Source organism: Microbulbifer epialgicus, assembly GCF_041447265.1.
Lineage (GTDB): Bacteria > Pseudomonadota > Gammaproteobacteria > Pseudomonadales > Cellvibrionaceae > Microbulbifer > Microbulbifer epialgicus.
This window is the reverse complement of sequence record NZ_JBGMEK010000015.1, coordinates 1-57,671: the sequence shown is the minus strand read 5'-3', so window position 1 is coordinate 57,671 and position 57,671 is coordinate 1. Positions and strand designations below refer to the sequence as shown.

Sequence of the window (57,671 nt, the reverse complement as noted above, 5' to 3'; positions counted from 1 at the left end):
GCCAGTAGCAGCGTTGTAACCGAAGTTGCCTTCGCCTTGCTTGATCTTATCAACAACTACAGAAGCTTCATCACCAGCGTTGGCAACGATTTGACGCAGAGGCATTTCCATAGCGCGCAGGGCTGCAGCAATGCCGTGGTTCTGGTCTTCGTTGTCGCCAGTTACAGAGATAGCCTGAGTAGCGCGAACCAGAGCGGTACCACCGCCAGGTACTACGCCTTCCTCTACTGCAGCGCGGGTAGCGTGCAGAGCGTCTTCTACGCGAGCTTTCTTCTCTTTCATTTCCACTTCAGTAGCGGCACCTACCTTGATTACTGCAACACCGCCAGCCAGTTTGGCTACGCGCTCTTGCAGCTTCTCTTTGTCGTAATCGGAAGAGGATTCTTCGATCTGTGCACGGATCTGGCCAACGCGAGCTTCGATGTCTTTAACATCACCAGCGCCATCAACGATTACAGTGTTTTCTTTGGACAGGGTTACACGCTTAGCAGTACCCAGGTGCTCCAGAGTAGTACCTTCTAGCTCCAGACCAACTTCTTCAGAAATTACGGTGCCGCCAGTCAGGATAGCGATGTCCTGCAGCATGGCTTTACGACGGTCGCCGAAGCCAGGAGCTTTAACAGCAGCAACTTTAACGATGCCGCGCATGCTGTTTACAACCAGAGTTGCCAGCGCTTCGCCTTCTACGTCTTCAGCGATGATCAGCAGCGGCTTGGAAGCCTTAGCTACTTGCTCCAGCAGGGGCAGCAGGTCGCGGATGTTGGAGATTTTCTTGTCTACCAGCAGGATGAAAGGGCTATCCAGCTCAGCAGTCATGTTCTCTTGGTTGGTGATGAAGTAAGGAGACAGGTAGCCGCGGTCGAACTGCATACCTTCTACTACGTCCAGCTCGTTTTCCAGGCCAGAACCTTCTTCAACAGTGATAACGCCTTCTTTGCCCACTTTTTCCATGGCTTCGGCGATGATGGTACCAACGCTCTCGTCGCTGTTAGCGGAGATAGTACCTACCTGGGCGATAGACTTGGTGTCAGCACATGGAGTGGACAGGCCAGCGATGTGATCAACAGCAGCGGTTACCGCTTTGTCGATACCGCGCTTCAGGTCCATCGGGTTGAAGCCAGCGGCTACGGATTTCAGGCCTTCGGTTACGATAGCCTGGGCCAGAACGGTAGCAGTGGTGGTGCCATCACCAGCGGTGTCGGAAGCTTTAGAAGCTACTTCCTTCACCATCTGTGCGCCCATATTTTCGAACTTGTCTTTCAGTTCGATTTCTTTCGCTACGGACACACCGTCTTTGGTTACGGTAGGAGCGCCGAAGGACTTGTCCAGAACTACATTGCGGCCTTTAGGACCCAGGGTAGTTTTAACGGCATCTGCCAGGATATTTACGCCTTTCAGCATTTTCTGACGAGCGTCGTCACCGAAAATTACGTCTTTAGCTGCCATGATTCTTATTCCTCAAATTCTTTTTGCGAGTAAAGTTAAAGGCGGGATTAGCCTTCCAACACGCCGTAGATGTCACCTTCGCTCATGATGATCAGCTCTTCGCCTTCCACCTTGAGGGTATTGCTGTCGGCGTAGCGACCAAATACAACAGTGTCACCCACCTTGACTGACAATGCGCGAACGTCGCCATTGTCCAGCTGCTTGCCCTCACCCACGGCTACCACTTCACCTTGGTTTGGCTTTTCTTTGGCAGCGCCTGGCAGCACGATACCGCCGGCTGACATCGCTTCTTCTTCCTTACGGCGTACTACGACGCGGTCGTGTAAAGGACGAATTTTCATGGATAAGCTCTCCATTGAGTCGTTTTAAGGTTTTCCAACATTGGCGGTACTGATCTTAAAGACCAGTACCCTCACCCCTCCCTGATTACCAGAGGCGGGGCTTAATTCTCAGTTGATCCCTATCTATGGGCACGAGAATGGATTTCAACACTCTTCAGTGAAAAAACTATAAAAGTGCCGAATCAGCTTCAAAAATGTGCACTATTTAACCAAATCAGTGCTTGGGACGCTTGTCGTCCACGGAGTTCTGCTCATCTCGTGAGTACTCCCCTTCGATGGTGTCGGGATCAGGCTTAGAGGAATGGGGTTGGTGTGGGCCACCTGGGCGCACAATAGTGATGTGGCGCAACAGTCTCCCCAGAAGTAGCTGGCGCAAACCTGGTATCAGGCACGCAAAGCCGATGGCGTCGGTGATAAATCCAGGAGTCAGGAGTAGCGCCCCCCCAACTGCGAGAAAGATGCCCTCCACCATCTCTTGAGCAGGGATATCTCCTGTGCGCATCTTCTCCTGAGCGCGCATGAAGGTGGATATTCCCTGGCGACGTAGGAGCGTCACACCAACGATGGCAGTCAAAAATACCAGGCCAATGGTGGGCAAGACGCCGATTTCACTCCCAACGGTGATCAGCACCCACAATTCAAGTACAGGTAGGACTATAAATAGAAGCAGTAGGGGACGCATAGAGAGAATTCCTGATCTAAAAGCCGCCATATGGTCGGAGGCTCGGGGCATTTTCGATATGCTGAAGTAAATGGAGTGGGGAGGCAAATTATTCAAGGGCGCCGAAATCAACCCCACAATAACCGGGAGAGAGGGAAGCTTAAATGGCAAGTGAGCAGCAGGACGCCATAGAGGTACCGGCCATTGGTCGCAGTCGTCACTTTGTTGATGAAATTTTAGCCGAAGCGGATATCCGTATAAACGGTGACCGCCCCTGGGACCTACAGCTCCACCGCGAGGAAGCTCTCGATGAGATTGTCGCCCGCCACAGTATAGGGCTGGGCGAGACCTATATGCGTGGGGACTGGGATGCCCAGGCCCTGGATCAGTTTATTTACCGTTTGCTGGACGCAGACCTGGGCCGCCACATTAGTAACTGGCGAAATGTCTGGCCTTACTTGCGCAGCTACCTGATCAACTTACAGAGCCGGCGCCGCGCTTTTGAGGTCGGTGAACACCACTACGATCTGGGTAATGAATTCTACGCCGCCATGCTGGATAGCCGTCTGACCTATAGTTGCGGTTATTGGAAGGAGGCCCAAACCCTGGATGAGGCGCAGGAGGCAAAGCTCGACCTAATTTGCCGCAAATTACAGCTGGAACCGGGCATGAAGCTACTGGATATCGGTTGCGGCTGGGGCAGCCTGATCGGTTATGCCGCACAGAAATACCAGGTGGAGTGCGTAGGAGTGACGATATCTCGGGAACAGAGGGCCTATGTTGCTGAACGCTATGCCAATTTGCCGGTCACTGTTCACTTACAGGATTATCGGATACTCGATGAACCCTTCGACCGTATTGCCAGTGTCGGTATGTTTGAACATGTGGGACACAAAAATCATCGAGAATTCATGCAGGTCGCAAAACGCTGTCTGAAAAAAGATGGTGTTTTCCTGCTCCATACGATTGGCAAAGCCAAACCTGCCCACACAGACCCCTGGACTGAAAAATACATATTCCCCAACGGAGAAATACCGGCAGCCAGTCAAATCACCCGAGCTGCTCAAGGGCTGCTGACTCTTGAGGATCTGCATAATTTGGGCCCCGATTACGACAAAACCCTAATGGCCTGGCACGAAAACTTTGAACGCAATTGGCCTCGTTTTGCGGACCGCTACGGCCGGCGGTTTTATCGTATGTGGCGCTACTATCTACTGATATCCGCAGCTTCATTTAGAGTTCGCAGAATGCAACTGTGGCAGTGGATGATGTCAAACGACAGACTTGGCGGTGTAGAACGCATATGCTAGTGCAGTTACTCACAACCTCAAAACACTAGATATCATCACGCTGATGCTTTGAAACTGTGGAGTACGAAGTTTCCCTGTAGTGACTACATTGCTATTAGCAAGCAATGAAACACTGGCGCAGATATGTGAATCCGCCAATTTTTCACAGGTTTGCGCCGGTTCATGGCCGAAGACGATACATGCTTCTGCCATATTGACCCGTTAACTTGTTATTCGGGTTAATAATTACCGGGACTTGCTTTTGCAGCCTAACTACTTTTTGAAGTATTTATATTTCAGTAACTTTTAGGGAGCCTTTGAATAATACCGTAGTGCCACTTATCAGCTCTTACAAAAGGCTGCGGCCATTCGCTGCATACTGCACCTAACATCTGGAGCCCTCAAATCCCGCAAAGATATTACGAAATTATTCAGAGACTCCCTGGAATTGTGTTTGAGATAAAACAAAAAAGGGTGAACTTTGTTCACCCTTTTTATTGATTAATCAGCTTATCCGCTAGATACGCGCACCGCCATCAACATCCAGGACACGACCGGTAACGTAGTCATTTTCCAGGATAAACTTCACTGTCGAGGCGATTTCTTCCTGCTCACCCAAGCGGCGCAGGGGCACCTGTTTCACCAGGGACTCCAAAATTTCCGGGCGCATCTGTGCAACCATATCGGTACCGATAAAGCCTGGGGCAATCGCGGCAACACGTACACCATAGCGGGCCAATTCTCGCGCCCAGGTTACAGTCATGGCGGCTACACCAGCCTTACTCGCTGAGTAGTTTGTCTGGCCCATATTACCTGCACGGGAAAGGCTGGAGATATTCACCATCACGCCACCCTTTCCGCTTTCGGCCATAATTCCCGCTGCAGCACGACCACAGAGAAATACGCCTGTCAGGTTCACATCAATCACGGACTGCCACTGTGACAGGGACATCCGATCGGTAACCTTGCCCTCTTTACACTTAAGTAACATGCCATCGCGCATAATACCGGCATTATTGATCAACACCTGCAAGCCACCGAAATCTTCAGCGATCTGGACAAAGCCCTTATCTACTTCTTCCTCTTTAGCGACATTGAACAGGTAACTGCGGGCCTCTGCACCGAACTTTTCGCAAGAAGAAACAGTCTCCCCCAACCCCTCTTCGTTGACATCGATCAACGCCAAGCGGGCTCCGCACTCGGCCAAGTAAACGGCCATGGCTCGTCCCAACCCTTGGCCTGCACCAGTTATCGCCACAATGCTGCCGGCAATCTGCATCTTGAACTCCTCATCTAGAATTTTTAAATTTTATTTCTTTAGTGTCTGCACGCCGGGCATACAGGTAAGTATGCGGCTGAGGCTTTACCACTGATAACCGACACCAACGGTTATCTTGGTATCTTCTTTCTCACTTTCCAATGATGGTGTGTTGTCGTACTGCCACTGGTAACCAATTTCCATCAATACGCCTTCAACTAAAGGGGTACGCACCCCCACCTTGGCGTTCGCCTGGTAGTCATCACTGTGATCAAAAGACTGCAGGGTTTCCTGATCAAAATAGATTTCCGGCCCCAGGGAGAACTTATAGCGATAATTGAGTGCGACCCGGCCTGCCACGTATTGATCGTCCTGATCTTCACTCAGTTCCGCATCAATAAAGTCTTCCTTCAAACTACTGACACCACCTTCCAGTGAAAATGCGGTTTTGTCTGTGTCGTAAAACAGGTAACCGAGACCCAGACCCATAGTGGTACCCAAGTCTAAATTTCGCGCCTCCTCATGCTCCAGGGCCGTGTTTGCCGCGGCAAACCACTTCTCCGCGAAAATCCAGCGCAGGTCATATGTCAGTCGATACTTTTCCAGGGCGCCATCGTCTTCACTTTCCTGGTTCTGATAGAGGGCACCTATCAAATGATGAAAATCCCCGTGACGCATATCCAAATTGACATTGGCATCCAGGTCCTCGCGCTCACGGTTACCAGATTCAATTACTCCGCCCGCACTCACGTTGCCATGGAATACCATCGGGTTACTGACAAAGTGGGGGTAGGGCTCCGCACGCTCCACCCCAGGAAAGTCAATAAGCCAGCCACCACCCTCCTCGCAATAAAGTTCCCACTGTTCCTGGTGATGTCCAGCGAGGGTGCAGGGCTCGTCACGTCCGGCTACTTTAAGGTCGGTATCCACATCCATAGATACCACCTTGGATTTATCCACCTTAACCTCACCAAAGGTTTCGGATTTCCATACCACTTGGTTTGAGTCCACCAGTACCAGCTCCCCTTGAATGCGATCGCCATTCTCGAGAGTGAGTACCCCTGCATAAACCTGCAAGGGGGCGAGACAGAAGAGAGTTCGCGCAAAAATTCTAGAAAAGTGTGTCGTTAAAACCACAGAAGAACCTTGAGTTTCTGAGTGAGCTTACGGAGAAAAGCATCAAAAAAGCCCAGTGCAAAGGGCAATAATGCCACAACTGTCAAAAATGTGGCACGCCATCACTACCGATCTGTACTTTTGCCACTTGATGACCGGCTTTTATAAGTGGCAAGTTATAGCCTACTCGCAGCGAAATACGGCAAACTTGCGCCTAAATCTGATAACCAAGTGAAAAATGAGGTTTTTGTGGCAATCACGCCCGCTTCAGTCCATACGAAATCTCCCGACAGCGCTCTCGCCCGAATATGCAAGGTTCTGGCCTCAATCCCATGTGGACAGGTAGTCACGTACGGCGATCTAGCAGAGATGGCCGGCTATCCAAAAGCTGCCCGACTTGCAGGTCAAGTATTGAGGAAACTTCCCAAGGACACAAAGCTTCCCTGGCACAGGGTAATCAATGCCCAGGGGCGGATCTCGCTGCCTGAGCCTGGCGCTTCCCGCCAGCGTCAACGACTAGAAAATGAGGGCATCACTTTGCTAAAGGGGCGTGTGGATATGGCCAGGTACCGCTGGAAGCCCTGAGCGCAACCAATCCTTAAACCAGCTTTCCCAGCCGACCAGTTAACAGGCACTAGAAGGCTTAAGCTTCTTCAGCGACATCGCCATTCCAGGGAGCAACATAGAAAAGTAGCAGCATCCCCGGAACCGCTAGTGCAGCGCACAAGAGGAAAAAGTTGGTCCACCCCATAGATTCAACCAGAAAACCTGTGGAGGCATTAGCGAAAGTCCTGGGCAGGGAGGTCAGTGCAGTAAACAAGGCAAACTGGGTAGCAGTGTGTAATTTACTGGTAGTGCGCGCAATAAAAGCAATAAATACAGCCGTTCCCAAGCCAACTCCCAGATACTCAAAGGCAATCACTATTGCGAGTAACCAAAGGCTCGGCTTAAAACCCGGTGTTCCAACCAAGTCTCCATTCGCTTCCGATAAAATCATAAAACCGAAGATGGACACAAGCTGAATAACGCCAAATATCCACAGGCACTTGTTGATACCGATGCGGACCATCAAAAGCCCACCGAGAAAACCGCCAATCACCGCCGGCCAAAGCCCGGCATTCTTTGCCACTATCCCGATATCCGTATTGGTATACCCCATATCCAAATAGTACGGAGTCGCCAGCGCCGTCGCCATATTGTCGCCGAGCTTATATAGGAACATAAAAGAGAGCACTAGCAATGCATGCTTAACCCCGCTGCGGTTAAAAAACTCCACAAACGGCAAAACGATGGCGTCGCGCAAAGTTCTCGGGGGAGCCGCAGGGTGTTGGGGTTCGGAGACCATCAGCGTCATAAAAACGGCTACCAACATAAAGGCTGCAGTGATCCAGAAAACCTGACTCCAGGCTAAGTGATCCGACAGTATCAGGCTGAGCGACCCGGGAATCAGGCCGGAAACCCGGTAGGCATTGGCATGAAAGGAGTTCCCTAGCCCCAGTTCATGATCCGGCAGTATTTCCCGCCGAAAGGCATCCAGAACAATATCCTGGCTGGCACTAAAAAAAGCGACGCCAAAGCACAGGGCGGCGATCGTCAAAATATTAAATTGAGGATTAAACATTCCCAGCCCGCCGATAAAGACTATCAGCAGGAGTTGCATCACCAGCATCCAGCCGCGACGACGCCCCAAAATTGGGAAAGCATAGCGCTCCATCAACGGCGCCCAAAGAAATTTCCAAGTATAAGGAAGTCCCAGCAGGGCAAAAATGCCGATAGTCGCCAAATCCACACCCTCGGAGCGCAGCCAGGCAGGTACCAGCTGAATCAGCACAAAAAGCGGCATCCCCGAGGAAAAACCTGTACCGATACAGATCAGCATGCGCCGGTTGAATACCGCTTCCCTGACTGTTTCGTGGGCCATAATCTGTCGCTTTTATTTACTGATTATCGTTCCGGGGAGTGCACTTTGCTTATAGTCCCGGCTAGTTACTCAAAGCGTTTGCAGGCCTGCAGCGAAAAGGTAAAGACAACGGCCAAACGCCCCAGGGAGAGCAAGTTTCTCCGATACAACCACCATAGTCTTTAGACAGGGACATTGCCCGGGGAGGCGTAATTATCAATAAGGAATAGAGGTTAAGCGGAACTCGCGGAAATCCCTTTTATTACAAGACCTGAAATCCGGCGAAGAGGGTACTTCGAGAAGAGTAGGCAACAAGGTGCGAAGGCCCTACTTACGTAGGGCGTGAATCGGGCTGAGGCTCTTCCCGACGCCATTCACGCTGCTCGCGCCTCCAGAAATAGATAGAAAGCAATATGGCTGGCAGCCCCATTAGCGCCGCGTAAATAAAGAACTGAGCATAACCCTGGGCATCAACCACCATGCCTGAAAAGCCACTAATAAATTTGCCAGGCAGGGTCATCAGAGAACTAAACAGAGCATACTGGGTGGCGGTATAGGCCTTATTAGCAAGACTGGAAAGGTAAGCGACAAGCACGGCATTAGCCATCCCTCCGCTGATATTGTCAGCACTGATCACCAGCGCAAGCCAAGCTTTATCCGGGCCTATCAGCGCAAGCTGGGCAAATAGGAGATTCGTACACGCGACCATCACTGCGCCGAGTATTAATGGGCGAAGCACACCATAGCGAACAACTAAAACCCCACCGAGAAAGGAGCCGATAATGGTACAGAAAAATCCAAACAGCTTACTGATTTCCGCGATTTCTGTTTTGGTAAAGCCCAAATCCAAGTAGAACGGGTTCGCCATTATCCCCATCGCAATATCGCTAAGGCGGAAAATACCGATAAAAAGTAACAATACCAACGCAAAGCGGCCATTGCGTTTGAAAAACTCAACAAATGGGCAGACCACGGCCCGAATAAACCACTGCTTCAGGCGGCTGTGCTTCCCCTTGCCCAACAAGCGTTCGGCCCACTCGTTTTGTAATTCATCCGCTTCCTTGCTCACTTTGCTGTGATCGGGTTCCGCAATAACCAGGCAGGTAAGAACCCCTACCCCCATCAGGGCGGCCATCACCAGATAGGCACCTGACCAGCTGAAAATATCCGCAATAAACAGAGCCCCAGCCCCGGCAATCAACATTGCTACCCGGTAACCAAATACATAGTTAGCAGCCATAGCACCCTGGTAGTCTTCATCCATGGCTTCTATTCGATAGGCGTCAATTGCCACATCCTGTGAAGCCGAACAGAAGGCTACCCATAAGGCGAGCAGAGCCACTTCCATCAGTGATTGCTGTGGGTTAACGCTGGCCATACCCACCAGCCCGATAGCAATACCCACCTGAGATACCAGCATCCAACCACGGCGTTTGCCTAACCTGTCAGTGAAGAAAGGCAGACGCAGTTGATCAATAATTGGAGCCCAAAGCACTTTTATCGAAAAAGTAATTCCCACCCAGGCGAAGAAACCAATAGCTGTGCGACTTACACCAAAATCTCGCAGCCAGGCGGTCAGGGTAGAAAAGACCAGCAGAAGCGGTAGACCGGCAGAAAAGCCAAGAAAAAACATGGTGAGTACGCGGGGCTTTAGATAAGCCTTTAGCGCTTGGCCCCATGTCAGTTGCTGCTGCGACATATCCAACTTTCCCCTTTGGGCGGGTTAATCCACCAATACGAATTAGCGCAGGCAATTCGCCTACGGTTCGAGCAATAGTTAAAGATTACTTAACTCAGTGGCCCCACAGAACCTCAAGTTCTGCTTCTGCCAGCTTATTCGCATTCACATTAAAGCCCACTTTGGCGGGAGAAGAATTTTCATCCAGTGGCAGTGAATCCACTTTCAAAGCATACACGCGGAAGCGATAGCGATGGTCACCGTGCCCCTTAGGTGGACAGGCACCGCCATATCCAGGGTTTCCATAGTCATTGCGCCCCTGAACAGCTTCCGGAATGAGGCCATTTTTCAGGTCGCCGGCGCCCTCGGGCAGGCTGGTGACATCTGCGGGAATATTAAATACCACCCAGTGCCACCATCCACTGCCAGTGGGGGCATCCGGATCATAAACTGTAACTGCATAGCTCTTGGTACCCTCTGGGGCACCCTCCCAGCTTAGCTGGGGAGAGATGTTTTCCCCTCCACATCCGGCATACACATGGGTCAATGGCATTTTTTGGCCAGGCTTCAATGAGGTCGAAGAGAGTGTCAGCTGCCCGGCCTGAGAGGCGACAGCCGCCAACGAAAATACTGATGCTACGAAATAATTGGCCAGCTTGCGGTAATTCACGCGACGAAATACAAAGTTCATATCCAACATGCTCATTGTTCCTTTTCCACACCGGCCAGCAGCTTTGAGACTTTGCTCACATCCATATTACCGCCGGTCAATACAACCGCGACATTCTTATTGCGGAAACGGGCTCCATGCTCAAGCACAGCGGCAAGTCCCACTGCCGCAGATGGCTCAACCATTTGCTTGGTGCGAGTCCACAATAGTTCCATAGCCCGCACAATACCATTTTCTGAAACTGTCACAATATCCCGCACGGTACGGCGAATTATCTTATAGTTCCTGCGTCCGAGCGTTGTGCGAAGTCCATCCGCAATGGTATGCGGCTCCTGGGTAGTGATATGCACACCGCCACGCAGTGACCTTTGGGCATCGTCCGCACCGGCGGGTTCGGCGCCAATAACCAGAATATCTGGAGCCAGTGCGGCCATAGCCAGGCCAATCCCGGCGAGCAGACCGCCGCCGCCGACAGGAGCCACAATCACGTCAGGGGTAATGCCATGCTCCCGGCACTGTTGAACAATTTCCACAGCAACCGTGCCCTGCCCGGCAATAATCCGGCTGTCATCGTAGGGCGGTACTATATGAGCACCTGTTTCCTGTACCACCTTTTGCAGTGCCGCTTCACGATCTGCCAGACTAGGACCACAAGTAACTATTTTCGCACCATAGCCCTCAACAGCCACGCGTTTGGTTTCAGGCGCAGTTTCCGGCATAACGACAATGCAGGGTAAACCTCGCTCCGCTGCAGCCCATGCCAGCGCGGCACCGTGGTTGCCAGAGGAGTGGGTAGCCACGAGTTCAGTCCCTTGAGGCAGGAGAGAAAGCGCATTGGTAGCGCCGCGCGCTTTAAATGCGCCCACTTTTTGCAGGTGCTCGCACTTGAACCAGAGATTGGCTCCCCCCAACTGGTCAAGCAGTTGGGAGCGTATCAGGGGAGTTCGATGGACGGTTCCAGAGACGGTTTGTGCAGCACATAAAACATCGGCACTGGTTGGCAAATCATTGCGATCCGGGGGCATGGCTCTGTTAGTCTTTTCAATTTATTGCCGAATGTACCAATTCATCGCCCCTAAAAACCAGCAAAATTCCCTTTTCTCCGAAACTTGCTGTGAAATGGTTGCTGTACTATCGCTGTAACATTTTTAACCACTTGTATTTTCGATTGGTATAAGGCGCATACCGCAGGTCGACATCCAGGATATTTTTGCGTTTCATCACCGCCTTGTAATGACTGAATGTTTTGAAACCATGCTCCCCGTGGTAACAGCCGATGCCGCTCGCCCCTACCCCACCAAATGGCAGGTCCTGGGCCAGCATAAACATCATACAGTCATTCACACAGGCATTGCCCGAGCTGCAGAGGGAAAGAATTCTATCGGCAATGGCATCACTTCGGGTAAAAATATACAGTGCGAGCGGCTTCTCACGCTCATTGACAAACTCCTCTACCTTGCCAAATTCCTCCAGTTCTACCACTGGCAGCAAGGGCCCAAAAATTTCCTCCTGCATCACCGGTGAATCCAGGTTGACACAGCGCATCAGGGTTGGCGCCATGTAACACTCACCGGCATCCACCTCGCCGCCAAAGATTACTTCGCCATCACCGAGTAGATCTGCCAGGCGCAAAGTATGCTGACTATTCACTATACGCCCATAGTCAGCACTCTGACGCGGATTTCTACCAAACATCTGTTGCACCGCCTTCGAGATTGCGGGAACAAGCCGGTCGGCAGTGTGCCTGGTGCATAGCACGTAATCCGGCGCGATGCAGGTCTGCCCGGCATTGGTAAATTTACCCCAGGCTATGCGCCGCGCCGCAGTTTCAATATCGGCATCATCGGCCACAATACAGGGGCTTTTACCCCCGAGCTCCAGGGTTACTGGAGTCAGATGCTTACTTGCGGCGCTCATAATAATCTTGCCAACCCTGCCACCGCCGGTGTACATGATGTGGTCCCAGCGCTGCTCCAACAAGCCGGTGGTTTCCGCCACCGCCCCTTCGACGCAAGCGAAAGCATCATTATCCAAGTAGCGAGGCAGCAGTTCTGCGATCAGGTGTGAGACTGCCGGTGACAATTCTGAGGGTTTTACCACTGCACAATTACCTGCCGCAATAACAGGTACCAATGGCGACAACAAAAGTTGTAGCGGATAGTTCCAGGCCCCAATGATTAATACGACGCCGAGAGGTTCCGGCTTTATGTAACTTTTCGCGGGCTGAGCCAACAGCGGGGAAGAAACCTTGCGCGGGCGCACCCATTTCTTGAGGTGCTTTAGGGTGTGATCGATATCATTGTAGAGGAAGGATATCTCGGTCAGGTAGGATTCCTGGGGGGCCTTATGTAAATCTTCGCGAAGGGCCTGTATAAAACGCGCTTCATTCTCAGTAAGCATCTTGCGTAGCTGAATTAACTGGCGGCGTCTCCAGGCCAACTCAGCAGTGCTGCCACTGCGGAAATAGGCCTTTAACCCAGCGACTAACGCCGCAGAGCCCCTGTCACTTGCAACACTGAGATCAGACAGCATCTGCGGTTCCACTGGTGAAACATTCAAACCCTACTTCCTCAAATGATTATATGTCGCCCCGCTCTCAGTGCGTCTCCGACAGTGCGGCAGCGGGCGCAATCATCTAGAAAGGTGGTTAAAAGTCAAGCACCTACCGGGAAATTTTTCCAAAATGCCGATCAGATAAAGAACTATTTGCCAAACTGCACTGCAACTACTACAGAAGTTCAGGCAAACAATACCGCCAGTGCAAGTACAGTAATCCACAACAATAAGGTTCTGGAGAGTAGTGACTGCAGCGCTTCGATTTCCGCGCCACACTGGCGCTGCGCCTGGGGAAGGTCTCCAGAGGCACTGCACTCACTCGCATCAATACCACCCAAAGCTCCCTCAAGATACGTTTCCAGAACTTGCACTGTATCCCGCTCTCGGCATATCAGGCATTGGCGCCAAGCCCGGTAACAACCGGCAAAATTGCCGACAATAGCAAGGCTAAGCCCCATGACACGGACCGGCAGCCATTCCAACAACCAGAGCCAACGGGCCCCAGCCGCCTCCCTTTCAGTGCCGCGGGCTTTTTCCGCATACAGGGCACTCAAGCGAAACAGCAGTGCACCGGGAATTCCCAGAAGGATAAACCAGAAAAGTACAGCAAACAGACGCTCAAAAGCGCAGTAAGCAGCCCCGCGAAAGACCTGCGCGTGCAGGCCCTTACCATCGATGGGGGACTCATGAATCTCCTGTAACAGCGGGCCTGCGGCATATGTTGCGCCCTGTAAATCTCCCCGGTACCAGCTCCGCAGATAAGCGCTCAAGACATCGTTAAAATTACCGCGCCCGAGGCAATATAGTAATAGGGGCACCCCTAACAGGAGCACACCCAAGCCCCCAACTGCAGACTCTATAACTACCATCAGTATTGCCACTGCGAGAACCGGCGGCAGAATACTGACCCCAATTAGCAGGCGTACATCACTCTTTAACGCTGGTATCCGGGCAATTCGCGAGCACCACCTGTCAAACCAGCCATCGCGGTGCAGAGGCGCCCCAGATCCCCAGATTTGCACTAAGGCTAAAGTGAATAAGACAATTAACAGAGTCATAATGATATCGCGCCAGCCCAGTGGTAAAAAAGATATGCCGGCGAGGGACCGACAGCGGAAAAAAGCTGACCACCCCACCCATTGGCTAGTGGCGGCGTGCTTTTAGAGGGGGTAAACGGATACAATTGCGCCGCTATACTGCGTTGCCTATTCGGCAACCTTCTCGAGTTCCCCCCGATAGCGCTCCCAATCAAAACCGGGGCCTGGATCCAGTTTGCGCCCTGGTGCTATATCGGAGTGGCTGGCAATTCTATCCACTCCGATCGAAGGATAAGCCTGCATAATTGCCGCACTCACCTCCGCCAGGGAACGGTATTGGGCATCTGTGTAAATATCCGTATCCAAGCCTTCAAGTTCGATTCCAATTGAAAAATCATTGCAGTTACCGCGCCCCTTAAACTCCGATTTACCCGCGTGCCAGGCGCGCCTATCGAGCGGCACATACTGAGTGACGATACCGTCGCGGTCAATCAAGATATGCGCTGAAACCTGTAGAGCGGCGATCTCTGCAAAATAGGGGTGTGCATCAATATCCAGCTGCCCCAGGAAGAAAGCATCAATATAGGGACCACCGTACTGACCAGGCGGCAGACTAATACTATGGATCACCAAAAGATCCACAGGGCAGTCTTCAGGCCGGCTGTTGCAGTGAGGGCTGGGAACCCGACGCGCTCCGGATAACCAGCCGGAATCCACTTGGTATTTCAATCTGCGATCTCCACTCCAACGAACCACTACCCCGAACTGGCTCAGGGGCTTCAGCAGTTTCCATTTTATGGAAGCGTTGATCGATATGCCAACCGGTTTAGTGCAGTATCGCGACAGAAGTAATATCCCGGCAACACACTACCGGGAATATCGGAAGAGTTTCTTAAAACATTTAACGCTGTTCACTGCGCTTTTTCCGTACATTGCCAATAACGGATTGCAGAGCGCGCTCAAACAACATGCCATCATCCAGAGGCAGCAGTTGTGCGGAGCGAAGCGCATGAGCCAGTTCCAGGCGAGCGAACTCTGCCACCTTGGCACCATTGCGATTCACAAAAATAAACTGGTCAATGTCGCGGATCACGGCCGCCAGGCGGCAACGGAACTGCTCCTCTTCCGACCGTTTCAGCTCGAACCAGCTACCCTGAGCCAAACGGAAGGTCATTTGCCAGTGAGGGTCATCCTCTTCGAGTGGTACCAATCCCTCTTGCTCTGGAGAGATTGCTGCCACTTCAGCCTGAGCAACCGCCTGTTCCAGTTCCTCCATTTGAGGGACAGCCACTTCCTGTACCTCAACGCCCGCTTCAGTAACTGAATCGACATTCAGCTCAGCCACTGGTTGCGGATGACTATTCTCGGCCGTAATGACTTCGGGCTGCAGAGTCTCGGTAGTAATTTCCTGAGGAATTTCCGCTAGCTGCTCAGTTGCTGTGGCCGCCCTGACCTCACGTTCCACCTGCTCCTTAACCTGGCGCTCTCGCTCCTCGGTAAGGCGTTGCGCCAAAGCAAAGCGCTCGCGATAAACTTCCTTCAAGCCAGCAAACAGTGTGCGCGCCTCGAATGTGTTGTAGGACAGGGCTTCAACACCTTCGCGCAGATGCTCTTGTAAAACCGGCAGCAGGCTGAGAAGCTGTTTGCGGGAGTCCGGCATCGGCGCTTGAACACTCCATACCAGATCCCGTGCAGTGCGTACATCGCGGCTCCAAGCCTCGCTCTCGGTACCCTCCTTCACGCAGGTAAGGAACAGTACATTGTTCCAGACTTTTTGCAGCCAGTCCTGAACCACCGGCGGCAGGTCTCTCTCTGCCATCAGTGCATCCATTACCGCAGCCACACGTGCGCGCGCCGCCTGGGTTTTTGCTCGACCATCAGCCTCGTCTACAACTCGGCGCTCCAGCATTTCCGCCCGCTTGCGCTCACGAATAATAAATTCGCGCAGGGATTCCAGCAGCGAGGAAAAAATATTGATGTCCTGATCAAACTCGCTGAGAACCCGCTCAACAATCTGGGACACCTCGTTGTACAAGGGGTCAGATTCATACCTATCCGTCGCCTGCCAGCCAGTTGCTGCATCGGCGAGTTCGTTCAGCAGCTTGCGAGCGGGGTGTCCCCCTTTACTGAAAAAGGATTTATCGGCAATTGCAACCTTAAGCAACGGCAGCTGCAAACGGCCGAGTTGGGATTTTATCGGTGTGGCAAGGCTGCGGTCTTCAAGAATAAAGGAAAACAGCATCTCTACCAATTTGATGACATCACTGTCCACTTTTGCCAGCGAAGCCGCCTGGTTTTCCTCCACTAATCGCTGCTGCAACAAGTCACCGACATTCAGTAACTGAGCCGCGCCGGAATCCTGATAGTGGGCTCCGCTTTGCAGGGCACCCAGGTGAGTGAGCAGGTCTCCAGCTGGCATAGGCGCCATGCCAGCGGTGGCGGGCACCAATCCGGGTGCAAAGTGACCGTTAACCGGAACCCCCTGCGCAACCTGACCTGAGCCATCTGCAGCAGCACCAATACCAGCCGCTGACGCCGGTCCGACATTGCCGTTAACTGGGTTCCGTCCGCCTGGGTATACCGGGCGCTGCCGTGCCGCACGCTGTTGCTCACGCAGCGAGGGCAGCACCCCCTGCTCTACCAATAGCTGGTTGCAAAACTCGTAGAAGTCCCGCAGCTGCTGCATAACCGTCTGCTCAAATTTCTTCAGCAGTGTCAGGCGGGCGCGGATATAGAGGTCCAGTTCCTGGATTGCTTCCACAAATGCATCGCAGATAACATCCGGCCCGAGAGGATTGTTCTTGTCGTAAACCTTTACAGCGTAGAGAGTATCCAGGCGCAGGCACAGTTCGGTGAGTGGCTCAGCAAAATCGCGCTTGGCGTTGGCGACCATAGTATCTGCAGCCACCAACTGTTCCAGGTCATCATTGTGTACCAGGGACAAGTTGTCAGAGGCGAAAGAGGGCTCGGCTTGCTCTTCCTGGCGGAGCTGAAAGGCGCGCTGTACATTGCTAACAAAGCGCTCTGCGATATTGCGGCGCTCGACCCTCAGCAGGCGCAGCGCCTGAAACAGGCCATCCTGCTCCTCCTGGCCGTGGGCCCGTTCCGCCATCGCGAAGAGTGAATCGTCCACCTTTCCAAACAGCGCTTTCACACGCTCGAATAGCTGAACACTGGCTTTTTCCTTCAACAATGCAACCGTCGAAGGCAGGACCGCGGGCTTGCCCGCAGAGACACTATGTCGACCCACACCTTTCTCTGAAAGAGAAACTACCTTGCTGGATTCACTCATTTCCAAGAGGTCCTTCGCATACCGTCCGGCGTTTTGCGCACTTGCTGTTTGAAAGCCTGCCGGCCGGGTAAGCCGCAGAAACTAACCAAATCTTACTGGTTGCCTTGCTGTCACCTTCCATAGAGGTTATCCACAAAGCTTTAAAAACCACGCGGGTGCGCCTCTGACAAAATTCTCTCGATATAATGCCCCGCAAAACCGAATCACTTTATGATTTTGCTCAGGTTTTAAGCGCATTAGTGCAGTCGATTTGACTAGCAAATTCGGCGACCACTCCCGCAGAGAGCGATACTCTCACGCCATTGATTCTACTCGCGTTAGCAGTCCTATTTACACACTTTAGCGACATATTTGAGACGCTTGTCACAGCGAAATGTGGGGGCAGCTGCTAACTGCGAAATAAGCGCCATGTACTTGGGAAGATTACCAGCGCGACCCAAACCCAGCCCGTTTTGGTAAACTGCCGGCGCGTTTATATTGAGGCCCCCCAATGCACCCACAAGACTCCGCCATCCCGAATATCATGACCGACCTGGAAAGAGCCGTGCGTATTGCACTTGACGAGGATGTCGGTAGTGGCGATATCACCGCACAGTTAATTCCCGCGGAGCGTATTGCCCATGCCCACGTTATCACCCGTGAAAGTTGCACAATAAGCGGACGCGCCTGGGTGGACGAGGTCTTTCGCCAGCTGGACCCTAACCTGCAGGTTAGATGGCACTTTGAAGATGGCGACACAGCCGAAGCCGACTCGATACTGTTCGAGCTGGAGGGGAATGCCCGCGCGATACTCACCGGCGAACGCGCCGCCCTCAACTTCCTACAGACACTCTCAGGCACCGCCACAACCGCTGCAGAGTTTGCTGCACGCGCCGCTGGCACCGAAGTAAAAATCCTCGATACCCGTAAAACCATCCCTGGACTGCGTAGCGCACAGAAGTACGCAGTGCTCTGTGGGGGTTGCCACAATCACCGTATCGGCCTGTACGATGCCTTTCTGATCAAGGAAAACCATATCGCTGCGGCCGGCAGTATTGACAAAGCGGTGGCCCAGGCCAGAAACATCAAAGCCGATGCACTAGTGGAAGTTGAAGTGGAGACTATCGAGGAGTTACAGCAGGCCCTGAATAGTGGTGTCGACGTGATCATGCTTGATGAGTTTAATGATGCAGATACTCGCATTGCCCTATCACTAGCCAAAGGCAAGGCCAAGATAGAAATTTCCGGTAGCGTAGACCGGGACAGAATTCAGCAACTAGCCGCACTGGATGTGGATTATATCTCCTCTGGCAGCCTGACCAAGCACCTGCGTGCGATCGACCTGTCCCTGCGTATCAATCTGTAAAGGCTGGCCTGTATTTGAAGTTAGAAGTTAGTGCCGCCCTCCCCCTTCAGTGATGATGGTGGTGCCCCTGCTCTTCTACCTGCGAGGATTCCACCGCCTCCATTGCCCCATGGTCACTGTGATTGCCGTGCCCTCCATGACCGAGGGCACCCCAGATTGTCCAGAAACCAAACAGCAAAATCGCCGCGGCAAACCCCAAGCGAACGCCAGGTTTTTGCACAATATTACGGACCTGCACAGCCGTGGCACCTGTCGCCAACATGGCCGGCAAGGTGCCCAGGCCAAAGGCCAACATCGCCATGGCCGAACGCTCAGCGCTGCCCTGAGCGAGGGCAAAAGTCAGTGCGCTATACACCAATCCGCAAGGTAGCCAGCCCCACAGGGAACCGAGTGCAACGGCCTGCCCAGCTGAGCGCACTGGCAATAGCTTCTTCGAGAGCGGCTGTACATAGCGCCACAGGTAGCTGCCCCCTTTCTCCAGCCAAACCAAGCCACGCCAGATACCGGCCACATAAAGTGCCATCACAATCAGCATAATGCCCGCTGCAAAACGCAGTGGTGTCAGCGCCGGGATGACCGCCGCCCCCAGAGCACCAGCAAGAGCCCCCATCAACGTATAGCTACCCAGGCGACCCAATTGATAAGAGCCGAGCTGAATCCAGGCAGTCTGTCTACCTGGAACGGCCATTCCCAGGGCACCGGATATTCCACCGCACATACCGATACAGTGGCTGCTACCGAGGAAGCCGATAGTGAGCGCCGCCACCAGAAAACCCCAATCTCCCACCGGTTACTTCTCCCTATCCACATCAGCAATGGGTTGCTTTTGCGCATCATCCTCGAACAAAATTCTCCGTCCTTCCGTTTCCAAATCGTCGTATTGACCAGTATTTACCGCCCAGAAAAAGAGCTTGATCGCCAAGACTACAAACACCATCGCTATGGGGATCAGGAAATAGAGACTCTCCACCGTTCACTCCTCTCTCTTTTAATCCGCGAGGCCCGACTCAAGTCCGGACATCTGGCTGCCCGTGTTTTCAACTGGCACTTTGCCACGAGATAAACGCAGGGCATTGAACACCACCACCAGGGAGCTGACCGACATACCGATCGCCGCAGCCCAAGGGGCTACCAGTCCACAGACTGCCAGCGGTAATGCAATGGCGTTGTAACCCAGGGCCCAGGCGAGATTCTGGCGCACCACTTTGCGACACTTTCGCGACAGCGCAATCGCCTGGGGCAATACTTGCAGGTCGCCATTTAGCAAGATCGCATCGGCACGAGATTGAGCAAGATCGGCGGCGGACATCATCGCCACCGAGGCGTCGGCGCCAGACAGCACCGGAACATCATTAAGCCCATCCCCCACCATCAGGACCTTTTCATTTTCAGCTTGCAATTGCTTCATATGAGAAAGTTTGTCTTCTGGTGAAGCACCCGCACGGAAATGTGTAATGCCGGCTTTAAAGGCCAAACGCTGGACTTCGCTGGACTGGTCGCCGCTCAGTAATTCGACAGATAACCCGAGGTTACCTAATTGTCGCACCGCGTCTTGCGCCGTGTTACGCAATCTGTCGCCCAGAGCAATCCAGGCAATGGCTCCGCTCGTATCGGCGAGCAGCAACCACTGCCCTTCCCCACGCGGTGACGTTATTGGCTGAAGTACGGCGGCGAAATCCGCTCGCCCAAGGCGATAATCCAGCCCCTCAATACGCCCTTCCAAGCCGCAGCCGGTATGCACCTTGAGCTGGCTTGCCGTCAAGTTGCCACGCCAAGCACGAAATGCACGGGCCAAGGGGTGGTGAGTTTGGGACTCCAATGCGGCGGCCACATCCTTGACTCGCTGCTCGCTCCAGCCATCACGCAGCAACTCAATTTTCAGGATTCGCGGCTCACCGCGGGTCAAGGTGCCAGTTTTATCGAATACTACGCGACTAATACTGGGCAAAGTTTCCAGAAGATTGCCACCAGCGACCAATAATCCCAGTTGCTGCAAGCGCAGGGTGGCAGAAGCCAAGGCGGCAGGCGTGGCCAGCGACAGCGCACAAGGACAAGTTACAACCAGTACCGACAGAGCTACCCAAAAAGCCCGACCCGGTTCCAACTGCCACCAGACCGTGAAAGCGCCCAGAGCCGCAAGCAACACAACAGCAACAAAAACTCCAGCAACCCGATCAGCCAGAGCAACCTGGCTGGGTTTTTCCAACTGGGCGCGTTCTACCAGCCGCTCAATCGCTGACAGTCGTGTGGATTTGCCAGCGGCCGTCACTCTTACTACGAGACTGGAATCTCCATTAACGCTACCCGCGTAAACTGGGCTGCCCGCTGACTTCTGCTGCAGGGCGGACTCACCGCTGAGCAGTGACTCGTCGACGCCGCTTTCCCCTTCCAGCACTTCGCCATCCGCCGGCACCGTATCGCCAGGGCGCAGCAGGATCCGGTTACCTTCTTCCAGAGCCGCAACCGGCACATGAGCCACTTCGCTTCCTTCATACCTGGCCGCAGTCATCGGCAGAAGCTGGGCCAGACCGCCACTGGCGAGCCCCGCCCGATGGCGCGCCCGCATTTCAACGGCGCGCCCCAACAAGAGAAAGAAAGTGAACATGGAAATGGATTCGAAGTACACCTCACCAATACCAAAAACCGTGGCATAAAAGCTGGCGCCATAGGCCAGCCCGATGGCAAGAGATACAGGTACATCCATACTCAGATGGCGCGCGCGCAGGCTGCGCAGGGCTGCACTAAAGAACGGCCGCGCAGCGTAAAATACCACCGGAGTTGCTACCAGCAGGGAAACCCAGCGTAAGTAGTGTTCAAACTCCCCCACTCCACCACTGCCGCCACCGACATACAGGGCAATGGCGAACATCATCACCTGCATAGTGCCGAGTCCAGCAACTCCCAAGCGGCGTAATGCAGCGCGGTGTTCGGCCTGGATAACGTTTTCGCGGTTAGCAGCGGTGGCGGGCGCCGGCCGATAACCGATACGCTCCAGCTCCTCAAATAGTTGGCTGGGCCTGATCTTTTCTGGGTCAAAAACGATCTGTGCACGCTGGGTGCTGGCATTAACCGAGACCTTCTCAATACCAGTCAAGTGTCCAAGGTGTTTTTCAATAAGCCATACACAGGCTGCGCAGGTAATGCCAGCGATCAGTAGCGCCGCCATTTTATTGCCGTCATCCCAATCGTGAACAAACTGCTGCTGCACTTCGGGGAGATCGTAGGCAGTCCAGCGGTCGCGCGGCTGGGCCAGCTCCGGGCGTTCACTTTGCTTTTCCCGGTAACGATAGAAACCGTCCAGACCACCGGTAACAATCGCTGTCGCCACCGCCTCACAGCCGGGGCAGCACATATCCCGCGCAGCCCCTTCGATAACCACTGAATGGTTACTACCGGCGGGAACCGGGAGTCCGCAGTGATAACAGGGGGAAGAGGTCATCGACTCGCAGCGTTCAGGGGCGCCGCCTCACCGAGCTCGAAATTAATCTCGCCCTTGAGACGCCACTCCGCACTTTTGTGCTGCTCGGGATCGAGTTCAGGCATCAGGCGCAAGTACCAGCGGCTATTCAATTCAGTAGTTACAGATCCGGAATAGCGGCCCACAGATAACTGCGAAAGCACTATGTGCTGATCCAGGTCTTCCTCAACCGGATGGCTTAGAGTGAGCAGTAATTTCTCCGGGTAGTCGGTATTGCCATTCAGCTCAACAACCACGGTCTGATCCTCTCCGCGCTGGAACTGCACCATTGCCGCCAGCTGCAAAGCTTGAGCGCGCTGGTCCTGCTCGGCGGAAAAGTGGTACATGCGGCCATCTTTGTAATAGTTATCCGTAACCTTGTCGTCAGCATGGCGCACAGCCAGTGAGACTGTAATAGAGGACACTATCACCACTGCAATCAGCGGTGCCAAAACCATCCAGGCCCAGAATTCCCGATACCAGGGTTTCGACGTTGGTTCATTCATCGCGTTACCAAAAATTACCGTTTTGTGCAGAAAAGTCGAGCCCGCATGGGCGGGCTCGTACTTTGCAACGGGAACGGCGTCCCGTCTACTGCTTGGGACCAATAAATACTGTTCGATGCTTGTCGACCAGCTCCGGGTTATCAACAGCCTCCACTACGATATCAATATCGTGCTTACTCTCTTTCAGCTGCGCCTTGGGCACACTTACCCGGATTGGCACAGGGAAAATTTCTCCGGCCTTCAGGTAAATTTGACGCGGCTTGCGAACTGAGTAACTGTAGTCGGGATTACCTTCCACGCGGATCGTGAACTCGTGTGCCGCCTGATCCATATTGTTGATCTTCACGGTGTACACATTCTGTACTAGCCCCTGTGACACCCGGTACATGCGTGCACCACGGTCACGGGTGATCTCGGCCTCAATCGGGCTGCGCGTGGCCACCTGATGGGAAAACAGACCCATCATAGCCAACAGGACTACTGCATAACCAAACAAGCGCGGACGCAGGAAATTGGTCTTGCCTGTCTCCAACTCGTCTTCTGAGGTGAAGCGAATCAGGCCCCGGTCGTAGCCCATCTTATCCATGACGCTGTTACAGGCATCAACACATAGACCACAATTGATGCATTCATACTGCATACCATCGCGAATATCGATATCCACCGGGCACACCTGTACACACCAATAACAGTCAATACAGTCGCCCATGCCCTCAGCTTTATAATTCACATTCTTTTTGCGTGGGCCACGGGTTTCGCCGCGCTTTGCATCGTAATAAACCGCCAGAGTATCCTGGTCGTACATCACTGACTGGAAGCGCGCGTAAGGACACATGTATTTGCAGACCTGTTCGCGCAGAAAACCGGCATTCATGTAGGTAGCGAAAGTAAAGAAAGCAACCCAGAAAACACCTTGTGGATGGGCGTTGAAGGTGGCGAGATCCACTACCAACTCGCGAATACCATAGAAGTAACCGACAAAAGCCAAGGCAGTAGCCAGGGAGATCAACAGCCAGATACCGTGGGTGCCCCCCTTGCGCAGGATCTTTTCCACGTTCCAGGGCGCTTTATCCAGCTTGATGCGCTTGTTGCGGTCGCCCTCACAAACCCTTTCTGCCCACATAAACATCATGGTCCAGACGGTCTGTGGGCAAGTAAATCCACACCAAACCCGCCCCATCCAGGTTGTCACGGCAAATAAGGCAAAGGCCGCGATAATTAATAACCAGGCAAGCAAAAAGCCATCTTGGGGGCCAAAGGTGGTTCCTAGAATATGGAATTGACGAGTGGGGAGGTCGAAAAAGACGGATTGGCGTCCGTCAATATTAATCCAGGGGATAAAGAAGAAGGCCAACAGCAGCGGCAGGCCGGTATATTTGCGAATCCGAGTATAAATACCGCGGATATGGCGAATATAAATTTTGTCATCCGATTCATAGAGCATACGGTAGCGAACTTCGCCGTTACCTTCCTGCTCTTCGCGGGTAGGAATCAAGTCACTCACAAAAACCTCACTCTCGCACGGGCGTTATCTGCACGCGGGTACAGTTAGCCACTTATATATGAGGCTTTTGTCTACGTCCCTGCAGCACCCGGAGTTCCTTCGAAAAATAAGGCCCAGCATCGCCGGGCCTTATTCGATTACTGCTGCTCCTCGTCCTGCTGAGACAAGCTGTAGACGTAGGCCGCCACCAGGCGGATCTTGTCTTCACGCAGTTTGTCCTTCTGCGCAGGCATCATATTGCTGCGACCGCTGCGGATAGTGTGCTGGATCTGCGCACGATCACTGCCGTACAGCCACAGGTTATCAGTCAGGTTCGGCGCACCCAGGGCCTGGTTACCCTTGGCATCCATCCCGTGACAAGCCATACATACGGTATTGAAAACCTTCTGACCTTCCGCGGCCATGGCCGTATCGTGCTCAAGACCATTCAAAGAAAGCACATATTCAGTGGTATTCCTAACCCCTTCCTCACCGATCACTGGCCCTTGCGGCGGCATCATACCCTGACGACCTTCATACAGGGTCTCCAGGATCTTCTCCGGGGTACCACCGTACAGCCAGGCGTTGTCGGTCAGGTTGGGGAAGCCGAAGTTGCCGCCGGCATCCGCACCATGACACACAGCACAGTTATTGGCAAAAATTCGAGAACCCATTTTGAGCGCTTCCGGGCTCTGGGCAATTTCCTCAATAGGCATATCGAGGTATTTGCCAAAAGTCTCGTCGAACCTTTCCTGGGCCTTAGCCTGGGAAATCTCCAAGGCACCTACAGATGACCAACCACCCAGCCCCTTGAAGTTACCCATGCCCGGGTAAATCGCCAGGTACGCGGCAGAGAACACCAGTGTTACCACGAACAGCATGAACCACCATTTGGGCAGAGGGTTGTCATACTCCTCAATGCCGTCGTAAACGTGGCCCGTTGTTTTGTTTTCCGGTTCCGCCTGGTCGTCCACTGCCACTTTTCGGTTGGCGAACAGCACCCAGGTAATCAACGCCAGATTGGCGAGGGTGAGCACAATTACCCACAAACTCCAGAATGTACTCATTACTTGTCCTGCCCCTGTTTTCGTTCAGTTCCGGACTCTTGCCCGGATTTGGATTCATCCTTCTGAGCGGCCGATGCGTCCTTATCGGCCTGTTGCTCCTCATCGGCAAATGGCAAATTGGCATCTTCTTCGAAGCGCTTCTTGCGCTTCGGAGAGAAGGCCCACCAGCAGATAGCCAGAAAGGCAATTGATCCCAAAACCAGTCCGATTTCCCGCAATGTTTCGATAGTCACGAGTTTCCTTCCTCGCTATTAGCGTTTTTGAGTGACCAGAGTACCCAGCTGTTGCAAATACGCGACCAGAGCATCGATTTCCTTCACCTTACCACCAGCAAAAGGCTTGGACGCATTGGCGATGTCTTCGTCGGTGTAGGGCACACCTACGAGACGTAGCGCTTCCATCTTGCGCGCGGTGTAATTACCGGTAACCACATTGTCGAACAACCAGGGGTAGGCCGGCATAATGGACTCAGGCACCACACTGCGTGGGTTGTACAGGTGCGCACGCTGCCACTCGTCTGAGAAACGGCCACCCACACGTGCCAGGTCTGGACCAGTACGCTTGGAACCCCACAGGAAAGGATGCTCGTACACGGATTCCTCGGCCATAGAGTAGTGTCCATAGCGCTCAACCTCGGCGCGTAGCGGGCGCACCATTTGGGTGTGGCACACGTGACAGCCTTCGCGGATGTAGATATCGCGCCCTTCCAGTTCCAGTGCAGTCAGCGGTTTCTGGCCCGGCAGAGGGGTATAGTTAGCTTTGGTAAAAAACTGCGGAACAATCTCCACCAGAGCGCCGAAGCTAATGGCGATAATGATGAAAAAGATCATCCAGCCGATGTTTTTTTCTACGATGTCATGATTCTTCACGGTCTGTTCTCCTATGCCGCCGGTACAGCTCTAATGGTGTTATCGGCTTTAGAGTCGTTTACTTTCTCGGTGACCGTGCGGTAAACGTTGTAAGCCATCAGCAGCATACCCAGCAGGAACAGGGCTCCCCCTAACCAGCGCACTACATAACCCGGGTGGCTCGCGACCACACTCTCTACAAAGCTGTAGGTCAGGGTGCCGTCAGCGTTGAATGCTCGCCACATCAGACCCTGGGTAATACCGTTCACCCACATAGCCGCGATGTACAGTACCGTGCCCACAGTCGCCAGCCAGAAGTGCGCGTTGATCAGCTTCACGCTGTACATTTCACGACGCTTCCACAGCACCGGAACCAGGTGATACAGGGCACCGATAGAGATCATCGCAACCCAGCCCAATGCGCCGGAGTGCACGTGGCCCACGGTCCAGTCAGTGTTATGAGAAAGTGCATTTACAGTCTTGATAGACATCATCGGACCTTCGAAGGTAGACATACCGTAGAAGGACAGGGATACCACCAGGAAGCGTAAGGTCGGGTCGGTGCGCAGTTTGTGCCAGGCACCGGACAGGGTCATGATACCGTTGATCATGCCACCCCAGGAGGGAGCCAGCAGGATCAGGGACATAACCATCCCCAGGCTCTGAGCCCAGTCGGGCAGCGCTGAGTAGTGCAAGTGGTGACCACCAGCCCATACGTACAGGGAGATCAGCGCCCAGAAGTGCACGATGGAGAGCTGGTAGGAGTAAACCGGGCGACCGGCCTGCTTAGGCACGAAGTAGTACATGATGCCGAGGAAGGCCGCTGTTAGGAAGAAGCCTACCGCGTTGTGGCCATACCACCACTGGATCATTGCATCCTTAGTGCCCGAATAGATAGAGTAAGACTTGAACGGGGCAACCGGGATCTCCAAATTATTAATAATATGGAGGACAGCGATGGTGATGATATAAGCACCAAAGAACCAGTTCGCTACATAAATGTGCGAGGTCTTGCGCTTCATGATGGTACCGAAGAACACCAATGCATAGGCCACCCAAACCAGGGCGATCATGATATCAATCGGCCACTCGAGCTCGGCATATTCCTTAGCGGAGGTAAAGCCCATCGGCAGGGTGATTGCGGCAGCAACAATAATTATTTGCCATCCCCAGAAGGTAAAAGGGATCAGCCAGCCACCCCACAGGCGAACCTGACAGGTGCGCTGCACTACATAGTAGGAAGTGGCAAACAAAACGCTACCACCAAAGGCAAAAATTACCGCATTGGTGTGCAATGGCCGCAAGCGCCCAAAGTGCGAGAAGGGCTGCCAGATATCATTGAGTTCAGGCCAGGCCAGCTGGGCTGCGATCAATACGCCCACAGCCATACCAACAATGCCCCAGACCACGGACATGATGGTGAACTGGCGCACGATATTGTAGTCATAGTCCGGCACAGGGCCGGTCTTTGCCACCGTTGTCGTCATGTTTTAACTTCCGTTGCTTTTTTAAATTCGGTTCCACTGAGCGAGACTGGCCCACCGCATAATCTGCGGCAGTTATGAATCGATCATAACTGGTAATTTATTGGCCAGATAAGGATTTAAACGCAACCTGCACTAGCCAAGACTGATCTAAATCAATTTTCTTCCCTTACCAGCGGCGATACGCAGACGCAGAGCGTTGAGCTTGATAAAGCCCTCTGCATCCTTTTGGTCGTAGGCCCCTGCATCATCTTCAAAGGTGGCGATACGCTCATCAAAAAGACTGTCTTCGGAGCGTCGGCCAACCGCACTCACACTGCCTTTGTATAGTTTGAGACGCACCTCACCGTTAACCACCTGCTGGGATTCATCGATTGCAGCCTGCAGCATGCGACGCTCCGGTGACCACCAGTAGCCGTTGTAAATCAGCTCAGCGTAACGGGGCATCAGGGAATCTTTCATATGAGCCACTTCGCGATCCAGGGTTATGGACTCGATCGCTCGATGCGCCTTCAGCAAGATAGTACCGCCCGGAGTTTCGTAACAGCCGCGGGACTTCATTCCCACATAGCGGTTTTCCACAATATCCAGGCGGCCAATACCATTGGCACCGCCCAATTTATTCAGGGTTTCCAGCAGTACCGCCGGACTCATTCGCTCACCGTCGATCGCTACAGGATCACCCTGTTCGAAGGCGATGGAAATATAGGTCGGTTCTTCCGGCGCAGTTTCGGGGCTGACGCTCCAGCGCCACATATCCTCTTCCGCTTCCGCCCAGGGATCTTCCAAAATCCCGCCTTCATAAGAGATATGCAGCAGGTTGGCATCCATTGAGTAGGGGGATTTTTTCTTGCCGGAGGAGAAATCCACAGGAATTTTGTGCTGCTCACAGTAATTCATCAGCTTTTCGCGGGAATTGAGGTCCCACTCACGCCAGGGGGCAATCACCTGAATACCCGGCTTCAGTGCGTAGGCGCCCAGCTCGAAACGCACCTGGTCGTTACCTTTGCCGGTGGCACCGTGGGAGATGGCATCGGCACCGGTCTCGTTGGCAATCTCAATCAGGCGTTTGGCGATCAGTGGGCGCGCAATAGAGGTGCCCAGTAGGTACTCGCCCTCATAAATCGCATTGGCGCGGAACATCGGGAAGACGAAATCGCGCACATACTCTTCGCGCAGATCGTCAATATAAATCTCTTTAACCCCGAGGGCCTCAGCCTTAGCTCGCGCCGGCTCAACTTCCTCGCCCTGACCAATGTCCGCAGTGAATGTCACCACTTCACAGTCATATGTATCCTGCAGCCAACGCACAATTACCGACGTATCCAGTCCGCCGGAGTATGCCAGTACTACCTTATCGATTTTGCTCATTGCTATCCTCTGCTGCCGGGAACACGCCGTCACGACAAAAACACGGCGATATGAATCGCCTCTGCGAATTAGTGCCGGTCTGGGGGGATTATTTTTGGAGGTATACCCAGGATCGGTGGGTACAAAATTACCCACATTGGTTATCGGGGCGCGATTGTAGCGCCTCTGCTCGCAATCGACTAGCGTCAAGGCACTCGTCGCCATAATTGATTAATTTTCAACCCTTTTGCGCATCGCAATTTTACCCTGTATCAGGTAGCATGCCCGCCGCACAACGACTCACTACAGCGATCAATGTTACGGAGTACCATGACGGAGCAAATCACTCTTCGCGCCCCTGACGACTGGCATATTCACTTGCGCGATGGCGCCGCCCTGGCGCGCACTGTAGGCGATGCCGCCCGACAATTTCACCGCGCAATTGTGATGCCCAATCTGGTACCGCCTGTCACTACTGCTGAAAAAGCCCTGGCCTATCGCGAACGTATCCGCGCCCAGATCCCGGCCGGTCGCGCTTTTGAGCCCCTTATGGTTATCTACCTGACCGATAAGACCGATGCTGAAGTGATCCGCCAAGCCCATGCAGCCGGTGTTATTGCAGCCAAACTTTATCCGGCCGGTGCTACCACTAACTCCGACTCCGGGGTAACGGATATCGCCAATATTTATCCAGCCCTGGAAGAGATGCAGTCCTGTGGTATGAAACTGCTGCTGCACGGAGAAGTCACCACTAGCGATATCGACATTTTCGATCGCGAACAGGTTTTTATCGAGAAGACCCTATCGCGCCTGGTAGATGATTTTCCTACGCTAAAAATAGTTTTTGAGCACATCACTACAACCAATGCCGCAGAGTTTGTGCAAAATGCCCGCGAAGGTGTTGCCGCGACTATTACCGCCCACCACCTGCTGTACAACCGCAACCATATGCTGGTCGGTGGTATTCGCCCGCATTTTTACTGCCTGCCGATCCTCAAGCGCGGCGACCATCAGACCGCACTGATTGAGGCGGCCACCAGCGGTAGCCCGAAATTTTTCCTCGGCACCGACTCAGCCCCCCACGCTCACCACAAAAAAGAGCACGAGTGTGGCTGTGCGGGGTGCTACACCGCCTACTCCGCCATAGAGCTGTATGCTGAGGCCTTTGAGCGCGAAGGCAAACTGGACAAGCTCGAGGGTTTCGCCAGTAATTTCGGCCCAGATTTTTACGGCCTGCCGCGCAATGAAGACACCATTACCCTCGTAAAACAACCTTGGACCCTGCCAGAAGGCCTGGATATGGGTGGTGAAAAGCTGATACCCCTGGCCGCCGGTGAAACTCTGAGCTGGAAGCTCGTATAATTCCGGCTTGAGCCTTCGCGGGCCCAGGCCCGCTGACACCCTGCCCCGCCGGGCCCAAGTTCCCGGCACAACTGAGATTTGCAAGGACCCAAAGTGACTCCCGCGGAAGAACCCACTGGCCCCAAGAGCCCCCTCGCCCAGCGATTTCGCGGCTTCCTGCCGGTTGTTATCGACCTGGAAACAGGCGGCTTTAACGCGCGTACCGATGCCCTGCTGGAAATTTCAGCGGTCATTCTGGATATGGATGAGGACGGTCACCTCTTCCCCCTTGAGACTCACAGCTTCCACCTGGAACCTTTCGAAGGCGCCAACGTAGAACAGTCGGCCCTGGATTTTATTGGTATTGACCTGGAATCTCCGGATCGCGACGCCCGGCCGGAAGAAATCGCCCTGCCGGAACTATTCCGCAAAATCCGCAGCGCGGTAAAGAAACACAGCTGTACCCGAGCCATTGTGGTTGCCCACAATGCACATTTCGATCTGGGCTTTGTCAACGCAGCCGTGGAACGGACCGGTATCAAGCGCAATCCTTTCCACCCCTTCTCCTGCTTCGATACCGCCAGCCTCGCTGGGCTCGCTTACGGACAGACCGTACTTGCCAAAGCCTGCCAAGTGGCCGGCATCGAATTTGATAACAGCTGTGCCCACTCCGCCGAGTACGATGCAGAGAAAACAGCAACCCTGTTCTGCGGCATTGTGAATAAGTGGCGAGAAATGGGGGGCTGGCCCCTGACCACCGAGGAACCCCTCGAACAGGAAACCGAGTAAAGCTCTTAAGAATTTACCCTTTCGCGACCCGCAGGCCGCCGACTTCGTCGGCAAAACGTGCGCTATGTGCACGGCTTGAGCGTTTGGGTGATTTTTTATGCAAATTACTGTATGATGACTGCCCGATTCATAAACCGGACAGTTATCGTGGCCAAAAAAGCATCCTCGTCTTCCAGTCGCAAGCAGACCGCTCCCCTAGAGACCAGCGAGAGCATTGAAGCGCAGGTGCAGGCATTCCTGGCCAAGGGCGGCGAGATTGAGCAGGTTCCCAAGGGGGTAAGCGGCCAGACAAACACCTCCGGCCCCAAGCATATCACCCTGGGTAAGAAGCCGCGCAGCTAACTTTCTCGTATCTAGCCCCGCTACTTATTCCACACAAAAGAGCCCCGATTACCGCATCTGATTATCAGCAACTGCGCAACCGGGGCCATAAAAAAGGCCGCTCAAAGCGGCCTTTTGGTTTTAGGGGCTAACCTGAATCAGGGCATTTCTTCCAGCTCAGCACCCTCTTTCACTGGCGGCATCAAGTCTTCCTTGGAAATCTTCAGCCCCATCAGCACGTTCGCAGCAACGTAGACAGAAGAGTAAGTACCTACAACCACACCGACAATCAAAGCCAGGGAGAAGTTATGGATCAGCTCGCCACCGAAAAACTGCAGTGCCCATAGCACCAACAAGGTGGTGAACGAGGTCATAAAGGTACGACCCAGGGTCTGGCTGATAGAGATATTAATAATCTCCTCAGACTCAGCCTTGCGCACCTTGCGGAAGTTCTCGCGGATACGGTCAGATACCACGATCGTATCGTTCAGGGAGTAACCGATCACCGCCAGCACCGCCGCCAGCACAGTGAGATCGAAATCCAGCCCCATCAGGGCAAAGAAGCCCAGCACAATAATTACGTCGTGCCCCAAGGCCGCAACTGCACCAATGGAGAACTTGTATTGGAAGCGCAGGGCCACATACATCATCACTAAGACCAGGGCCACCAGCATGCCCAGGCCGCCATCGTCGCGCAGCTCGGCTCCCACTTGAGGGCCAACCATCTCCACGCGACGCAAAGTAACAGTACCGTCGCTGCCAGCGCGCAGCACTTCTACGACCTTGTCGCCAATCGGTGTCACCGTTTCCTGGTCGGTGGCACTGATCTGGGTTTCCTCCTCGGTTACCTCAGGAGGTAGCTTGATCATCAGCTCAGTATCTGAACCGTACTTCACCACCGTAGCGCCGTCATAGCCGGCATTGTCCAACTGGGTGCGCACATCGTTAATAAATGGGGCGACTTCATAACCCACTTCAACCTGGGTACCACCGGTAAAGTCCAAGCCAAACTTCAGGCCCTTGGCCGCCAGAATACCAATCGACGCCAGCACCAGGATGACGGAAATCACCGCAGCAATTTTACGCCAGCGCATAAAGTCGTAGACGCGCTTGCCCATGTACTCGGTGATCTTACCGTTTTCCACTGTGGTCTCACTCATGGCCAGTCTCCTTAAATCCAGAGCTTCTGTACACGGCGACCGCCGTAGAACAAGTTAATGATTGCACGGGTACCCATAATGGCGCTGAACATGGAAGTCAGAATACCGATAGACAGGGTTACCGCGAAGCCCTGTACCGGACCAGAGCCGATGGCATACAGGATTACCGCAACGATCAGGGTGGTGATATTCGCATCCACAATGGTGCTGTAGGCATTGTCAAAGCCGGCAGTAATCGCCGATTGTGGAGGCATCCCGTTCCTGAGCTCCTCCCGTATTCGCGAGAAGATCAACACATTGGCATCCACCGCCATACCTACTGTAAGAACAATACCGGCAATACCCGGCAGAGTCAGGGTGGCACCGAGAATCGACATCACTGCTACCAGCAGAATCATATTGACCGCCAGAGCAATATTCGCTGCCAAGCCGAACACACGGTAGGAAATCAGCATACAGATAATCACAGCCAACAGGCCAATCTGTACTGATTGCACACCGACTTTGATGTTATCTGCCCCCAGAGACGGGCCAATCACACGCTCTTCCACAAAGTACATGGGCGCTGCCAGAGCACCGGCACGCAGCAGCAGGGCCATTTCCTGCGCTTCCGCCGGGCTATCCAGGCCAGTAACACGGAACTGTTTACCCAAAGCACTTTGCACCGTGGCCAAGCTAATGATCTTCTTATCTTCTGTGCGGACCTGCTCAGTAACCTCATTGCCTTCCGCATCGATCCGCTTAACAGGTTCAAAGCGGGTTTCGATAAACAGGGTGCCCATGCGGCGACCCACATTCTTCCAGGTGGCTCGATGCATCAATTCGCCACCACGGGAATCGAGGGTGATATTCACCTGGGGAAAACCGCTCTCATCGTAGCCAACGCGGGCATTGGTGACGCTGTCCCCCTTGATAATGACCTTGCGCTCGAGCCAGGCACCACCGTACATCTGTTGCTGCTCTGGGTTACGGCGCTCAAAGTACTCCTTGTTGGTGACCAGCTCATCAGGGCGGGCCTCCATACGGAATTCGAGGTTTGCAGTCTTGCCGATAATACGCTTAGCCTCGGCAGTATCCTGTACGCCTGGCAGTTCCACCACAATGCGGTTGCGCCCCTGGCGCTGTACAATCGGCTCGGCCACACCCAACTCGTTCACCCGGTTGCGCAAAGTAGTCAGGTTCTGACTAACCGCATAGTCTTCCAGCTGCTTTATTTCCTGCTCAGACAGGGTCGCGCGAATTTCCAGGTTCTCTCCACTACCAGACTCCCTCAGCTGCAGCTGTGGAAACTCTTTACGCATGGTGGAGAGGGCAAGGCTGCGCAGTTCATCACTGCGGAAACGGGCCACGATTTCGCGATCATCGATCAGATCGACACTGCGGTAACGGGCTTTGGCTGCGCGCAGTTTGGTTTTCACCTCCTGCTCATAGCTCTCCATGTTGTTCTTGACGATGGTGTTGGTATCCACTTCCATCAGGAAGTGCACACCACCGGCCAGATCGAGACCCAGCTTCATCGGGCTAGCGCCGATATCTTTCATCCACTGGGGAGTGGTGGAAGCCAGGTTCAAAGCTACGACATAGTTAGTGGTTCCAAGAGCGTCCTGAATCGCCTCCTTTGCCGGCAACTGCTCCTCCATGGAATTCAAGCGGATCAGTACAGACTTATCCCCAACTTCTCCGCCGAAGTGAGTAATACCCGCGTCATCCAAGGCTTTTTGTGCGTTTTCAAGGACCTCGGGGCCGATAGTCAATGCACTGGACTGCCCGGAAATCTGCACGGCAGGGTCCGGCTTGAAGAGATTTGGCGCGGCGTAGATCAGGCCAAAGGCCACAACCGCGAGAATCAGAAAGTACTTCCAGATCGGGTAGCGATTCATGCTGTTCTCATTGTTCTAGTGTGACCCCGAGGGCCGGTAAATCTTGGGAATCTGCCTAAGCAATTTGCCTGAATATGCGGGCAGTATACGCAGAATGCAAGGTACACCGCCCCCAATAAAAGTGGGGGCGGATTATACGGGGATCAGGGTAGCGGACAAATTACAGCGGTGCCGCAATGAGACCAGCAGCACCCCGGACAGGTTGAAAGCGACGCCTAATCAGGACTCCAGCGGCGGAACCTCACGGCCCAGACCTCGGTAGAACTCCGCGACATAAGCCTCCAGCTCATTGGCGGCGATCGCATCCCGCAGCTTTTGCATCAGGCGCTGGTAGTGGCGCAGATTGTGAATTGTATTCAGCTGCGCACCGAGAATTTCACCACAGCGATCCAGGTGATGCAGGTAAGCGCGGGAGAAATTTTCACAGGTGTAGCAATCGCACTCTTCTTCCAAGGGACCCGTATCGTGTCGGTGCTTGGCATTGCGGATTTTCACCACACCTTCAAAGGTAAACAGGTGGCCGTTGCGCGCATTGCGCGTGGGCATGACGCAGTCGAACATATCCACACCGCGGCGCACCGCCTCGACAATATCCTCCGGCTTGCCCACGCCCATCAGGTAGCGCGGCTTGTCTTCCGGCATCTTGTGCGCCAGGTGATCCAGTACCTTGATCATCTCCTCTTTCGGCTCACCCACAGACAGGCCGCCAATGGCATAGCCACCGAAGCCAATCTCGGTAAGACCGCGCAGGGACACATCGCGCAATTCCGGGTACATACCGCCCTGCACAATACCGAACAGCGCAGACGGGCTATCGCCATGGGCTTTCTTGGAGCGCTCAGCCCAACGCAGGGACAGCTCCATAGACTTGCGAGCTTCATCAATCGTGGCCGGATAAGGGGTGCACTCATCGAAGATCATCACGATATCCGAACCCAGGTCGCGCTGAACGCGCATGGATTCTTCCGGGTCCAGGAATACCGGGCTGCCATCAATGGGTGAACGGAAAGAAACCCCCTCTTCCGTAATCTTGCGCAGTTCCCCCAGGCTAAATACCTGGAAACCGCCGGAGTCGGTGAGGATAGGGCCAGACCATTGCGTGAAATCGTGCAGATCGCCGTGGGCTTTAACCACTTCGGTACCCGGGCGCAGCATCAGATGGAAGGTATTGCCCAGAATAATCTGTGCACCAATGCCCTCGATATCTCTCGGCAACATACCTTTCACAGTGCCGTAAGTACCCACTGGCATAAACGCCGGGGTTTCCACCACACCGCGAGGAAAACGCAAACGGCCACGACGGGCCTTGCCATCAGTGTTATCCACTTCAAACTGCATAAAACATTCGCGGCTCACTGGGTATCTCCTTTCGCTGATGCTACTTCTTCTTTTTTGGCATTGGGATCGCGGGTAATAAACATGGCGTCGCCGTAACTAAAGAAACGGTAACGCTCCTCAACAGCAGCTTTATATGCGGCCATCGTATGCTGGTACCCCGCGAAGGCACTCACCAGCATCAACAGGGTGGATTCCGGCAGATGGAAGTTGGTGACCAACTTATCCACAACCTGAAATTCATAGCCGGGATAAATAAAGATATCCGTCTCCCCTACCGTGGCCTGCAACTCGCCACCGCGCGCCGCACTTTCCAGTGCCCGCACACTGGTGGTGCCCACCGCAATCACACTGCCATTGCGGGCACGGCAAGCGGCTACGGCATCCACCACTTCCTGGGAAACATCCAGCACTTCGCTGTGCATCTGGTGCTCAAAAATATTGTCCACGCGCACCGGCTGGAAAGTCCCGGCACCCACATGCAGGGTAACGAACACAACCTCGACACCTTTATCCCGTAGCGCGCCGATCATTTCATCATCAAAGTGCAGCCCCGCCGTCGGCGCCGCCACGGCACCCGCGTTGCGGCCATATACCGTCTGGTAGCGCTCGCGATCGCTAGCATCGTCTTCGCGATCAATATAAGGAGGTAGCGGCATATGGCCGAGGCGATCTAAAATCGCCAGCACACCCTCTTCTTTTGGGAAGGACAGCTCAAACAGCGCATCCTTCCTGCCAGTAACCTCTATACGGGTACCGTCTTCAAGAACGATGCTGGAACCGGGTTTGGGAGACTTACTGGAGCGCACATGGGCCCAGATATCCGTCTCATTGAGCACCCGCTCCACAAGGATTTCCAGCTTACCGCCGGTTTCCTTCTGCGCGAACAGACGTGCCGGAATCACCCGCGTATCATTAAAGACTATCAGGTCACCTGCCTGTACCTGATCGAAAATATCTGGGAACTGCCGATGTGTTATGGCCCCGCTGGGCCCATCCAGACACAAAAGACGACTGCCGCGGCGCTCTTCAGTAGGCGCGCGGGCGATCAGCTCATCGGGCAGATGAAAGTCAAAGTCCTGACGCTGCATGGAATCCTGGAAATCTAGAAACTATGGAGAGGTCGCGAAGGTTATAGGAAATTTTAGGAGCTGTTAACTGGCGCGACAGAAAATGCCGTAAGTCATTGAAATCACTGGTTGACCCCGGCCAAAGCATTGCTATAATCACGCCCTCTTCGCACCGACCCCAAGGTCGAGCAGCGAAAGTGCCAGAGTGGTGAAATTGGTAGACACAGGGGATTCAAAATCCCCCGCCCTTAAAAGCGTGCCGGTTCGAGTCCGGCCTCTGGTACCATATCTCAAACCCGCGTCAGCCCTAGCTTTCGCGGGTTTTTTATTACCTACCTACAAATCAAAAACAAGACATTACGCGCCAAAGTGTCAACCAAGTGTCGACACAATATGTTGCTAAGCCTGTAAACGTGGTGACTCAACTCATTTGTGGCACTACACCTACATACGTGCTGTTTTAAGTGGATAAATCCACTCGGTCTAACGACTGTTACGTAAACCCTAGAACACACGATTAAAACTACAGCCTTTGCCACTGCACTCTAATTACGTAAGGACACTCTCCCCATAACCTTTAACTTTTTGCTCCAAAAGAAATAGAAAAACTGCAAGTCACCAAATAGCAAGGAAACAATGCTCGGTGATATATTAGCGCTAAGAGTTAGCTAATCTGGTTTTAAAAAGGAGTATTGAATGGAGAGTACAGAACCAGCTTTTTACCTCCAGCCAACTATGTGGCTTCAAGTAGTTTCTGTAGCAGGTGCTGTATTGGCAATGCTCTACGGACTATTTATTGTATACAAGCGTATAACCGCAAAAGGACAAGGGTTTGGGCCCGCAACTCTAAAAGCAATTGGTGTTGTTTTATTTATCCCAACAATTTTAATCCTTGCTATTGTAACTGAGTTCCAATCAGAAACTTTAGCAGCTTTACTTGGGACTATTGCTGGCTATGTATTGTCAGATGGAAAATCTGAATAGCAACTCTGATCCAATACCGCAGCCTCCCTATCAAGGGCTACTGACCTAGCCCTTGATACAACCTGTACCATTCGCTGAAATCGTTACTACATGTTAGTTAATCTTAATCATTAAAAACCCATCCGATGCCACATACATCCAGCCAAATAGATACTGAAAAGCTAATTACTGCTCAAGAACTTGAGCAGCCTATTTTAGTAAGAAAAGCGCTACAAAAGGCTAAAGCCATCTGCGATAGGTTCAACACAACAAAAGCAAATAGAGATTACATATACTTCAGAAAAGGACTAACAAAAGAGCTATTTGAAGAGGTTATTCCTCTTGCGATTTATGGAGCCGATAAGTATGCAAAAACAGATGTGATACTTCAGTACTACTCCGGAAGCTCAAATTCATTTGATGGTGATTTCATTAGTAGCGAAGGGAGACTAATCGAAAGAGTTGAAGTTACATATGCTGTAGATGGTCATACCGTACAATTACAAAGAGAGTGTGCCACCCAGTTTGGTGAAGCTCCCCTAACCCGAAAACCCAGATACTCTGGTAACTCTAAAAATAGAGTTATACATCCACCAGAAATAGAAATTGAACCTTCAAGCACCCCTTTAGGAATCCAAGTAAAATTAATTACAGAAGCCTTCGAGAAGAAAAATAAAAATATCCACAAATATAAGGATATGACTTTACTTATTGCTGTCGAATTCCCCCTACTACTTCCTTTTGAAGAAGAAAGCATCATAAAAAAAGTAGAACTTAAGGGCTCTGGCTTCAACAGCGTTTACATAGTTGATGTCTACTCAAAGCTATGCAAACAAATCGCCTAAGCGACTATTTGTAAATCTCCGTCTTTAGAAATGTATGTACAGAGGCCTCTAGCTACCGCTACCTTAAAAGAAATGTGTCAACGTAAACGTGCAAAAACGACCACAAACGAGTATTACATTGTACGTAACTTATTGATTTATGGTGGTATTCCCCCAAACGTACAATTATTCAGCGGGTTCAAAATCCCCCGCCTTTAAAAGCGTGCCGGTTCGAGTCCGGCCTCTGGTACCAAATCAAGATCCGAGATAGTTCGGAGTCATCCAGAAAGCCCGGTAAATCCGGGCTTTTTGCTATCTGGAAGGTACACAGCCCTCCGCACTCGTTCATTGTCATCCGGTGCTATCTGGTGCTACATTTGGTGCTACCTGGTTCAATTTAGAATTTGGTAGCACCAATGGCTTTAACTGACTCGAAAATCAAGCAAGCCAAACCAAGCGACAAGGATCAGTGGCTTACAGATGGGCAAGGGTTACGCCTACTGATAAAACCCACCGGCTCCAAGTATTGGCGGCTTAAGTACAGGTTCCAAGGACGGCAGAAAACGCTGGCCCTGGGAGTTTACCCTTCCGTTAGTCTCAAGCAGGCACGAAATAAAGTAATTGAGGCAAGGCAATTACTAGAGAACGGCCAAGACCCTTCAATACAAAGAAAAATTGAAAAACATCAGGTTCGAGAAAACATAGACCGCAGCTTTGCTACTGTGGCTGAAGACTGGTGGAAACATCAAAAAGGAACCTGGACTGAAAATCATGCCCACCGCGTATGGTCTAGGTTACGTGATAACGCCTTCCCCCGAATAGGGCAAAAGCCAATTGCCGATATTCATCCCCAAGATGTAATTGCCATAGTTCGCGATATTGAAGAGCGGGACGCAATGGATGTTGCTCAGCGGGTTCTGCAAGATATTCGTCGGGTTTGTCGTTATGCAGTGCAAATTGGCAAACTCACTCACAACCCCGCCAGCGAATTAACTGGCATTCTACGTGGCCGTAAAAGTAATCACAGGGCCTCCCTTCCCCGCGAAGAATTGCCCAGTTTTTTAAAAGAACTGGACTTTTATCAGGAGCGCGGGCGAGCACTAACCAAGCTAGCTATACAGCTATTAATCCTTACCTTTGTTCGACCTGGCGAATTGCGTTGTGCTCGCTGGGAAGAATTCGACTTCGAGTCTGCTCTATGGCGTATCCCTGGCGAGCGTATGAAGATGGGAACGGATCATATAGTTCCGCTATCTACCCAAGCCTGTGCTGTCTTGGAGGAATTAAAGCCCATCAGCGGCCAATATCCTCTGCTTTTCCCCTCTGAACGCGAAAGGGCCCGGCCCATGTCCGATAACACTATGCGTAAGGCAATTTTTAAAATGGGCTGGGATGGCTCCCAAGAGGGAAAAAGTAAAGCAAATCCCCATGGCTTCCGAGCTACAGCTTCCTCAATCCTGAATGAGACCGGCTTTAACCCTGATGCCATTGAAAGGCAGCTTTCACATATGGAAAGGAATGGGGTACGGGCTGCATATACCCACCATGCTCGCTATATGGATGAGCGAAAAGAGATGATGCAATGGTGGGCAAATTATCTTGATGAGATGCGGGGAAGTGGGAAGGTTGTCCCAATCTTTGCAAAGCAGAGCTAACAACAGTGAGATTGGTATGACATCTTCTTTCCTGAAAGCTAGGGAGCTGTTTCGAATTGATGACTATAAAGAGCTTAATAAGCAGTCAGACAGGGCCCTATTTGAGTTTCTGGCATCTCGATCAAATACTTGCTCTTGGTTATCACATTTGACCAGAGGCAACTTATTTAAGCTGAACGTTTGTGACTTAGAAATTCCAGAAGAGATGGAGTCCCCTTTCCTTGCTTTTAGAGAGGATGATACCGAGTATAAGAAACTTAAATCCTTTGATATAAGTGAGTATCTCTCTTCTGATCAAGGTGTTGAAGAGACAATTGATTCTTCAACATGGACTCCCACTTGGTTAAGGTCCCAGCAGTATGTTTGCTCTTCAGTCAGACCTATGGGGGTTGGGGACGTAATTCGGATGTTCGATGATCTTGAAGATGGAGCACCAGAAGGTTTTTCTGAAGAGGAGTTTGCTGAGGATGTAGCTGAATCGAGAGCCAGGTATCGACAGAATGAAGAAATCTATCCTGAGCTAGAAAAGACCTCAATTGATCAATATTACCGGGAAGCTTTTGGCTACCATGATGGCCTTACAGCTCTGACTATTGATTTGGCAGCAAGAGATGATCAGATAATTGGAGAGCTTAAAGAGCTACTACCAAGACTAAGGGAATTAATACAGCTAGAGCCCGACCGTGCCTACTCTGCTAATCGTAAAGAACAGTTATTTTTAGGCCCTTCGTTACAGAAACGCGATACCCGCCGAATTGATATGGATAAGGTAAGAGACTACCGTGTTCCTGCATTAATTGATCTGTATATCTGGTCTATTGTTGAGGGGGAGCACTTATCTAATGCAGATTTTTTGAGGCTAGTATTTCCAGGTGACACAAGAACCGATGAGCTGGTTAACGAAGATAAGATTAAAAAGGTTTGCTTACCATACGCTTTCCGCTGTATGAAAACTGAGCTGCTATCTACTCTCCATAGATCCTTAGACTGGGAAGAAAAAAAGAATTGGAAAAATAGCATTTCTTAAACTTCCGAAAAGTGGCGCTGCTTAAACTTCTGAAAAGTGGCGTTGCTTAAACTTCCGGTAAGCCCCGTTTGCAATTGATTCAATCTCCTCACCGCCACAGACGTTCACTGTGGTTTGTTAAAGGAGACTGAATATGCCCCTCTCAAATACTCATCCCCAAGTGCCGGATGTTTTACCTAACCCGCCGAGCGACCCTATTTTGCGCCTACCAGAGGTAGAGCGGCAAACCGGTCTCAAGAAAACTTACATCTACGCCTTGGTGAAAAAAGGTGAGTTCCCCACCCCTATCAAACTTGGTGAGCGCGCCAGTGGTTGGCTCTCTTCTGAGGTCTGCCAGTGGGTGCAAGATCGAGTTGCTATTTCTCGTGCGGGAGGCAAGTAATGACTCTTCGTGCCTACTCTCCCTACACACACCAGCAAGTAGCTGAATTTGCTCGAAGCTATCGGAAAACAGAAAGCGCTGAGTTTGAGCAGAAAATACTTCTCTCAAATTCAAACCTGAGCCCTGAAGATCGGAAACTCTTCCTCAGCTCTATCATGGAGACACTTGATATGGGCTGTCCTATCCCTGGTTATGAGTTGCTTTTGTTCCTATGGCCAACGGGTGAAGCAGCGTTTCTAGCGGTAGGTTCTGATTCATTTCACCCTATTGTTGATCAGCAACATGGCCGGGCCCATTGGTATCTCTCCTCCCCTAATACAATAGCACTAGGCCTTCCTGATACTGAGGTGGTGAACCTTTACCGCCTTAGAGGAGGTCTTTCTCTGGGAGGTTGGTTAGTTTGGGATGGTATCCAATTGGAATACCACCCATCAGAGGAAGCTGATGCCCTAGAGCTTCGCAATGGAGGGCTTAGAAATGTCAGCTAATATACGTGCCCTCGCCATGCCATATTGCCTAGATTTGCAGCCATGCGGCCGCTACGCACTACTCAATCGAAACTACAAGCCAGTTGGTTTTAGCGGCAGATCATTTGTCTACTATGAAGAGTACCCTGTACTTTTCAATATCAGAATTACACCCAAAAAAGCGGCAGCAATCTCCTTTAAAGGTGATCCTGATCCGAGGCGAATTATTCTTTATAACGATGGTTGTATCCCTACCGACAACTCAGAAACCTGGCTTTTTTATCAGGCTAAATTAGCGATCCTGGCACGACTACATCATTACAGTGATGATGAATATCACGAACAGGACAAAGCAAAACGCATCCGTCTGGCCAACTTACGTGATGCAAAACGGTTTACGGAACCTAAGGGCGTAGCGGTTTCCCTACCGCCAAATTTATCACCACGGTAAATAAGACTATTGCCTCTATTCGGGGCGATCTTCCCCCCTCTTAAAAAAGGTGTTACAGGTGTGCAGGTGTTACAGCATGGCTGAAAGCCCCGTATTTACTGGCTTTCCGCTGTCACACCTTTCTGTTACCCCAAAAGTGTTACAGCAAAAAGGTGTAACAGGGATAAGGCCCGCAGTTCTGTTGGAAGCCTTATGGGGCGGGGGTTAAAGCTAAATATAAGGAAAGCTAATGGCACGCTTTGATATTAAACGAGTGGCAGATTTCGCCCTTGATCGGGCTGATGAAGTATTGGCGCACTGGGCTCCAGATGGCTCATATCAGGGAGCTGAATATATTGCTCTTAACCCAACTCGATCTGATAGCAGCAAGGGGTCCTTCTCAGTAAATCGTAATACCGGTGCATGGGCGGATTTTGCAGCGGATGAAAAAGGTGGGGACCTCGTATCGCTGGTTGCCTATCTTGAGGGGGTAAACAATGGAGAGGCAGCACAAAGGCTTGCTGCATTTCTGGGGCTCTCTGAAGGGGAGTCTATACCGCCTAGCTCAACCTATAAGTCGAAACCCAAAAAGCCAGCCGGTAACTCCTGGGAAGCCGTATTGCCGGTACCTTTAGAAGCAGAGCAGTCTTGCCCAACAACCCATCCCCATAACGGTAAACCCTCTAAAGTTTGGGAGTACCGGGGACAGTGCGGCTCACTGTTAATGAAGGTAATGCGTTTTGACATTCAGAAAGGCGATACAAGATCAAAAGACTATCGCCCCTTAACCTATTGCCGGGATTCGAAGGGTCGCAATTCTTGGAGATGGAAGCAGCCGGTAAAAAAGCGGCCACTCTATAAGCTGGATCTATTGGCAAAGCGCCCTAAAGCTCCGGTATTGCTAACCGAAGGTGAAAAGGCTGCGGATGCAGCAGCTAGCCTGCTGCCGGGTTATGTTTCTATGACCTGGCCCGGTGGCAGTAAAGCGCTGGGTAAAGCAGATTTTAAGTCCCTACATGGAAAGGAAGTACTTCTCTGGCCCGACAATGATGCAGCAGGTAAAGACTGTATGCTCAAGCTGGCTGCGATGCTACACACTATGGAGTGTAAGGTTTCTATGGTGTGTTTGGAGTCCTTAGGACCTAAGTGGCCAGCAAAAGGTGATGCGGCTGATGTGGAAGCTGTCGGTATTACAAGAGAGCAGCTTGCAGCTTTAATTACACAGGGAAAATTTTTAACGCCCTATCAGCCCGTAGCAACGGTATATCAAGCCCCAAATAAGGGAGGAAGTAATAAAGGGGCCGAGTCTGGGCAATTTGTAGTAAATGATCGTGGGGTTTTCTTCCCGGTTCAGGGGGCAGGTGATGAGCCTTCACTAATGAGAATCTGTGATCGCCTGGATGTGCTTGCCTTAACTCGTGACCCCCAAGGAAGAAACTGGGGCACCTTGGTTCGCTTCCTTGACCCCGATGGCATTGTTAAAGAGTGGAATATACCCAGTGAGTACCTAGCGACTGAGGGCGGTGCGGAAGTACTCAAGCAGCTGTACAGCATGGGCCTTCGCGCTGAGGCGGGGCAGCAACCAAGACGTAGAATCGTTCAGTACTTACAAACGGCAAAAAGCCCTAATCGCTATGTCTTGGTGAATAAACTCGGCTGGCATGGCAATGCCTACTTACTACCGAATGAAACCCTGGGAACCCCTGTAGAGCCTCTGTATTTTTACTCCACCAGCCCGGATCTCAACAAGATAAAGTTTAGTGGTGAGCTTCAGCAATGGCGAGAGCATGTGGCGAGCTATTGTAAGAACAATACCCGGCTGTTATTTGCAGTCTCAGCGGCATTTGCAGGGCCTCTACTAAATCTCATTGGCATGGAAACGACCGGCTTTCACTTCTTTGGTGATAGCTCACAAGGCAAAACGACCTTACTTAAAGTGGCTGCCTCAGTTTATGGTGGCCCTGATTTTGTTCGTACCTGGCGCAGTACTGATAACGCGCTGGAAAGTATTGCTGCCTCCCACTCAGACGGCCTTTTAATCCTTGATGAAATCAGCCAATGCGATCCCCGTATTGTGGGAGATATTGCCTATATGCTGGGAAATGGCACTGGCAAAGCAAGGGCTAATGATCGCGGAGGCGTACGCGGGAATGCGTTTGAATGGAGGCTTGTCTTCCTCTCTACAGGAGAGCGCACTCTTGATCAACAGATGGCTGAAGTGGGTAAGAAAGCAAAAGCCGGGCAAGAAGTGCGATTACTGGCCATTCCCTCAGATACAGGGAGCGGTGCCGGTATCTTTGATGAATTGCATGGGTTTGCAGGGGGCGCTGCGTTATCGCGCTATATGGTTGAGAAAGCGTCCTTATTCCATGGAGTGGCTCTTTATACGTTTATCAGAGAGCTTTGCGCTAGCAACTTGGAAAAGCTGGCAAGCCAGATTCGCCGAGAGCTGGTGAACTTTGCTGCAGAGCTGTCTGATGATGTGAGTGGCCAAGTACGCAGGGCAGCAGAGAAGTTTGCTCTCGTTGGTTTTGCCGGGGAGCTGGCCTCCACTGCGGGAATTACAGATTGGCCAAAAGGCATGGCGATGGAAGCGGCCAAATCCTGCTTTAGCGCTTGGGTATCAGCCCGTGGCGGTATTGGAAACTTGGAGGACCGGCAGACCTTGTCAGCACTGAGACTATTCTTTGACCTCTACGGAGAGTCCCACTTTACCCGCTGGGATCGAGAAGACTTCACAGCCGATGATCACACTGTTCGCACCCTGAAGCGCTGCGGCTACCGGAAAACGCTACAAGACAGTAATGCCCTTGAGGGACAGGCTTGTTCTGAGACTGTTTACTACGTTTACCCGGCCACCTTCAAAGCGGAGGTTTGCAAAGGGCTTAGTGATCGCAAGGCAAAGCAGTTACTGGCCGCCTGTGGTGCTTTGGAGCGTGATGGAAGCGGGAAATTCTCAATACCAACGCGCTTACCGAATAGTGGGCGTAACCCTGAGCGAGTGCTAATCATTCGACCTCACTTGATTCCTGTTGAAGATGATGGCGAAAAGGGACTACTTACGAAAAAGGCCGCGTAGCCCATACCGTTTACAGGTGTTGTAAACGGTGTGCAGCCGTTTACTTCTTTCAAATAAGTAGCTGGCTATAGTGCGCAGGTTAGGAATCAGGCCTTGTGGAAGTATTGTGGTCCGGTTTTTATTACCCTTGCTTCCCCGTACGAACACGTTGATACTGCCAAAATCGATGTCATTGACTCTCAATGATAAGAGATCGGCACTTCTGAGCCCTGTGTCGTACATTAGTTCAACTTGAAGGCAATAGACACCTTTCAGCTTTGAGATGATGGCTCTAATCTCTTCCCGACTGTAAACAATTGGAAGGCGACGATGTTGCTTTGCAGGCGTAAAGCCAATGCTGGAAGTATCGACTCCCAAAAACCGTTTATAAAGATACACCAGCGCATTCAGCGCGATCCGCTGGGTGTTAACCAAACAATGACGATTGATCGGCAGGTGGCTTAGTGACGCCTCGATTTTGGCAATACCGACCTCCCGAGCGTGTCGTAGTTTATGAAAGTGGATAATGAGCTTTATCCAGTGAACGTATGTCTGTTCAGTCCGATAGGTTAAATCTGCCTCGCGTATTTGGCGTCGGACGCTGGGGATGAACTTGGTTGAATGTTTGGGTTGCCTGCTACGAATATCATTACAGGTGTCAAGCCCCGAATTATAGAGCCATGGCCGACATCCGCAGAAAGCTTCCCCTAACTTATTGATTTAATCACGGGTAAAATGTGTTAAAGAGTGAGAGGTTGAACCAGGCGACTTGAGCCGATAGCTTACTATCTCTGGTTATTGTTTGAGCGGAAATTTATAACCTACTGCAAATAAAGGCTTTTTTAAATAGCTTGAGGGGTCTACATCAGAAATAGTGGCCAAATGGGTAGTGAGCCACTGGCTCTTTAATAAACTGTTATGCCCCAGCTAGAACGTTCGAATGGAATAGAATTCAATGAGAGAACTTGAAGTACCCTCAACTATTGAGGGAGATGAGAATGCAACTGAAATGGTTAGATTTTGGCTTGCACATGGAGAACCTCATCTAGCACTATTGCTAGGTATGTATGAAGACGCAGATACTGATGAAGAAGTACCTGATGAATTATGGGCGTGGGGTAATATTCTAAGTGATATCGCTCAACATATTGCAAATGGCATGTCACAAAGTCATGGCTATGATTTTGATGAGAGTGTTGAACTGCTTACAAAACACTTTTTCTCAGCTATGAAAGAACGAGCACCAGGTTTGGAAGGCAAGTATATTGAGGATTAGGCATAACAAGTGCCGGCAACCGACTGCCAAAACGGTCACTTGTTTTGCAAAAGGCCGCAAAACAAGCGCCCATTTTGTCAGCGGCTGCCGCAGGCGTTATGTGTAAAACCGAATTATGAGCAATGAAATTTCGGAATACGACGCTGTCGAAGTCGCCGCAAAAAACCCAGAAGTGCCCGAAGCTGAAGTTGGTGATCGAGCTGCTGTGTTAATGGTTTACCAGAATTCAGAAAAAGTAGAGGCTTTTGAAATCGAATATGTTTTACCTGAAGGTTCAAATAAGTGGCAAGGGTTGTTTTCTTCAGGCCAAATAAAATTGGTACAGAAAGTATGAATGTGAAACACATAACAAGTTTAGGCGGCATCGCCCCTTCGGGGCTGGACCTCCGTTTCGGTGCTTCGCGCTTACACTACGGCCGCTGCTAAAGGCGTTATAGATCATGGAGATCTAAGTGAAGAATGTAGTTTTTTTGATATCCCTTATGTATTGCAGTCTTGCAAATGCATCATGTGAAATCGAGCAATACAAAAAATATTTAAATTCTCAAAGTGTATCGATGCTAGAAGCCACAAAAAATCTTTTCGAAGAGGATAAGGTAGCTTTCAAAATCATAAAGCCATTTGTAAAATATCAGGTACGCCACAACAAATTAAATATCTATGTAGCAGAAAAATTGAATATTATCGATCCGAGTCTACTTAATACTGATAGTACGATCGCGAAATTGGTGCCTAGCTTCTCGTTAAAAGTAACTTCAATTGGTTCACTGGAAAATAGAGTGGATTTAGCTATGGCCAATGATTCCTTCTATACATCGGAAAAGACGGCGATGAGCGCTGATGAAGATTACTATCTATTTCATAAAGGCATGTCCAGTGAAGAAAAAAAGCAGTTTTTCTCTGCTAGAGATGTTCTAAATAGGTTTGTGTCAAAAAGTAGCTACTTCCCTAATGTGCAATCAGCATTTAGCAAACAGTTCAGCGAGGTCTGCAATCTATAACAATGCGCTGCAGTCCGACTGCCTAATTTTGAGTACTTTATACGCGGTCGCTTCGCTCCCATTTTTGCACATAAAGCGCCCCAAATTAGCTACGTCTGAGCGCGGCGTTTCAAGCTGTAGAAAAACAAATGTGTATCTATGACCCTTTGAATATGATCAAATGTTGATTCTGTGTGAATTCTGATTTAGTTTTCACTGATGAGAAGGCTATTTTTTACGTAGAAGCACAATACGAAAAGAGGGCTGAGTTTTTCTACACCCTCGTTATATACCAAAGCCTGAAAAAATGGGAATGCCCAGTAAGTGATTGAAAAATCTCAATCTTAGCGCAAGATATGGTCCATTGCCGATCCAAGATAATCAAATAAGATTAACCCGAATACATATCTAGCTAGTATCTAAAAACCACTAGAGAACACCATAGGCCTTTGCTAACAGGTGCCAAAAGTGAAGGAATTGAATAAAAATTTTAAGGGATTATTGTGATTAAGGCTGAATATCTACGATTTTTGCGAACTCTGGATTCAGGCGAAGTTCTTCCGGGAGTGCGCAAGCTAGCGAACCTCGTCCTGACAAACCTTGATGAACTTGCTTCTCTAGGAACCTACCAAGGCCAGCGGGTTAAGAAAATGGTTGCCTTGGCCCAGACTAACTGGGATACCTTAGGCATAGAGATTCAGTCTTTACCCGACATTACCGCTGAGAAAACTTCACCCATTACTCAGATAAAAAGCATGGCAGTGGGGCCATTTCGTGGTTTCTCTAGGCAAGAGATTTTTGATTTAGAAAGCCGTTTAGTCCTCATATACGGTCCGAATGGTACTGGCAAATCTAGCTTCTGCGAAGCCCTTGAATATAGCCTTCTGGGTAGCGTAGCTGAAGCGGAAAGCAAGCGTTTTCGAGATCATGATGATTACCTGAAAAACGCACATGTTAATCGTTTTGCGTCGCCAGTTGTTACAGGCTTAAACGAGCAAGGCGCAGAGGTTGTAATTGAAGCAAATGAGGAGCTATTTAGATTTTGTTTCGCTGAAAAAAATCGTATAGATAACTTTTCTAGAATTGCCGCTCAGGCACCCGCCAAGCAAACTGAGCTTATATCAACGTTATTTGGCTTAGACTCGTTCAACGAGTTTGTACGCAATTTCACTTCTGAGTTTGACCCAAAATATATTGATCTTACTTGTGTTAAAGCAGCTCAGTTAGAGCAAAAAAGGCAGGCACTTTCTGGTTCGCAGCAGCAGATAGCGACTAACAAAGCAGAGCTACAAAAGCTAAATATTGAGGAGCAAGCACTAGCCACCCAGTATCGTGACGGAGCAACCTTTAGCCAATTGGTCTTTGAACTAAACGGTGATGATGAAAATTCAGGAGCAATCCAGAAACTAGAAACTGATTTGCAACAGCCCCAAGCAAGTAAAACCAACTTAACAATTAGCGCATTGCAGACACTTGGCAGCTCCATTCGCAGCGGCCTCAGCGAGCTAGAGTTGAAGCAAAAAGATCTGGAAAATGCAAGTCAGGAGGTATCATTCAAGAATCTATATGACGCAGTTATTCAGCTACAACCGAGTAGTCCAGAGCATTGTCCAGCGTGTAAAACGCCCCTCACTCAAGTATCCGTAAACCCTTACGGTAATGCTAGTGAAGAACTTCAAAAGCTGCATTACTTGGCAGAGCTTCAGAGAACTGTACAACAGCTTCAACAAAATGTTAGTAGATGGTTGCTGGACCTCTCGCAAATATTGAATGTTTGTTTGATGTCTCTGCCACAAAACAATGCTATCCGAAATTTTCATATTTCACCCAATTCACAAGTCGATATCGGATGGTGGCACTCCTTGCAGCAACGGTTAGCGGATGGTTTAACGCCATGGCAGCACCTGGAATATCAGGTAAAGCATCTCGAGGAAGCCGACAAAAAGACTGATCAGGACACTCCTATACGTTCAGCTAAGAGAAATGAGCTAAATCGTTTGCGCTGTTTTAAAGAGAAAATTACTATCTTAGAAACACGCAGTAACACAGCTAAACAAGCAATTATTGCTGCGCAACAGGCAATCACCAGTTTTGATACGGAGAATGTGCAACTTATAGCTGATGTGGATGCTGAGCATGCCAAAGTGCAAAAAAATCAAGAAATTGCAGTTTCTTATAAGAGCTTTGTCGAAAGATTGAATGCATATAAGAATCGATTGCCGAGCCAGTTGGTTGCCGACCTCGGCGACCTAGTTGTGAGACTTTACAATGCTTTTAATCGTTACGATTCAGAAGCAGATCAATTAGCTTCTGTTCAACTTCCATTATCTCAAAATCAACGGCTGGGAATTACATTTTTGAAAGACCCTTCTGTCTTATTTGATGCTCTCCATATTCTGAGTGAGGGTCATATCCGTTGCCTTGGGCTAGCAATATTACTTGCTAAGAACATAAAAGAGTGCTGTCCGGTACTTATTTTTGACGACCCTGTGAACGCAATTGATGATGAACATCGTCGTGCCATTAGGGAAACGTTATTTGTTGATGATTTTTTCAAGGGTTGTCAGATCATTTTGGCAGTGCATGGAGAGGAGTTCTTTAATAACACACACCAACTGCTAGGTAAGAGTCAGTCACATGCGTCTCAGTCATATATTTTCCTATCAAGCGCTGGCGAAGACCATATCCAAGTAGATTCATTAAAGAGACCTAAAAATTATGTATTAGCTGCACGCGAACTATATGCACAAGGCGAGTATCGCGACGCGTTGATGTCGGCAAGAAGAGCGCTAGAGAACTTATGTGAAAAAACTTGGTTTCATTACGGAAAGCATAGTGATAAGAAGGACAGCCTAATTAGTGTCTCTCGTCGTTCTCCTTCAGCACCATGGGATCTAAGGGCATTAGCTGAAAATCTAAAATCCAAGCTGAATCGTTCACAGTCAAAAATACCCAATAAAGAGCCGATAGTGTCTGCTCTCACTACTGTGCTAGGTCAAAATGGAAGAGACGCATACTGGTCGTACTTGAACAAAGGCACACATGAGGAGACTGACTTATCTGAGTTCGATCAGCATACTGTCAACGAGGTGATTTCTGCTTTAGAAAGTTTGGACGCTGCTCTAAGTGAGACGAACTGAATTGGCGGGTCCAGCATATAACAAGTTGCTGCATGCGGATCAATTACTCGCTGCGCTCGCAATATACCGGTGAACAAAGTGTTAGAGAACATATAGATATGGATATTAGTGATCAATTTCCTGGTTTTGAAACTGCTCGAAACTCACTGTCAGAAAAGCGCCTTTATAAATACAGGAGCCTGGCAAATGAAACTCAAAAAGAGCGTGTAAAAGATATCGTTCTAAATCACAAGGTAAGATTGTCAAAACCAAACGATCTAAACGATCCAATAGAAGGGAAACCTGTCTTTCAGCTTGGCGATCTGAATGATCCAGTATATAGAGAACACTTTGAGCAATGGGCATGGAATACTCAAAGACTTTTACCATCTCCACCACCAAAAAATGAATTCATTTCATGGTTACGATCACTTTCTGTGAAACAGCATAATAGTAAGGTCGAGGAGATCTCTATCCGAAATCAGGAAGCAATTGATAGCAAGTGGCGGGTATTTAGCTTGTCTGGCACCTCAACTAGTGAGCTAATGTGGGCCCATTATGGTGACAGTCACAAAGGACTTGCTTTAGTTTTTGATGCCTCTGATGGTGAATTTGGTGTTGCAATGAAAGTCGCCTACATGAGGGCTCGGCGTCCAATTGATATTACGTCACAAGATGAGAAAGAAATCCTATTTTCTACAATATTGGCTAAGAGAGAAGCTTGGAGCTATGAAGAGGAGTTTCGTTGTGTTGCGGCAGAGCCATGGCAGCCGCCTCTTCCTCACCTAAATAACCAGTTTTTATCCTTCAAACCAAAACAGCTTATTGGTGTGATATTTGGAGCTAAAATTGAAGCGGAAGACAGGCAGGAAGTCTTAGCATGGTCTAAGCAGAGAGCTGCTCCACTTTCATTCAGTCAAGCAGAAATTACTCTATCTGGGGACATTAAGTGTGTGCCTATTCAACTCTAACAAAGCAATGGCTCGGATTTTTAAAAGCTACGGCTTCGCCTCCACTTTTAAAAACACATTGCGGGGTTATTTTTCTAAGAAGTAGAAATGAGAAAAAATAAAACCCTCTAACTATCATTGGGCTATTTTCCACTATGAATGAGAGCTTTGCTGGGAAACCAACCGGGCCAAGGTAACAATTTAATATCATACGACCTAGTACTACTGTGACTCCACTAATTCCTGTCTTTGCTAGTACAATAGAATCTATTGCTTTAATTTATGGGGGAATCATGGGAGATATAGAGAATCTTGAGCTTAACAAGGAATATATTTTTGCCGTGAGGGTGCACGATGGTGAAAACCGGTTTGCAGGACATCTAGAACTATCTCCAGAGAAAGTAACATTAACAGTGAAGGGTGAGGTAACCGAAGATAGAAAATGCTCTTTTGGGCTTTCAGATATTGATGAAGTATGGTGTGATGCTTATACAAAGTCATACATATTGAAGAATTTAAAGGCAATTCGCACTGAATCCGGAGTACTAGAGTATAATAAAAATGGATTTTTTGAGCATGTATATGAAGTTGCCTATTTGGTGTACTTTACAGGTATAGTGTATGAAAGGCAGCAGTTCAGAGGTTTTTCAGTAGATTTCGAAGAGGCCAAAAGCTGGATTGCTCATACGAACACTCAAGAAAAAATACTAAAGCACTATGCAGAAAAGAAGCTTTTCAACGATAAAGGATTTGATCCCACCCAATTTACGACATCACTTCAGGGTATCGGCCGTATCATTTTAAAGTACAACGTAAGTGCTTATCATTCTGCGAGCGATTTTTCTTCGGGCGTACATTTCCCACCATCACTCCATCTTCTCCTATCTGAAGAAAAGCCGTTGGACTACCTTAAAGAGTTGTATGATAGACTCTATAACCTAATGTCTTTTATCATTGGTAATGATATTAGTGTTACTAACCTGAAAATTGCTTTCAACACTACTATGTACTCTACAATGAAAGCATCTTTGTATTACCCTCATACCAAATACTGCCACCAACGTAAGAGCAAATACCCTCTGTACCCACTGGGTAGAGATTTAAGGTTCGATTCATTTGGATATCCCGAATTCGATATTTCGTCCTTTGGCCGCTTTTTCTCCTTAGATAAAGATGATTCATCAAAATGGAAAAAATATCGAAAATATAGAGATATGAACAGTATTGAAGAGCGCTTTTTGGGGTACTTCAGGCTTCTTGAGTCGCTTGTCTACAAATCAAAGAATTATGTTGATGAAGAAATTCTGAACTCACTAATAGACAAATTTCGCCCATGTGTTATTAAAAGGTTTAACGATAAGAAATCAGTTAATAGCTTCTTAAGAGGCCTGCCTAGATATAATGACTCTAAATACAACACCCAAAAATGCATTGGCGATTTCTATAAAACTATACCAGCGGAAATACGAGAAAAATGGATTTTTTCTAATAATGATATTGGAGGTATTTGTAAACTTAGAAATGACATAACCCACGCTAATGATTACCACGAAAGTGATAGCAGCCTATATAAGAAGTCTATATTTATAGAAACACTTCTTGTTTTTGCTCTATATGAAAAGCTAGGTATACCCAGCGACAAAGTGGCCCCTATCATTCACAGATTAGATGGGTATGACCACATAAAGAATAGACAGTAAGATAAGGGGTATTTACTTAAGAGGCTTCTGGTGAGTAAAAAATAAAATAGATCAGGGCCCTTCTATTTCGGCATTAGCAAGTATTCTGGTCACTTCATACTTTTCAATTAGAAATAAATGAACTGGGTAGTTGCCACACATAACAAGTAACTATGGTTCTTAATCAAGCTTTTAAGCCATATTTTCATTCCAATATGTGTTGGATTTAACACTGTATTCAAACTGGTAAGTTACTTTCTCGTACATGCAATAAGAGCCACTTTCTTGGGTTTACCAGCGTCGACCAGGTGCTTTTATATTGGTTTTAATTTGAGGTGGCATTGTATCGCCGACATTATGAAAACAAACAGCACTGTACGCACACGGTGGCGCCCCCACGAATATAGCGTTTACCCTGAAAGCTTCCGCTATCTCGACTCATGGGGGCGATACCGCACGAGTGCGGCAATCTTTTTTCGATTCAGTTTTCCAAATTCAGGAAGTTCACTCATCAGGGTGTAGGCCAATACATTTCCGACTCCTTTGGCGCTTAACAATAGATCACGCTTTTGTCGCCATTCGGCAATACTGCTTAAGCTAGATCCCACTTCCTGAGTATCGAGACATCTCTTTTAATGCAATCCGTGAAGACTCAGAAGGTTTTCGAATACTTTTAGAGTCCTACTGTGACAGGTTCTCCAATAAGCAAGCATTGCGTATATGGTTTCCGCTGGCTGGCCCGATGTACTTCCACAGAGTAGATATCAGATTTTCATTATCACCTGAGAGTACGATAGTAATCCAGACGCTACATTTCAGCGAACAAAAGCATTAGATTTAATTGAGCGATTTCACATGTTTAGCTGCAATATTTATCGATAAGATTCTATTGTTCATTAATGTATTTATACTGAGAATGAGTGTATTGAGGTTCTATCAGTAGTTGAACCCATCTGTGAAAATTTGTGGCACCAGAAAACTTAATGGTTAGGCGGTACCTACCGGCGATTCAATTTTGATAATTGGCTCGTTTTCTTATTAGATGTTTCCCACTAGCCTTCCTGTACACAACTTCCACTTAGTATTGAGTTAGGATGATTCATTTTCCTGTAGAGAACGTTTAAGTGGAAATAGTAGCCCTGGGAGTATGGCCATTTCCTCCTGGGTGATAGCCTTTAGGGCTGCTTCACGGGGTCCAGGTTGGGACCAATCCATGATTAACTCTCGGGCACGGCAAAGTGCCTGTAGCTCTTGTAATTGAGATAGAAAAACTTGAGTAGGTACCGTTGAATAATCCGCTAGAAGGTTTCCCATAGCTCCCCCTGAATCCACCAAAAGTAATAATTTTTGTTAACTTTATAACAGTATTGGTTGTATTTATTATATTGTCAATAAAAATTGTTAACTTGTTAACTTTTATTGTTACCATCTTGTAATCATAAGACAGGGTGAATAAACAAGTGATTACGGGAATACAGGTACGGATGGCTAGGAGTGGCCTGAAATGGAGCGCCCAAGATCTGGCAGAAAAAAGTGGAGTGGGCCTTTCGACAGTCAACAAAATTGATCGAGAGGATGGAATCCCTTCTGTGCGTATTCAGAATCTTGTAGCTATTGAGCAGACTCTACTTGCTACTGGTCGTGTTCGCTTTGAAGGGGAAACTGGTGTGTTTGTTCAGCCTTTTGAAGGCTGACACCTATAAGGAGTAATAGTAATTTTCCTGCCAATACGGGCTTGCCGAATACATGAAATCACAAGATGATTCACTACCCAGTGTAAAGGCCCACTGAGTCGTACGGCAAGCTTGTGGTATGGTGGAAAAAGGACTAGCAGCTTCAAGGAGTGAGGTAACACAATGTCACTACCCTCAAGGATCGAGGCAGAGCAGCGCTACGAGAAGCTGCGCGCACTCGCTTTGGAAGTAACACAGAATTCACTAACGGGTAATTTGAAACTAACCCAGATAACCCCTCGGGCCCTAGAGGCCACCCAAAACTGGGTATCCTCAAGGCTTCGGCAGTACAACTGGGACTGGCCGCAAAACTACAGCTACTACGAGAAAAGCTACCCCAAACGTTTTGAAATCGCCGTATGGGAAAACAATATACTTACGGCTATCTCTTTAGGCCGTCCTACCTATCATGCTACAGGGATGCGCTTGGATGTAGTGGAAGCCATGCCGCGCGACCTAGGCGAACGCTCCAATGTATTCGATACGATTATCCTAGCGTATGAAATCTATGCGCGGATGATCAGTGCCAATCATATTAGGATCATGAATCCGGTTAATGAAACGGTGAGAGCCTTCTACGAGAGATACGGATATCAGTACATCGCCAAGGGCAACTACCTGACAAGAGATATATTGTGATGACTGATAAAGATAAAATGAAACGCCTGGCTGAGGCCAGACAAAGGAAGGACTGGACGCAAAAGGAAATCGAAGAATTTGCTAAGCGCCGCAGCCGTGAACTAAAGAAAATTTCCGAGGATACTGAGGAGCCTGATCACCTCGCCTCTGGTACCCAGAAATCTATAGAAGAGATATGCAAGGATGATGACAAAGAAGAATAAGCCACAGTCCAATACGGAAAAGCAGTTCGCACCGCAAAAGGGGGAAGTCTCACCGGAAGATGCCCGTACGAAGGCCACTATCTATGCGGCTCAGATTAAGGCTCAAATGATAAGCAAGGGGGCAAAATTGAAATGAATGAGAGTTGTGCTTGTCGGGTGTGGTGAATGTAATGAGGAGCCCGAATATCCACGAGGAATAGGTATTAGGCACGCTACGTGGAGTACCAATAATATTCGGCTTTATTATGCCAAATCAAAGCCCCTAGATACTCAGCTCTATGGAAGAGTTACAGCTATTTTTCGATAAGCTGGAAGAGTACAAGCATCGTAAAGACTTGAAAGTTTATAAAAGAGGTAATCAAGATAATAGAGGGAGTAAGGGAGAATAATTTAGACTTGAATTTCCACTTATTTAGATCGGAGCAGCACCTAAATAATTTATCTATAGTATTTCAAACTTGACCTGACAGAACATCTTCTGAAAAACCGGTAACTGTCAGATCAAGTCTAAACCACTACCACTTACCAATATTTAGAGTATTGAGATTTCTGTGGGATACGAAGGTTTTTCTGGAGGTTTTAACTCCCCTCGCTCTATTTTGGCATACAGAGGGCTATATATGCGTGGTCCGGTCTCATTTTAATGGGATAGCGTGCCACTACCTGGCGCTTCCATTCGGAAGCCGCTGCTTCACAAGCTTCTTTACTGTTAAATTCAGCCATTGCCACACTTGCTCCACTCTCACCGCTTACTGGTTTTAATGCCAAGGTTAGTATTAATACAAACTGTTCCATGTTTCTCTCCTTTTGATACGCGCCCATTAGATATTGAGGCTTTCCCTGTTCCGATACACAAACTAACCATTGGGTGTAGATGGTTAGTGGTAGGGTTTTAGACCGACTTGAACCACAATTGTACTGCTAAGTGCCTAGCAATCAATTGAGCTAGTTAGTCAGACATGTGTGTGAATTGATCTTTTCAGAAATTAACTCAATCTCAATTGGAACTACCGTTTTGGAAGTGAGGTTTGGCCTGTTACACCCTTCATTTATAACAGATTAGGGGTAACAAAAAGGTGTGACAGCGGAAAGCCAATAACCATGAGGCCTGCAGCCATTTTGTAACACCTGCACACCTGTAACACCTTTATTTGAGAGGGATAGAAGTTAACCCTCCCCTCCCCCCTTTGGCTAGGCTGAGACTGCGGACGAGTGGGTATCATCAATATGTGAGTTGTAGGGGAGATATGCCTCAGCAGAATATTGAGAGGACATTACTGAATTGCTTCAGAGTCTCTATTCGTGACGACGTGGGCGATCTATTCGACTGTGCTCACTTCTCGTTTAGAGTACGCAGATTGTGCGTACCCTGGACGGTAAAGATGTGAGTTTAATTCACTTCCTTGCATGGTAGCTCAGGCTGTGAATATCTACCTTGCGTAACGGCGTAGCTCCTGCTTTGGCTCAATCTTTGACGAGCCAGGAAATCCGATATATCTGCTCCTGAGATAGCGTGTAGATTAACCGTAACCGTCCGGTAATCCCATCTATTCAGCCAAGTTCTACGCTGTAATTTAGGTGTCCACCAATCAACAAGTGGACACCT

53 protein-coding genes and 1 tRNA gene (1 of these 54 running past the window's edge) are annotated in these 57,671 nt (G+C 50.1%); 24 read left to right on the top strand and 30 right to left on the bottom strand.

Features of this window, described 5'->3' with window-relative positions; translation table 11 throughout:
- The 3 genes from groL to ACCI49_RS09080 form a co-directional block, all read right to left on the bottom strand.
- Positions 1-1,446, bottom strand: partial view of a chaperonin GroEL gene (gene groL / locus ACCI49_RS09090; protein ID WP_371838644.1) — the 5' portion only. It extends 195 nt beyond the left edge of the window; 1,446 of the gene's 1,641 nt are visible here — the first part of the coding sequence; its start codon is at positions 1,444-1,446; the stop codon falls past the left edge of the window.
- 47 nt (positions 1,447-1,493) lie between these two features.
- The gene (locus ACCI49_RS09085; protein ID WP_020412315.1) at positions 1,494-1,787 is read right to left on the bottom strand and encodes a co-chaperone GroES; all 294 of its coding nucleotides are present in this window, start codon (positions 1,785-1,787) and stop codon (positions 1,494-1,496) included.
- Positions 1,788-2,001: 214 nt separating this feature from the next.
- Positions 2,002-2,469: an FxsA family protein gene (locus ACCI49_RS09080; RefSeq protein ID WP_371838643.1), complete on the bottom strand. Its 468-nt coding sequence runs from the start codon at positions 2,467-2,469 to the stop codon at positions 2,002-2,004.
- Between the two features lie 143 nt (positions 2,470-2,612).
- Here ACCI49_RS09080 and cfa point away from each other — a divergent pair, with 143 nt between their 5' ends.
- Positions 2,613-3,758 (top strand): cyclopropane fatty acyl phospholipid synthase, encoded by a 1,146-nt coding sequence (cfa, locus tag ACCI49_RS09075; RefSeq protein WP_371838642.1) that lies wholly within the window; start codon positions 2,613-2,615, stop codon positions 3,756-3,758.
- Positions 3,759-4,254: 496 nt separating this feature from the next.
- Here cfa and ACCI49_RS09070 read toward each other — a convergent pair whose 3' ends face one another.
- Positions 4,255-5,016, bottom strand: coding sequence for an SDR family oxidoreductase (locus ACCI49_RS09070; RefSeq protein WP_371838641.1), 762 nt, complete (start codon positions 5,014-5,016; stop codon positions 4,255-4,257).
- Between the two features lie 84 nt (positions 5,017-5,100).
- Positions 5,101-6,132, bottom strand: a complete 1,032-nt coding sequence (locus tag ACCI49_RS09065) for a DUF481 domain-containing protein (RefSeq protein ID WP_371838640.1) — start codon at positions 6,130-6,132, stop codon at positions 5,101-5,103.
- Between the two features lie 147 nt (positions 6,133-6,279).
- Between ACCI49_RS09065 and ACCI49_RS09060 the strand changes: the two genes are divergently transcribed.
- Positions 6,280-6,696 (top strand): MGMT family protein, encoded by a 417-nt coding sequence (locus ACCI49_RS09060; protein ID WP_371838639.1) that lies wholly within the window; start codon positions 6,280-6,282, stop codon positions 6,694-6,696.
- A gap of 58 nt (positions 6,697-6,754) precedes the next feature.
- Here ACCI49_RS09060 and ACCI49_RS09055 read toward each other — a convergent pair whose 3' ends face one another.
- From ACCI49_RS09055 to ACCI49_RS09020, 8 genes are all read right to left on the bottom strand, one after another.
- Positions 6,755-8,032 (bottom strand): AmpG family muropeptide MFS transporter, encoded by a 1,278-nt coding sequence (locus ACCI49_RS09055; protein ID WP_371838638.1) that lies wholly within the window; start codon positions 8,030-8,032, stop codon positions 6,755-6,757.
- A gap of 310 nt (positions 8,033-8,342) precedes the next feature.
- Positions 8,343-9,710, bottom strand: a complete 1,368-nt coding sequence (locus tag ACCI49_RS09050; RefSeq protein WP_371838637.1) for an AmpG family muropeptide MFS transporter — start codon at positions 9,708-9,710, stop codon at positions 8,343-8,345.
- A 94-nt stretch (positions 9,711-9,804) separates the two neighbouring features.
- Entirely contained in the window at positions 9,805-10,389 is a 585-nt protein-coding gene (locus ACCI49_RS09045) for a YbhB/YbcL family Raf kinase inhibitor-like protein (protein WP_371838636.1), read from the bottom strand.
- A 2-nt stretch (positions 10,390-10,391) separates the two neighbouring features.
- Positions 10,392-11,384: a threonine ammonia-lyase gene (locus tag ACCI49_RS09040; protein ID WP_371838635.1), complete on the bottom strand. Its 993-nt coding sequence runs from the start codon at positions 11,382-11,384 to the stop codon at positions 10,392-10,394.
- Positions 11,385-11,490: 106 nt separating this feature from the next.
- Positions 11,491-12,918: an aldehyde dehydrogenase family protein gene (locus ACCI49_RS09035; RefSeq protein WP_371838634.1), complete on the bottom strand. Its 1,428-nt coding sequence runs from the start codon at positions 12,916-12,918 to the stop codon at positions 11,491-11,493.
- A 179-nt stretch (positions 12,919-13,097) separates the two neighbouring features.
- Positions 13,098-13,973 carry a regulatory signaling modulator protein AmpE gene (gene ampE / locus ACCI49_RS09030; protein ID WP_371838633.1) on the bottom strand — a complete coding sequence of 292 codons (876 nt, stop codon included), beginning with the start codon at positions 13,971-13,973 and terminating at the stop codon, positions 13,098-13,100.
- A gap of 147 nt (positions 13,974-14,120) precedes the next feature.
- Positions 14,121-14,681 carry a 1,6-anhydro-N-acetylmuramyl-L-alanine amidase AmpD gene (gene ampD, locus ACCI49_RS09025; protein ID WP_371838632.1) on the bottom strand — a complete coding sequence of 187 codons (561 nt, stop codon included), beginning with the start codon at positions 14,679-14,681 and terminating at the stop codon, positions 14,121-14,123.
- Between the two features lie 172 nt (positions 14,682-14,853).
- On the bottom strand, positions 14,854-17,244 hold the full coding sequence (locus tag ACCI49_RS09020; protein WP_371838631.1) for a DUF1631 domain-containing protein: 2,391 nt from the start codon (positions 17,242-17,244) through the stop codon (positions 14,854-14,856).
- 490 nt (positions 17,245-17,734) lie between these two features.
- On the opposite strand from ACCI49_RS09020, the gene nadC reads away from it, so the two are divergent.
- Positions 17,735-18,589, top strand: a complete 855-nt coding sequence (nadC, locus tag ACCI49_RS09015) for a carboxylating nicotinate-nucleotide diphosphorylase (RefSeq protein ID WP_371838630.1) — start codon at positions 17,735-17,737, stop codon at positions 18,587-18,589.
- Positions 18,590-18,635: 46 nt separating this feature from the next.
- Here nadC and ACCI49_RS09010 read toward each other — a convergent pair whose 3' ends face one another.
- From ACCI49_RS09010 to ACCI49_RS08965, 10 genes are all read right to left on the bottom strand, one after another.
- Positions 18,636-19,376, bottom strand: a complete 741-nt coding sequence (locus ACCI49_RS09010; RefSeq protein ID WP_371838629.1) for a sulfite exporter TauE/SafE family protein — start codon at positions 19,374-19,376, stop codon at positions 18,636-18,638.
- Positions 19,377-19,379: 3 nt separating this feature from the next.
- A complete protein-coding gene (ccoS, locus tag ACCI49_RS09005) occupies positions 19,380-19,559 on the bottom strand; it encodes a cbb3-type cytochrome oxidase assembly protein CcoS (RefSeq protein ID WP_371838628.1) in 180 nt (59 codons plus the stop codon).
- A gap of 18 nt (positions 19,560-19,577) precedes the next feature.
- Entirely contained in the window at positions 19,578-22,028 is a 2,451-nt protein-coding gene (locus ACCI49_RS09000) for a heavy metal translocating P-type ATPase (RefSeq protein WP_371838627.1), read from the bottom strand.
- Positions 22,025-22,552: a FixH family protein gene (locus ACCI49_RS08995; RefSeq protein ID WP_371838626.1), complete on the bottom strand. Its 528-nt coding sequence runs from the start codon at positions 22,550-22,552 to the stop codon at positions 22,025-22,027. Before ACCI49_RS08995 ends, ACCI49_RS09000 begins: the two co-directional genes overlap by 4 nt.
- A gap of 85 nt (positions 22,553-22,637) precedes the next feature.
- Positions 22,638-24,056 carry a cytochrome c oxidase accessory protein CcoG gene (gene ccoG, locus ACCI49_RS08990; protein ID WP_371838625.1) on the bottom strand — a complete coding sequence of 473 codons (1,419 nt, stop codon included), beginning with the start codon at positions 24,054-24,056 and terminating at the stop codon, positions 22,638-22,640.
- A gap of 137 nt (positions 24,057-24,193) precedes the next feature.
- Positions 24,194-25,102: a cytochrome-c oxidase, cbb3-type subunit III gene (gene ccoP, locus ACCI49_RS08985; protein ID WP_371838624.1), complete on the bottom strand. Its 909-nt coding sequence runs from the start codon at positions 25,100-25,102 to the stop codon at positions 24,194-24,196.
- Positions 25,102-25,335 carry a cbb3-type cytochrome oxidase subunit 3 gene (locus ACCI49_RS08980; RefSeq protein WP_371838623.1) on the bottom strand — a complete coding sequence of 78 codons (234 nt, stop codon included), beginning with the start codon at positions 25,333-25,335 and terminating at the stop codon, positions 25,102-25,104. The genes ccoP and ACCI49_RS08980 overlap by 1 nt, the downstream gene beginning before the upstream one ends.
- An 18-nt stretch (positions 25,336-25,353) precedes the next feature.
- Complete coding sequence (gene ccoO / locus ACCI49_RS08975) at positions 25,354-25,971, bottom strand: cytochrome-c oxidase, cbb3-type subunit II (protein ID WP_371838622.1); 618 nt, start codon at positions 25,969-25,971, stop codon at positions 25,354-25,356.
- Positions 25,972-25,982: 11 nt separating this feature from the next.
- The gene (ccoN, locus tag ACCI49_RS08970; RefSeq protein ID WP_371838621.1) at positions 25,983-27,437 is read right to left on the bottom strand and encodes a cytochrome-c oxidase, cbb3-type subunit I; all 1,455 of its coding nucleotides are present in this window, start codon (positions 27,435-27,437) and stop codon (positions 25,983-25,985) included.
- Between the two features lie 147 nt (positions 27,438-27,584).
- The gene (locus ACCI49_RS08965) at positions 27,585-28,805 is read right to left on the bottom strand and encodes an argininosuccinate synthase (RefSeq protein ID WP_371838620.1); all 1,221 of its coding nucleotides are present in this window, start codon (positions 28,803-28,805) and stop codon (positions 27,585-27,587) included.
- A 309-nt stretch (positions 28,806-29,114) separates the two neighbouring features.
- Between ACCI49_RS08965 and pyrC the strand changes: the two genes are divergently transcribed.
- The 3 genes from pyrC to ACCI49_RS08950 all read left to right on the top strand — a co-directional run bounded on the left by pyrC (position 29,115) and on the right by ACCI49_RS08950 (position 31,256).
- On the top strand, positions 29,115-30,146 hold the full coding sequence (gene pyrC, locus ACCI49_RS08960; protein WP_371838619.1) for a dihydroorotase: 1,032 nt from the start codon (positions 29,115-29,117) through the stop codon (positions 30,144-30,146).
- A 93-nt stretch (positions 30,147-30,239) separates the two neighbouring features.
- Entirely contained in the window at positions 30,240-30,914 is a 675-nt protein-coding gene (rnt, locus tag ACCI49_RS08955) for a ribonuclease T (protein ID WP_371838618.1), read from the top strand.
- Positions 30,915-31,025: 111 nt separating this feature from the next.
- Entirely contained in the window at positions 31,026-31,256 is a 231-nt protein-coding gene (locus ACCI49_RS08950; protein ID WP_442928485.1) for a PFL_1563 family small protein, read from the top strand.
- A gap of 137 nt (positions 31,257-31,393) precedes the next feature.
- On the opposite strand, the gene secF is transcribed toward ACCI49_RS08950, so the two are convergent.
- From secF to queA, 4 genes are all read right to left on the bottom strand, one after another.
- On the bottom strand, positions 31,394-32,395 hold the full coding sequence (gene secF / locus ACCI49_RS08945) for a protein translocase subunit SecF (protein ID WP_371838617.1): 1,002 nt from the start codon (positions 32,393-32,395) through the stop codon (positions 31,394-31,396).
- A gap of 11 nt (positions 32,396-32,406) precedes the next feature.
- Entirely contained in the window at positions 32,407-34,275 is a 1,869-nt protein-coding gene (gene secD, locus ACCI49_RS08940; protein ID WP_371838616.1) for a protein translocase subunit SecD, read from the bottom strand.
- A 219-nt stretch (positions 34,276-34,494) separates the two neighbouring features.
- Positions 34,495-35,613, bottom strand: coding sequence for a tRNA guanosine(34) transglycosylase Tgt (gene tgt / locus ACCI49_RS08935; RefSeq protein ID WP_442928487.1), 1,119 nt, complete (start codon positions 35,611-35,613; stop codon positions 34,495-34,497).
- 14 nt (positions 35,614-35,627) lie between these two features.
- Positions 35,628-36,701 carry a tRNA preQ1(34) S-adenosylmethionine ribosyltransferase-isomerase QueA gene (gene queA / locus ACCI49_RS08930; RefSeq protein ID WP_371838614.1) on the bottom strand — a complete coding sequence of 358 codons (1,074 nt, stop codon included), beginning with the start codon at positions 36,699-36,701 and terminating at the stop codon, positions 35,628-35,630.
- 178 nt (positions 36,702-36,879) lie between these two features.
- Between queA and ACCI49_RS08925 the strand changes: the two genes are divergently transcribed.
- From ACCI49_RS08925 to ACCI49_RS08885, 9 genes are all read left to right on the top strand, one after another.
- Positions 36,880-36,966, top strand: a tRNA-Leu gene (locus tag ACCI49_RS08925).
- Between the two features lie 410 nt (positions 36,967-37,376).
- Complete coding sequence (locus ACCI49_RS08920) at positions 37,377-37,664, top strand: hypothetical protein (protein WP_371838613.1); 288 nt, start codon at positions 37,377-37,379, stop codon at positions 37,662-37,664.
- Between the two features lie 125 nt (positions 37,665-37,789).
- Positions 37,790-38,488, top strand: a complete 699-nt coding sequence (locus ACCI49_RS08915) for a hypothetical protein (RefSeq protein WP_371838612.1) — start codon at positions 37,790-37,792, stop codon at positions 38,486-38,488.
- Between the two features lie 395 nt (positions 38,489-38,883).
- Positions 38,884-40,122: a tyrosine-type recombinase/integrase gene (locus tag ACCI49_RS08910; RefSeq protein ID WP_371838611.1), complete on the top strand. Its 1,239-nt coding sequence runs from the start codon at positions 38,884-38,886 to the stop codon at positions 40,120-40,122.
- A 16-nt stretch (positions 40,123-40,138) separates the two neighbouring features.
- Positions 40,139-41,149, top strand: a complete 1,011-nt coding sequence (locus ACCI49_RS08905) for a DUF6387 family protein (RefSeq protein WP_371838610.1) — start codon at positions 40,139-40,141, stop codon at positions 41,147-41,149.
- Between the two features lie 133 nt (positions 41,150-41,282).
- Positions 41,283-41,531: a helix-turn-helix transcriptional regulator gene (locus ACCI49_RS08900; RefSeq protein WP_371838609.1), complete on the top strand. Its 249-nt coding sequence runs from the start codon at positions 41,283-41,285 to the stop codon at positions 41,529-41,531.
- Positions 41,531-42,019, top strand: coding sequence for a hypothetical protein (locus tag ACCI49_RS08895; protein WP_371838608.1), 489 nt, complete (start codon positions 41,531-41,533; stop codon positions 42,017-42,019). Before ACCI49_RS08900 ends, ACCI49_RS08895 begins: the two co-directional genes overlap by 1 nt.
- Positions 42,009-42,449, top strand: coding sequence for a hypothetical protein (locus tag ACCI49_RS08890; RefSeq protein WP_371838607.1), 441 nt, complete (start codon positions 42,009-42,011; stop codon positions 42,447-42,449). Before ACCI49_RS08895 ends, ACCI49_RS08890 begins: the two co-directional genes overlap by 11 nt.
- 229 nt (positions 42,450-42,678) lie before the next feature.
- Positions 42,679-45,507, top strand: a complete 2,829-nt coding sequence (locus ACCI49_RS08885; protein ID WP_371838606.1) for a DUF927 domain-containing protein — start codon at positions 42,679-42,681, stop codon at positions 45,505-45,507.
- Here the strand turns inward: ACCI49_RS08885 and ACCI49_RS08880 are convergent.
- A complete protein-coding gene (locus ACCI49_RS08880; RefSeq protein ID WP_371838664.1) occupies positions 45,484-46,074 on the bottom strand; it encodes a phage integrase N-terminal SAM-like domain-containing protein in 591 nt (196 codons plus the stop codon). The genes ACCI49_RS08885 and ACCI49_RS08880 overlap by 24 nt on opposite strands.
- A 367-nt stretch (positions 46,075-46,441) precedes the next feature.
- Between ACCI49_RS08880 and ACCI49_RS08875 the strand changes: the two genes are divergently transcribed.
- From ACCI49_RS08875 to ACCI49_RS08850, 6 genes are all read left to right on the top strand, one after another.
- Entirely contained in the window at positions 46,442-46,762 is a 321-nt protein-coding gene (locus tag ACCI49_RS08875) for a DUF5076 domain-containing protein (RefSeq protein WP_371838605.1), read from the top strand.
- A 115-nt stretch (positions 46,763-46,877) separates the two neighbouring features.
- Positions 46,878-47,096 carry a hypothetical protein gene (locus ACCI49_RS08870; protein ID WP_371838604.1) on the top strand — a complete coding sequence of 73 codons (219 nt, stop codon included), beginning with the start codon at positions 46,878-46,880 and terminating at the stop codon, positions 47,094-47,096.
- A gap of 118 nt (positions 47,097-47,214) precedes the next feature.
- Complete coding sequence (locus tag ACCI49_RS08865) at positions 47,215-47,763, top strand: hypothetical protein (protein WP_371838603.1); 549 nt, start codon at positions 47,215-47,217, stop codon at positions 47,761-47,763.
- 482 nt (positions 47,764-48,245) lie between these two features.
- The gene (locus tag ACCI49_RS08860) at positions 48,246-50,882 is read left to right on the top strand and encodes an AAA family ATPase (protein ID WP_371838602.1); all 2,637 of its coding nucleotides are present in this window, start codon (positions 48,246-48,248) and stop codon (positions 50,880-50,882) included.
- Between the two features lie 98 nt (positions 50,883-50,980).
- Positions 50,981-51,832, top strand: a complete 852-nt coding sequence (locus tag ACCI49_RS08855; protein WP_371838601.1) for a DUF2971 domain-containing protein — start codon at positions 50,981-50,983, stop codon at positions 51,830-51,832.
- A gap of 272 nt (positions 51,833-52,104) precedes the next feature.
- Positions 52,105-53,511: an ApeA N-terminal domain 1-containing protein gene (locus ACCI49_RS08850; RefSeq protein WP_371838600.1), complete on the top strand. Its 1,407-nt coding sequence runs from the start codon at positions 52,105-52,107 to the stop codon at positions 53,509-53,511.
- 1,068 nt (positions 53,512-54,579) lie between these two features.
- Here ACCI49_RS08850 and ACCI49_RS08845 read toward each other — a convergent pair.
- Positions 54,580-54,804 carry a hypothetical protein gene (locus ACCI49_RS08845; protein WP_371838599.1) on the bottom strand — a complete coding sequence of 75 codons (225 nt, stop codon included), beginning with the start codon at positions 54,802-54,804 and terminating at the stop codon, positions 54,580-54,582.
- A 146-nt stretch (positions 54,805-54,950) separates the two neighbouring features.
- Here ACCI49_RS08845 and ACCI49_RS08840 point away from each other — a divergent pair, with 146 nt between their 5' ends.
- From ACCI49_RS08840 to ACCI49_RS08830, 3 genes are all read left to right on the top strand, one after another.
- Positions 54,951-55,184 carry a helix-turn-helix domain-containing protein gene (locus ACCI49_RS08840; protein WP_371838598.1) on the top strand — a complete coding sequence of 78 codons (234 nt, stop codon included), beginning with the start codon at positions 54,951-54,953 and terminating at the stop codon, positions 55,182-55,184.
- A 162-nt stretch (positions 55,185-55,346) separates the two neighbouring features.
- Positions 55,347-55,862 (top strand): hypothetical protein, encoded by a 516-nt coding sequence (locus ACCI49_RS08835; RefSeq protein ID WP_371838597.1) that lies wholly within the window; start codon positions 55,347-55,349, stop codon positions 55,860-55,862.
- Positions 55,859-56,065, top strand: a complete 207-nt coding sequence (locus ACCI49_RS08830) for a hypothetical protein (RefSeq protein ID WP_371838596.1) — start codon at positions 55,859-55,861, stop codon at positions 56,063-56,065. Before ACCI49_RS08835 ends, ACCI49_RS08830 begins: the two co-directional genes overlap by 4 nt.
- A 594-nt stretch (positions 56,066-56,659) precedes the next feature.
- On the opposite strand, the gene ACCI49_RS08825 is transcribed toward ACCI49_RS08830, so the two are convergent.
- Entirely contained in the window at positions 56,660-56,860 is a 201-nt protein-coding gene (locus tag ACCI49_RS08825) for a hypothetical protein (RefSeq protein ID WP_371838595.1), read from the bottom strand.
- Positions 56,861-57,671 lie beyond the last annotated feature (811 nt).

Bases quoted from the DNA above. Each gene is read 5' to 3' on its own strand.
- ACCI49_RS08910 (WP_371838611.1), top strand. From the start codon at position 38,884: ATGGCTTTAACTGACTCGAAAATCAAGCAAGCCAAACCAAGCGACAAG.
- ACCI49_RS08905 (WP_371838610.1), top strand. From the start codon at position 40,139: ATGACATCTTCTTTCCTGAAAGCTAGGGAGCTGTTTCGAATTGATGAC.
- ACCI49_RS08950 (WP_442928485.1), top strand. From the start codon at position 31,026: ATGATGACTGCCCGATTCATAAACCGGACAGTTATCGTGGCCAAAAAA.
- ACCI49_RS08885 (WP_371838606.1), top strand. From the start codon at position 42,679: ATGGCACGCTTTGATATTAAACGAGTGGCAGATTTCGCCCTTGATCGG.
- ACCI49_RS08890 (WP_371838607.1), top strand. From the start codon at position 42,009: ATGTCAGCTAATATACGTGCCCTCGCCATGCCATATTGCCTAGATTTG.
- ACCI49_RS09040 (WP_371838635.1), bottom strand. From the start codon at position 11,384: ATGCCCCCGGATCGCAATGATTTGCCAACCAGTGCCGATGTTTTATGT.
- nadC (WP_371838630.1), top strand. From the start codon at position 17,735: ATGCACCCACAAGACTCCGCCATCCCGAATATCATGACCGACCTGGAA.
- ccoN (WP_371838621.1), bottom strand. From the start codon at position 27,437: ATGACGACAACGGTGGCAAAGACCGGCCCTGTGCCGGACTATGACTAC.
- ACCI49_RS09085 (WP_020412315.1), bottom strand. From the start codon at position 1,787: ATGAAAATTCGTCCTTTACACGACCGCGTCGTAGTACGCCGTAAGGAA.
- ACCI49_RS09020 (WP_371838631.1), bottom strand. From the start codon at position 17,244: ATGAGTGAATCCAGCAAGGTAGTTTCTCTTTCAGAGAAAGGTGTGGGT.
- ACCI49_RS09080 (WP_371838643.1), bottom strand. From the start codon at position 2,469: ATGCGTCCCCTACTGCTTCTATTTATAGTCCTACCTGTACTTGAATTG.
- ACCI49_RS08855 (WP_371838601.1), top strand. From the start codon at position 50,981: ATGGATATTAGTGATCAATTTCCTGGTTTTGAAACTGCTCGAAACTCA.
- ACCI49_RS08835 (WP_371838597.1), top strand. From the start codon at position 55,347: ATGTCACTACCCTCAAGGATCGAGGCAGAGCAGCGCTACGAGAAGCTG.
- secD (WP_371838616.1), bottom strand. From the start codon at position 34,275: ATGAATCGCTACCCGATCTGGAAGTACTTTCTGATTCTCGCGGTTGTG.
- ampE (WP_371838633.1), bottom strand. From the start codon at position 13,973: ATGACTCTGTTAATTGTCTTATTCACTTTAGCCTTAGTGCAAATCTGG.
- ACCI49_RS08995 (WP_371838626.1), bottom strand. From the start codon at position 22,552: ATGAATGAACCAACGTCGAAACCCTGGTATCGGGAATTCTGGGCCTGG.
- ACCI49_RS09055 (WP_371838638.1), bottom strand. From the start codon at position 8,032: ATGGCCCACGAAACAGTCAGGGAAGCGGTATTCAACCGGCGCATGCTG.
- queA (WP_371838614.1), bottom strand. From the start codon at position 36,701: ATGCAGCGTCAGGACTTTGACTTTCATCTGCCCGATGAGCTGATCGCC.
- ACCI49_RS09050 (WP_371838637.1), bottom strand. From the start codon at position 9,710: ATGTCGCAGCAGCAACTGACATGGGGCCAAGCGCTAAAGGCTTATCTA.
- ACCI49_RS08825 (WP_371838595.1), bottom strand. From the start codon at position 56,860: ATGGAACAGTTTGTATTAATACTAACCTTGGCATTAAAACCAGTAAGC.
- ACCI49_RS08850 (WP_371838600.1), top strand. From the start codon at position 52,105: ATGGGAGATATAGAGAATCTTGAGCTTAACAAGGAATATATTTTTGCC.
- ACCI49_RS08915 (WP_371838612.1), top strand. From the start codon at position 37,790: ATGCCACATACATCCAGCCAAATAGATACTGAAAAGCTAATTACTGCT.
- ACCI49_RS08870 (WP_371838604.1), top strand. From the start codon at position 46,878: ATGAGCAATGAAATTTCGGAATACGACGCTGTCGAAGTCGCCGCAAAA.
- pyrC (WP_371838619.1), top strand. From the start codon at position 29,115: ATGACGGAGCAAATCACTCTTCGCGCCCCTGACGACTGGCATATTCAC.
- ACCI49_RS09070 (WP_371838641.1), bottom strand. From the start codon at position 5,016: ATGCAGATTGCCGGCAGCATTGTGGCGATAACTGGTGCAGGCCAAGGG.
- ACCI49_RS08875 (WP_371838605.1), top strand. From the start codon at position 46,442: ATGAGAGAACTTGAAGTACCCTCAACTATTGAGGGAGATGAGAATGCA.
- secF (WP_371838617.1), bottom strand. From the start codon at position 32,395: ATGAGTGAGACCACAGTGGAAAACGGTAAGATCACCGAGTACATGGGC.
- ACCI49_RS08900 (WP_371838609.1), top strand. From the start codon at position 41,283: ATGCCCCTCTCAAATACTCATCCCCAAGTGCCGGATGTTTTACCTAAC.
- ACCI49_RS08920 (WP_371838613.1), top strand. From the start codon at position 37,377: ATGGAGAGTACAGAACCAGCTTTTTACCTCCAGCCAACTATGTGGCTT.
- ACCI49_RS09000 (WP_371838627.1), bottom strand. From the start codon at position 22,028: ATGACCTCTTCCCCCTGTTATCACTGCGGACTCCCGGTTCCCGCCGGT.
- ccoP (WP_371838624.1), bottom strand. From the start codon at position 25,102: ATGAGTACATTCTGGAGTTTGTGGGTAATTGTGCTCACCCTCGCCAAT.
- ACCI49_RS09045 (WP_371838636.1), bottom strand. From the start codon at position 10,389: ATGTTGGATATGAACTTTGTATTTCGTCGCGTGAATTACCGCAAGCTG.
- ACCI49_RS08845 (WP_371838599.1), bottom strand. From the start codon at position 54,804: ATGGGAAACCTTCTAGCGGATTATTCAACGGTACCTACTCAAGTTTTT.
- ACCI49_RS08895 (WP_371838608.1), top strand. From the start codon at position 41,531: ATGACTCTTCGTGCCTACTCTCCCTACACACACCAGCAAGTAGCTGAA.
- ACCI49_RS08965 (WP_371838620.1), bottom strand. From the start codon at position 28,805: ATGAGCAAAATCGATAAGGTAGTACTGGCATACTCCGGCGGACTGGAT.
- cfa (WP_371838642.1), top strand. From the start codon at position 2,613: ATGGCAAGTGAGCAGCAGGACGCCATAGAGGTACCGGCCATTGGTCGC.
- tgt (WP_442928487.1), bottom strand. From the start codon at position 35,613: ATGCAGTTTGAAGTGGATAACACTGATGGCAAGGCCCGTCGTGGCCGT.